Source organism: Deinococcus metallilatus, from assembly GCF_004758605.1.
Classification (GTDB): domain Bacteria; phylum Deinococcota; class Deinococci; order Deinococcales; family Deinococcaceae; genus Deinococcus; species Deinococcus metallilatus.
Genome location: NZ_CP038512.1, coordinates 837,501 through 892,065 on the forward strand (window position 1 = coordinate 837,501; position 54,565 = coordinate 892,065).

Annotated in this window: 57 protein-coding genes (2 of these 57 only partly in view); 32 read left to right on the forward strand and 25 right to left on the reverse strand. The window is 70.2% G+C overall.

Translation table 11 applies throughout. From position 1 onward, the window contains the following. The 3 genes from murC to E5F05_RS09980 form a co-directional block, all read right to left on the reverse strand. On the reverse strand, positions 1-37 hold the 5' end (the start) of the coding sequence (gene murC / locus E5F05_RS09970; protein ID WP_129118469.1) for a UDP-N-acetylmuramate--L-alanine ligase. The gene continues 1,379 nt to the left of window position 1, outside the view; only the first 37 of its 1,416 coding nucleotides appear in the window; its start codon is at positions 35-37; its stop codon lies off the left edge, out of view. A 31-nt stretch (positions 38-68) separates the two neighbouring features. Continuing rightward, complete coding sequence (murG, locus tag E5F05_RS09975; protein ID WP_129118470.1) at positions 69-1,154, reverse strand: undecaprenyldiphospho-muramoylpentapeptide beta-N-acetylglucosaminyltransferase; 1,086 nt, start codon at positions 1,152-1,154, stop codon at positions 69-71. A gap of 81 nt (positions 1,155-1,235) precedes the next feature. Then, positions 1,236-1,991 (reverse strand): AIM24 family protein, encoded by a 756-nt coding sequence (locus tag E5F05_RS09980; protein ID WP_129118471.1) that lies wholly within the window; start codon positions 1,989-1,991, stop codon positions 1,236-1,238. A gap of 55 nt (positions 1,992-2,046) precedes the next feature. Here E5F05_RS09980 and E5F05_RS09985 point away from each other — a divergent pair, with 55 nt between their 5' ends. From E5F05_RS09985 to E5F05_RS10015, 6 genes are all read left to right on the forward strand, one after another. Beyond that, a complete protein-coding gene (locus tag E5F05_RS09985) occupies positions 2,047-2,685 on the forward strand; it encodes a nitroreductase family protein (RefSeq protein WP_129118472.1) in 639 nt (212 codons plus the stop codon). A 705-nt stretch (positions 2,686-3,390) separates the two neighbouring features. Beyond that, positions 3,391-4,986: an RNA polymerase sigma factor RpoD gene (gene rpoD, locus E5F05_RS09990; protein WP_164973430.1), complete on the forward strand. Its 1,596-nt coding sequence runs from the start codon at positions 3,391-3,393 to the stop codon at positions 4,984-4,986. Positions 4,987-5,103: 117 nt separating this feature from the next. Beyond that, the gene (locus E5F05_RS21345) at positions 5,104-6,561 is read left to right on the forward strand and encodes a DUF4129 domain-containing protein (protein ID WP_184117663.1); all 1,458 of its coding nucleotides are present in this window, start codon (positions 5,104-5,106) and stop codon (positions 6,559-6,561) included. After that, positions 6,558-7,541, forward strand: a complete 984-nt coding sequence (locus tag E5F05_RS10005; RefSeq protein ID WP_129118473.1) for an AAA family ATPase — start codon at positions 6,558-6,560, stop codon at positions 7,539-7,541. The genes E5F05_RS21345 and E5F05_RS10005 overlap by 4 nt, the downstream gene beginning before the upstream one ends. A gap of 32 nt (positions 7,542-7,573) precedes the next feature. Continuing rightward, complete coding sequence (locus E5F05_RS10010; protein WP_241687117.1) at positions 7,574-8,668, forward strand: DUF58 domain-containing protein; 1,095 nt, start codon at positions 7,574-7,576, stop codon at positions 8,666-8,668. Positions 8,669-8,746: 78 nt separating this feature from the next. Continuing rightward, positions 8,747-9,016: an M-like protein gene (locus E5F05_RS10015; protein ID WP_129118475.1), complete on the forward strand. Its 270-nt coding sequence runs from the start codon at positions 8,747-8,749 to the stop codon at positions 9,014-9,016. A gap of 59 nt (positions 9,017-9,075) precedes the next feature. On the opposite strand, the gene mnmE is transcribed toward E5F05_RS10015, so the two are convergent. Next, on the reverse strand, positions 9,076-10,395 hold the full coding sequence (gene mnmE, locus E5F05_RS10020; protein ID WP_129118476.1) for a tRNA uridine-5-carboxymethylaminomethyl(34) synthesis GTPase MnmE: 1,320 nt from the start codon (positions 10,393-10,395) through the stop codon (positions 9,076-9,078). A 497-nt stretch (positions 10,396-10,892) separates the two neighbouring features. Here mnmE and E5F05_RS10025 point away from each other — a divergent pair, with 497 nt between their 5' ends. Then, positions 10,893-11,663, forward strand: coding sequence for an ABC transporter substrate-binding protein (locus E5F05_RS10025; protein WP_129118477.1), 771 nt, complete (start codon positions 10,893-10,895; stop codon positions 11,661-11,663). Between the two features lie 342 nt (positions 11,664-12,005). Here E5F05_RS10025 and E5F05_RS10030 read toward each other — a convergent pair whose 3' ends face one another. Beyond that, on the reverse strand, positions 12,006-12,641 hold the full coding sequence (locus E5F05_RS10030; protein WP_129118478.1) for a DUF4258 domain-containing protein: 636 nt from the start codon (positions 12,639-12,641) through the stop codon (positions 12,006-12,008). 278 nt (positions 12,642-12,919) lie between these two features. Here E5F05_RS10030 and E5F05_RS10035 point away from each other — a divergent pair, with 278 nt between their 5' ends. After that, positions 12,920-13,783, forward strand: a complete 864-nt coding sequence (locus tag E5F05_RS10035) for a GNAT family N-acetyltransferase (RefSeq protein ID WP_129118479.1) — start codon at positions 12,920-12,922, stop codon at positions 13,781-13,783. Positions 13,784-13,868: 85 nt separating this feature from the next. Beyond that, positions 13,869-14,177 carry a hypothetical protein gene (locus E5F05_RS10040; RefSeq protein WP_129118480.1) on the forward strand — a complete coding sequence of 103 codons (309 nt, stop codon included), beginning with the start codon at positions 13,869-13,871 and terminating at the stop codon, positions 14,175-14,177. Between the two features lie 105 nt (positions 14,178-14,282). Here E5F05_RS10040 and E5F05_RS10045 read toward each other — a convergent pair whose 3' ends face one another. Then, positions 14,283-14,939 carry a DUF305 domain-containing protein gene (locus E5F05_RS10045; RefSeq protein WP_129118481.1) on the reverse strand — a complete coding sequence of 219 codons (657 nt, stop codon included), beginning with the start codon at positions 14,937-14,939 and terminating at the stop codon, positions 14,283-14,285. 43 nt (positions 14,940-14,982) lie between these two features. On the opposite strand from E5F05_RS10045, the gene E5F05_RS10050 reads away from it, so the two are divergent. The 5 genes from E5F05_RS10050 (at position 14,983) to E5F05_RS10070 (ending at position 20,876) form a co-directional block, all read left to right on the forward strand. Next, positions 14,983-16,113, forward strand: a complete 1,131-nt coding sequence (locus E5F05_RS10050; RefSeq protein WP_129118482.1) for a mechanosensitive ion channel family protein — start codon at positions 14,983-14,985, stop codon at positions 16,111-16,113. Beyond that, positions 16,100-16,909 (forward strand): YdcF family protein, encoded by an 810-nt coding sequence (locus E5F05_RS10055; RefSeq protein WP_129118483.1) that lies wholly within the window; start codon positions 16,100-16,102, stop codon positions 16,907-16,909. Before E5F05_RS10050 ends, E5F05_RS10055 begins: the two co-directional genes overlap by 14 nt. An 88-nt stretch (positions 16,910-16,997) precedes the next feature. Beyond that, positions 16,998-18,377: a methylenetetrahydrofolate--tRNA-(uracil(54)-C(5))-methyltransferase (FADH(2)-oxidizing) TrmFO gene (gene trmFO, locus E5F05_RS10060; protein ID WP_129118484.1), complete on the forward strand. Its 1,380-nt coding sequence runs from the start codon at positions 16,998-17,000 to the stop codon at positions 18,375-18,377. 88 nt (positions 18,378-18,465) lie between these two features. After that, complete coding sequence (murD, locus tag E5F05_RS10065) at positions 18,466-19,767, forward strand: UDP-N-acetylmuramoyl-L-alanine--D-glutamate ligase (RefSeq protein ID WP_129118485.1); 1,302 nt, start codon at positions 18,466-18,468, stop codon at positions 19,765-19,767. Further along, positions 19,764-20,876, forward strand: a complete 1,113-nt coding sequence (locus tag E5F05_RS10070; RefSeq protein WP_129118486.1) for an FtsW/RodA/SpoVE family cell cycle protein — start codon at positions 19,764-19,766, stop codon at positions 20,874-20,876. Before murD ends, E5F05_RS10070 begins: the two co-directional genes overlap by 4 nt. 114 nt (positions 20,877-20,990) lie before the next feature. Here E5F05_RS10070 and ychF read toward each other — a convergent pair whose 3' ends face one another. Further along, the gene (gene ychF / locus E5F05_RS10075; RefSeq protein WP_129118487.1) at positions 20,991-22,088 is read right to left on the reverse strand and encodes a redox-regulated ATPase YchF; all 1,098 of its coding nucleotides are present in this window, start codon (positions 22,086-22,088) and stop codon (positions 20,991-20,993) included. Positions 22,089-22,259: 171 nt separating this feature from the next. Here ychF and E5F05_RS10080 point away from each other — a divergent pair, with 171 nt between their 5' ends. The 7 genes from E5F05_RS10080 (at position 22,260) to E5F05_RS10110 (ending at position 27,009) form a co-directional block, all read left to right on the forward strand. After that, positions 22,260-22,688 (forward strand): hypothetical protein, encoded by a 429-nt coding sequence (locus E5F05_RS10080; protein ID WP_129118488.1) that lies wholly within the window; start codon positions 22,260-22,262, stop codon positions 22,686-22,688. 59 nt (positions 22,689-22,747) lie between these two features. After that, positions 22,748-23,188: a DUF1775 domain-containing protein gene (locus E5F05_RS10085; protein ID WP_129118489.1), complete on the forward strand. Its 441-nt coding sequence runs from the start codon at positions 22,748-22,750 to the stop codon at positions 23,186-23,188. 10 nt (positions 23,189-23,198) lie between these two features. Further along, the gene (locus tag E5F05_RS10090) at positions 23,199-23,855 is read left to right on the forward strand and encodes a ferric reductase-like transmembrane domain-containing protein (protein ID WP_129118490.1); all 657 of its coding nucleotides are present in this window, start codon (positions 23,199-23,201) and stop codon (positions 23,853-23,855) included. Continuing rightward, complete coding sequence (locus E5F05_RS10095; RefSeq protein WP_129118491.1) at positions 23,852-24,295, forward strand: hypothetical protein; 444 nt, start codon at positions 23,852-23,854, stop codon at positions 24,293-24,295. The genes E5F05_RS10090 and E5F05_RS10095 overlap by 4 nt, the downstream gene beginning before the upstream one ends. Positions 24,296-24,749: 454 nt before the next feature. Continuing rightward, entirely contained in the window at positions 24,750-25,415 is a 666-nt protein-coding gene (locus tag E5F05_RS10100) for a YczE/YyaS/YitT family protein (RefSeq protein WP_129118492.1), read from the forward strand. 9 nt (positions 25,416-25,424) lie between these two features. After that, the gene (locus tag E5F05_RS10105; protein ID WP_129118493.1) at positions 25,425-25,871 is read left to right on the forward strand and encodes a globin domain-containing protein; all 447 of its coding nucleotides are present in this window, start codon (positions 25,425-25,427) and stop codon (positions 25,869-25,871) included. A gap of 43 nt (positions 25,872-25,914) precedes the next feature. Further along, the gene (locus E5F05_RS10110) at positions 25,915-27,009 is read left to right on the forward strand and encodes a bifunctional 3-deoxy-7-phosphoheptulonate synthase/chorismate mutase (RefSeq protein ID WP_129118494.1); all 1,095 of its coding nucleotides are present in this window, start codon (positions 25,915-25,917) and stop codon (positions 27,007-27,009) included. Positions 27,010-27,076: 67 nt separating this feature from the next. Here E5F05_RS10110 and E5F05_RS10115 read toward each other — a convergent pair whose 3' ends face one another. The 5 genes from E5F05_RS10115 to E5F05_RS10135 form a co-directional block, all read right to left on the reverse strand. Continuing rightward, positions 27,077-27,685: a 2'-5' RNA ligase family protein gene (locus E5F05_RS10115; RefSeq protein WP_129118495.1), complete on the reverse strand. Its 609-nt coding sequence runs from the start codon at positions 27,683-27,685 to the stop codon at positions 27,077-27,079. Beyond that, on the reverse strand, positions 27,685-28,356 hold the full coding sequence (locus tag E5F05_RS10120; RefSeq protein ID WP_129118496.1) for a helix-turn-helix transcriptional regulator: 672 nt from the start codon (positions 28,354-28,356) through the stop codon (positions 27,685-27,687). The genes E5F05_RS10115 and E5F05_RS10120 overlap by 1 nt, the downstream gene beginning before the upstream one ends. Further along, positions 28,357-29,406, reverse strand: a complete 1,050-nt coding sequence (locus tag E5F05_RS10125; RefSeq protein WP_129118497.1) for an Mrp/NBP35 family ATP-binding protein — start codon at positions 29,404-29,406, stop codon at positions 28,357-28,359. Positions 29,407-29,470: 64 nt separating this feature from the next. Further along, positions 29,471-31,033 (reverse strand): FAD-dependent monooxygenase, encoded by a 1,563-nt coding sequence (locus tag E5F05_RS10130; RefSeq protein ID WP_129118498.1) that lies wholly within the window; start codon positions 31,031-31,033, stop codon positions 29,471-29,473. Continuing rightward, positions 31,030-31,662: a TetR/AcrR family transcriptional regulator gene (locus tag E5F05_RS10135; RefSeq protein WP_129118499.1), complete on the reverse strand. Its 633-nt coding sequence runs from the start codon at positions 31,660-31,662 to the stop codon at positions 31,030-31,032. Before E5F05_RS10135 ends, E5F05_RS10130 begins: the two co-directional genes overlap by 4 nt. A gap of 582 nt (positions 31,663-32,244) precedes the next feature. Between E5F05_RS10135 and rpmH the strand changes: the two genes are divergently transcribed. From rpmH to E5F05_RS10155, 4 genes are all read left to right on the forward strand, one after another. Further along, positions 32,245-32,388 (forward strand): 50S ribosomal protein L34, encoded by a 144-nt coding sequence (gene rpmH / locus E5F05_RS10140; protein ID WP_019585335.1) that lies wholly within the window; start codon positions 32,245-32,247, stop codon positions 32,386-32,388. Between the two features lie 85 nt (positions 32,389-32,473). After that, positions 32,474-32,917: a ribonuclease P protein component gene (gene rnpA, locus E5F05_RS10145; RefSeq protein WP_129118565.1), complete on the forward strand. Its 444-nt coding sequence runs from the start codon at positions 32,474-32,476 to the stop codon at positions 32,915-32,917. Continuing rightward, positions 32,914-33,222 carry a membrane protein insertion efficiency factor YidD gene (gene yidD / locus E5F05_RS10150; RefSeq protein ID WP_129118500.1) on the forward strand — a complete coding sequence of 103 codons (309 nt, stop codon included), beginning with the start codon at positions 32,914-32,916 and terminating at the stop codon, positions 33,220-33,222. Before rnpA ends, yidD begins: the two co-directional genes overlap by 4 nt. Continuing rightward, positions 33,222-34,802, forward strand: coding sequence for a YidC/Oxa1 family membrane protein insertase (locus tag E5F05_RS10155; protein ID WP_129118501.1), 1,581 nt, complete (start codon positions 33,222-33,224; stop codon positions 34,800-34,802). Before yidD ends, E5F05_RS10155 begins: the two co-directional genes overlap by 1 nt. 117 nt (positions 34,803-34,919) lie before the next feature. Here the strand turns inward: E5F05_RS10155 and E5F05_RS10160 are convergent, their stop codons facing one another. The 4 genes from E5F05_RS10160 to pdhA all read right to left on the reverse strand — a co-directional run bounded on the left by E5F05_RS10160 (position 34,920) and on the right by pdhA (position 39,538). Then, positions 34,920-35,864: a hypothetical protein gene (locus tag E5F05_RS10160; RefSeq protein ID WP_129118502.1), complete on the reverse strand. Its 945-nt coding sequence runs from the start codon at positions 35,862-35,864 to the stop codon at positions 34,920-34,922. Between the two features lie 81 nt (positions 35,865-35,945). Beyond that, positions 35,946-37,193 carry a C39 family peptidase gene (locus tag E5F05_RS10165; RefSeq protein ID WP_129118503.1) on the reverse strand — a complete coding sequence of 416 codons (1,248 nt, stop codon included), beginning with the start codon at positions 37,191-37,193 and terminating at the stop codon, positions 35,946-35,948. 139 nt (positions 37,194-37,332) lie between these two features. After that, positions 37,333-38,337, reverse strand: a complete 1,005-nt coding sequence (locus E5F05_RS10170; protein WP_129118504.1) for an alpha-ketoacid dehydrogenase subunit beta — start codon at positions 38,335-38,337, stop codon at positions 37,333-37,335. Positions 38,338-38,419: 82 nt separating this feature from the next. Continuing rightward, positions 38,420-39,538: a pyruvate dehydrogenase (acetyl-transferring) E1 component subunit alpha gene (pdhA, locus tag E5F05_RS10175; RefSeq protein ID WP_129118505.1), complete on the reverse strand. Its 1,119-nt coding sequence runs from the start codon at positions 39,536-39,538 to the stop codon at positions 38,420-38,422. 308 nt (positions 39,539-39,846) lie between these two features. On the opposite strand from pdhA, the gene E5F05_RS10180 reads away from it, so the two are divergent. Then, the gene (locus E5F05_RS10180) at positions 39,847-40,344 is read left to right on the forward strand and encodes a hypothetical protein (protein WP_129118506.1); all 498 of its coding nucleotides are present in this window, start codon (positions 39,847-39,849) and stop codon (positions 40,342-40,344) included. Positions 40,345-40,449: 105 nt separating this feature from the next. Here the strand turns inward: E5F05_RS10180 and E5F05_RS10185 are convergent, their stop codons facing one another. Continuing rightward, complete coding sequence (locus tag E5F05_RS10185) at positions 40,450-41,346, reverse strand: DUF4384 domain-containing protein (RefSeq protein ID WP_129118507.1); 897 nt, start codon at positions 41,344-41,346, stop codon at positions 40,450-40,452. A gap of 459 nt (positions 41,347-41,805) precedes the next feature. On the opposite strand from E5F05_RS10185, the gene E5F05_RS10190 reads away from it, so the two are divergent. Then, positions 41,806-42,357, forward strand: coding sequence for a molybdopterin-dependent oxidoreductase (locus tag E5F05_RS10190; RefSeq protein WP_222593563.1), 552 nt, complete (start codon positions 41,806-41,808; stop codon positions 42,355-42,357). Continuing rightward, on the forward strand, positions 42,354-43,595 hold the full coding sequence (locus E5F05_RS10195) for a sensor histidine kinase (RefSeq protein WP_241687118.1): 1,242 nt from the start codon (positions 42,354-42,356) through the stop codon (positions 43,593-43,595). Before E5F05_RS10190 ends, E5F05_RS10195 begins: the two co-directional genes overlap by 4 nt. Before the next feature lie 3 nt (positions 43,596-43,598). Here the strand turns inward: E5F05_RS10195 and E5F05_RS10200 are convergent, their stop codons facing one another. Together E5F05_RS10200 and E5F05_RS10205 are read right to left on the reverse strand one after the other, a co-directional pair. Next, positions 43,599-44,600 carry a CAP domain-containing protein gene (locus tag E5F05_RS10200; protein WP_241687119.1) on the reverse strand — a complete coding sequence of 334 codons (1,002 nt, stop codon included), beginning with the start codon at positions 44,598-44,600 and terminating at the stop codon, positions 43,599-43,601. An 81-nt stretch (positions 44,601-44,681) separates the two neighbouring features. Then, on the reverse strand, positions 44,682-45,272 hold the full coding sequence (locus E5F05_RS10205; RefSeq protein WP_129118508.1) for an RNA polymerase sigma factor: 591 nt from the start codon (positions 45,270-45,272) through the stop codon (positions 44,682-44,684). An 84-nt stretch (positions 45,273-45,356) separates the two neighbouring features. Between E5F05_RS10205 and E5F05_RS10210 the strand changes: the two genes are divergently transcribed. Beyond that, complete coding sequence (locus tag E5F05_RS10210; RefSeq protein ID WP_375791562.1) at positions 45,357-45,710, forward strand: FUN14 domain-containing protein; 354 nt, start codon at positions 45,357-45,359, stop codon at positions 45,708-45,710. Positions 45,711-46,037: 327 nt separating this feature from the next. On the opposite strand, the gene E5F05_RS10215 is transcribed toward E5F05_RS10210, so the two are convergent. Continuing rightward, positions 46,038-47,375 (reverse strand): HAMP domain-containing sensor histidine kinase, encoded by a 1,338-nt coding sequence (locus tag E5F05_RS10215; RefSeq protein ID WP_241687120.1) that lies wholly within the window; start codon positions 47,373-47,375, stop codon positions 46,038-46,040. Continuing rightward, complete coding sequence (locus E5F05_RS10220) at positions 47,372-48,055, reverse strand: response regulator (protein WP_129118510.1); 684 nt, start codon at positions 48,053-48,055, stop codon at positions 47,372-47,374. Before E5F05_RS10220 ends, E5F05_RS10215 begins: the two co-directional genes overlap by 4 nt. A 176-nt stretch (positions 48,056-48,231) precedes the next feature. Between E5F05_RS10220 and E5F05_RS10225 the strand changes: the two genes are divergently transcribed. Next, positions 48,232-49,647 carry a TolC family protein gene (locus tag E5F05_RS10225; RefSeq protein WP_129118511.1) on the forward strand — a complete coding sequence of 472 codons (1,416 nt, stop codon included), beginning with the start codon at positions 48,232-48,234 and terminating at the stop codon, positions 49,645-49,647. Beyond that, positions 49,647-50,699, forward strand: a complete 1,053-nt coding sequence (locus E5F05_RS10230) for a TolC family protein (protein ID WP_129118512.1) — start codon at positions 49,647-49,649, stop codon at positions 50,697-50,699. The genes E5F05_RS10225 and E5F05_RS10230 overlap by 1 nt, the downstream gene beginning before the upstream one ends. An 84-nt stretch (positions 50,700-50,783) precedes the next feature. On the opposite strand, the gene tsaB is transcribed toward E5F05_RS10230, so the two are convergent. Further along, positions 50,784-51,359, reverse strand: coding sequence for a tRNA (adenosine(37)-N6)-threonylcarbamoyltransferase complex dimerization subunit type 1 TsaB (tsaB, locus tag E5F05_RS10235; protein ID WP_129118513.1), 576 nt, complete (start codon positions 51,357-51,359; stop codon positions 50,784-50,786). A gap of 104 nt (positions 51,360-51,463) precedes the next feature. Between tsaB and E5F05_RS10240 the strand changes: the two genes are divergently transcribed. After that, positions 51,464-52,597: a citrate/2-methylcitrate synthase gene (locus E5F05_RS10240; protein WP_129118514.1), complete on the forward strand. Its 1,134-nt coding sequence runs from the start codon at positions 51,464-51,466 to the stop codon at positions 52,595-52,597. 62 nt (positions 52,598-52,659) lie between these two features. Here the strand turns inward: E5F05_RS10240 and E5F05_RS10245 are convergent, their stop codons facing one another. The 3 genes from E5F05_RS10245 to E5F05_RS10255 form a co-directional block, all read right to left on the reverse strand. Then, positions 52,660-53,085 (reverse strand): hypothetical protein, encoded by a 426-nt coding sequence (locus tag E5F05_RS10245; RefSeq protein ID WP_129118515.1) that lies wholly within the window; start codon positions 53,083-53,085, stop codon positions 52,660-52,662. 812 nt (positions 53,086-53,897) lie between these two features. After that, a complete protein-coding gene (locus E5F05_RS10250) occupies positions 53,898-54,356 on the reverse strand; it encodes a hypothetical protein (protein WP_129118516.1) in 459 nt (152 codons plus the stop codon). A gap of 70 nt (positions 54,357-54,426) precedes the next feature. Further along, positions 54,427-54,565 carry the final stretch of an MBL fold metallo-hydrolase gene (locus tag E5F05_RS10255; RefSeq protein ID WP_129118517.1) on the reverse strand. The gene runs 845 nt beyond the window's last position, so 139 of the gene's 984 nt are visible here — the last part of the coding sequence; its start codon lies off the right edge, out of view; the stop codon is at positions 54,427-54,429.

A 54,565-nucleotide genomic window follows, 5' to 3' on the forward strand; every position in this document is an offset into this window, starting at 1 on the left:
AGGCCGGTTCGGGTGAGCGGGGGGAAGAGTCAGTCATGGTGAGAAGTCCGGGGCACGGGCAGGGGCACTCAGCGCAGGTACCGCTCCACGAGGTCGGCAAAACGGCCCGCTGCACCCGCAGGCGAGCGCCCCAGGGCCGCCTCCCGCATCGCCGCGCGCGTGCCCGACGCCGCACACTCTAGCACCGCCCCGCCGAGTGCCCCGCTTACATTCGCCTGCTCCACCACCCGTCCGGCTCCCGCCTCCTGCACGCTGAGCGCGTTGTGGAACTGGTGGTTCTCGGCCGATTCGGGCAGCGGCACCATCACCAGCGGGACGCCGTGAAAGGCCGCCTCGGCCAGCGTGCCCGTGCCCGCGCGGGTGATCGCCAGGTCGGCGGCCGCCCACGCCGCCACCGCGTCCACGTACCCGGCCGCGTGGTACCAGGGCAGATCGGCCACCCGGGGCGCCACCTCCTCCAGCCAGCGCGGCCCGGTGGAGTGCAGCACCTGGACGGGGCCTTCCGGCGAGCGGCCCGCCGTTCCGAAGACCCCCCGCAGAATCTCGGGCACCGCGTTGTTCAGCGCCAGCGACCCCTGCGAGCCGCCCATGACCAGCAGGGTCAGCGGACCGTCCTGCAACCCCAGGCGCGTCAGGGCTTCCGCGCGCGGCAGGCGCTCCTCCCGCACGGGCATCCCGACCAGCGTGGCCTTGCCCGCGGGCAGGCCGATCACGTGGGGATAGGCCGTCCCCACCGCCCGCGCCCGCCCCACCGCCAGGCGCTGCGTCAGCCCCAGGCGGGCGTTCTGCTCGTGCAGCACGGTCGGCAGGCCCAGGCTCTGCGCGGCGAGCACCCCCGGCAGGCTGGCAAAGCCCCCGAAGCCCACCACCGCGCCGGGTTGGGCATCCTTGAGAAAGGCCCGTGCCTCCGCCACGCCCCGCACGGCCCGCAGCAGTTCGCGGGGGTCGGGGCGGCCCTGCCCGCTGCGGGCGAGCTTCCCGGCGTCCACCCCCTCGAAGGCGAGGTTCTGCTCGGCGGCCACCCGTTCCTCCATCCCGCCCCGCTGCCCCAGCAGCACGGCCTGATGCCCGCGCGCCATCAGCTCGCGTGCGGTAGCGACCGCCGGATAGATATGTCCCCCCGTGCCTCCCGTTGCCATCACGACCAGACTCATCGGGGGAGTGTAGAGCGCCAGTGCGTGGGAAGTGGTCAGTGGAAGGGGAACAGCCGCACCCCACTGACCACTCACCTGAGTTCAGTCGAACAGGTCCCCGATGCTGCGCCCCACGCCGCCCCCGTGGTTCTCCCCGCCGCCCAGGCCCTGCTCGAACTCCTCGTAGGGCTGGACGACCACGAAGCCGTCCCCCTGGAAGACCATCTGATACGTCTCGCCGCCGCCGCGACCGAAGATGCTCCGCAGGCTGGCGTCCATGCGGAGCTGGGGCTGGAGGTTCCCGCTCCAGGCGACCGTGGCGTTGGGGTCGGTGAAAATCGGCTCGTGCGGCGTGACCCGCAGCGTCAGCGGCTTGCCGTGGCTGAGGATCGCCACCAGCCCGCTCCCCTGGAGCCGCACACTGAAGAGGCCGCCCGCCGCCATGCCCGCCACGCGGCGGTGCATCGTGATGTCGTAGTTCACGCTGTCCTCGAAGGCCAGCAGGTCGTTGCCGTTCACGTTCAGGCTGTCACCCGCGAGGCGCAGAATCTGGATTTCCTTGCCCTGGTCAGCCAGGTAGGCCACGCCCCGGCCCTCGATCTTGGCGAGTGGACTCATCTCCTGGCTCACCGCCCGCTTGAGGGCCTTCATCAGCCCGCCTTCCAGCGTGCCCTCGCGCTTGAAGGAAAGGTTGCCCTTGTAGGCCACCATCGCGCCCAGCTTGCTCCAGATGCGGCCACTGACCTTCACTTCCAGCATCTTGCTGCTCTCCAGCTCGAACACCTCGCCGGGGTTGTCCCGCTCGGCGGTCTGGGCCAGGAAATCGCGGAGACTGTAACTGCCGTCGGTATTGGTCATGCTGCCGGGTACGGCGCCGGGCTCAGGAAGGTTCCCGGGCCGTACGCTGAGAGCCATGTCTTCTGCACCGTCTTCTCTGCCCGCCCCGCTCGACCTGCTGACAGCGGTTCGTGAACGCCGCACCGTGGACCTGGCCCGGCTGAAGCCCGATCCCATCCCCCACGCCGTCCTGCTGACGCTGCTGGAGGCCGCCAACTGGGCCCCCACCCATGGGAGGACCGAACCCTGGCGCTTCGTGGTCTTTACCGGGGAGGGCCGCCTGCGGCTGGCCGAGGTGCTGGCCGGGTCGCTGGCCCGCCTGAAGGGGGAAGAGCAACCCGACCCCGAAGTCCTGCGGACCCAGCAGGCGCGGCAGAGGCTGGCCCCGGTGTGGATTGCCGTGGCCGCAGAACCCGCCGAGCAGCCCCGGATGCCGCTGCACGAGGAGCAGTGGGCGGTGGCCTGCGCCGTGCAGACGCTGATGCTGGCGGCCCGGTCGCTGGGCATCGCCAGCAAGTGGATCACCAACGCGCCCAGCCTGCATCCGCACACCCGTGAGGCGCTGGGGTTCGGGGAGCGGGCCAGCATGATGGGGCTGGTGTATCTGGGCTATCCGCAGGGTGAGTGGCCTGCCGGGGAACGCCGTCCCATCGAGGACAAGGTGCGCTGGGTGGAGGGCGCGGCGCGGGGAGGGACCGACGGAAGGGCGGGTTAAAGCTGGGGGGTTTCCTGGTGGGGCGTTGGAAGGTGTTCCCCCCACCCCGCCGGGGGCAGGGGGAGCTTTCCGCTGCGCTCGGCAAAGGGAGACTCGTTGCGCGGCGGAGATGTTTGGGGCGTGGACGGTTCCTGCCTGGAACGTATTGATTTCCGCCGGGCGGCTGCGGGCCTGCGGCCCGAAAGCTCCTCTGCTCTGCCTGCCCACTCGAAAGGTGGAACCTGGCCGTCGCCTCCAGAATTTTGCAAAGACAGGGGCTTCAGCTTTGGCCGGTATCAAGGCGGCTTGGGTTTGCTGCTCCTCCCCCCCGGTGGGCTGGGTGATGCACAGAAGTCTGCTATTAGGAGAGAAATACGTTGGGGACGGCAAGAAAAGCTCCTCCCCCTTGAGGGGGGAGGCCGGGTGGGGGTGAACGGGCCTGGCGGAGAGAGGCCAATGGATAACCCAATGACCGCCCCTCACAGCACCCCTGAGCCGGAAGAGGCGCAAAGCGCGCGGCACAGCGGGACGCCCCAGGCCGGATCCCGGGAACTTTCGGTCTTCTGCTCACGTATCTAAACTTCTCCCGGTGTCGCACGTGGTCCGAACGTGACGTGTGCCTGAACACGGGAGGGGCGTTTGCTAGACTGACGCGCTACGGCCCCGGCTCCCCGCCGCTTTTTGTTTCAAGCCGCCCACAGCCGCTTTCGCGCCCCAGGAGTACGCATGGCAGAACCCACCAGAGCACGCGCCCGCAGCAAGGCCACCGCGCCCACGCCTCAGGTGTCGGGTGCCCCCGTGACCGAGGACGCCCCCCAGGAGAGCAAGATCAAGACCCCCACCAAGCCCCGCCCCCGCACGTCGCCCCGCGCCGCCAAGGCCGAGGCCGCTGCTCCGGTCACCCCCGATGAGGCCGCCGTGACCGACGCGCCCGCCAAGGAAGCCGCGCCCAAGAAGGCCGCCCCGAAGAAGGCCGCACCCAAGAAAACGGCCGAGGCCAGCGGCGCAGAAGAGGCCGCCCCGGCCGCGCCCGCCAAAAAAGCCGCGGCCAAGGCGGCTCCGGCCAAACCCGCCAAGGCCGCCGGTCCCGCCGACAAGCCGTACTACGCGCACCCCAGCATTCAGGAGATGCTGAAGGCGGGCCGCGCGGCGGGCGTGCTGTCGAGCGAGGAGATCGCGGCGGCGCTGTCGGTCGCGCTGGAGGCGAACGGGCTGGACCCCGAGAGCGCCGAGGCCTTCGAGGACATGCAGCTCTACCTCGCCGGACAGGGGATCGAGGTGCAGGACCTCGACGAGGAGGACGAGGAAGAGGACATCGAGGAGGAGGGGGAAGGCGCCGCCCCCGGCGCGGCCGCTGCGGACGACGAGGAGGAGAAGTACTTCGACGACATGCCGCGCGCCGTGTCCAACGACCCGGTCCGGCAGTACCTCCACGAGATCGGCCGGGTGCCGCTGCTCACCCTCGAAGAGGAGATCGCCCTCGCCCGCCGCATCGAGGAAGGCGAGGAGGCCCGCCGGGCGCTGGAGGAGACGGGCGACGACCTGGACGACCGCGCCCGCCGCCGCCTGATGCGCCAGATGGAAGACGGGGCCGCCGCCCGCCAGGGGTTGATCGAGGCCAACCTGCGCCTGGTCGTCTCCATCGCCAAGAAGTACACCGGGCGCGGCCTGGGCTTCCTCGACCTGATTCAGGAAGGCAACCAGGGCCTGATCCGCGCGGTCGAGAAGTTCGAGTACCGCCGCCGCTACAAGTTCAGCACCTACGCGACGTGGTGGATTCGTCAGGCCATCAACCGCGCGATTGCCGACCAGGCCCGCACCATCCGCATCCCGGTCCACATGGTCGAGACGATCAACAAGCTGACCCGCACCGCCCGCCAGCTCCAGCAGGAACTCAGCCGCGAGGCCACCTACGAGGAGATCGCCGAGGCGATGGGCCCCGGCTGGGACGCCAACAAGGTCGAGGAGGTGCAGAAGGTCAGCCAGGAACCGGTGTCGCTCGAAACCCCCATCGGTGACGAGAAGGACTCCTTCTACGGCGACTTCATCCCCGACGAGAACCTCGATTCCCCAGTGGACAACGCCGCCAAGACCCTGCTCTCCGAGGAACTGGAAAAGGCCCTCTCCAAGCTCACCGAGCGCGAGGCCCTGGTCCTGAAGTTCCGCAAGGGCCTGGTGGACGGCCGCGAACACACCCTGGAGGAAGTCGGCCAGCGTTTCAACGTGACCCGCGAGCGCATCCGCCAGATCGAGAACAAGGCGCTGCGCAAGCTCAAGTACCACGAGAGCCGCACCCGCAAGCTGCGCGACTTCCTCGACTGAAGCCTTTGGCCATCTGCCTGCCCCCGTCCCCGTGGCGGGGGTTTTCTCTTGCTGGGGAAGTGCCTGAACTGTGCTCCTTTCCGTCCCTGCCTGCGCTAGCCTGAAGCCATAGACACCGTGCCCTCTCCCGCTGCCTCCCCCACGCGGCCCCGGCCCCGGTGGGCGGACCGCTCCTGGCTGCTGGTGCTCGTCCCGCTGGCGGGCCTGGCCTGGCTGCCCTGGTGGTCGGTGCTGGGGCTGATGCTGGCGCTGGCGATCACGCACGGGGAAGGGGAGGCGCGCTCGGTGCGGGTGCCGCTGCTCCTGCTGGGCGGTGGCCTGGGCCTGGCGTTGCTGCTGCCCGGAATGCGGGGGCCGGAGGGGGCGCTGGCCTTCACGCAGATGTTCGGAAGGGTGATGGGCGGGACGGCGCTGGTGTACCTGGCGTCGTCGGCGCTGGACGGGGGGCGCGTGGGGTGGGGAACCGTCTGGCTCGGCGTCCTGCTGCTGCTGGGGAGTGTGCTGCCGGGCGAGGGGCCGCCTCTGGTGCTGGCCGTGGGCCTGCTCGCGCTGGTGCTGGCGCTGCTGGGGGCGGTGGGCGCCGAGAACCGCCCGTTCTTGCGGTTGGGCGGGAGTGGGCGGGCGCTGCTGGGCGTGGCGGGGCTGGCACTGGTGGGCGCGGTTCTGGTGGGCCTTCTGGCCTTTGCCTGGCAGGGCCGCCCCGCGCCTCCGTCTCTGGCGGTGCCCCCGCCGGTCACTACGCGGGGGCCCGGGGCAGGCACGGCGGTGCGGCCTGCCTCTCCGCCCGCTTCTGTGGCACGTCCGCGTGCCAGACCGGCACCGACTCCGCAGGCGGCCCCGTCGCTGGGCACCGACCTGCCCCTGCTGGGCGGCCTGTTTCTGATGCTGGCGCTACTGCTCCTGTTCCTGCGTGGGCGGGCCGAGCGGTGGCGCGCGGGGGTGCGCCCGCGGTGGTGGGAGCTGCTGGCGGCAGCGGGTCTGCTGGTCGCGGCCCTGCTGGGCATCGCCTTTGTCTTCGCGGCACCTGGGAGCGGCATGGGTGGTGGGCTAGGGGGGGCGGCAGGCCCCGGCGGAGCCACCGGGCCGCTCAGCGAGCTGGCACAGGACCCCCTTTCCCGCCTGGGTGCGCGGGTGCTGTGGTGGCTGAGCCTGATCTCCTTCGTCGTCCTGACCGTGCTGGCGGGGGCGGTGGTCTGGCTGGCCCTGAAACTGCACCCCGATCCAGCGGGGGAGGCGGGGGAAGCCGACCCCGCGCCAGTTCCCGCGCCCACCCCGCCCGAGGCCCTGCACCGCGTCCGCCTGGCCTACCGCGCCGCCCTGACCTCGCTCGCGGAGGCAGGGTTGGGGCGCGGCGGGTCGGAAACACCCGCCGAACACGCGGGCCGCGCCGTGCGCGAGCTGCCCTCCCTGGCTGCGCCCTTGGGCACCCTGGTCGCCGCCTACGCCCCCGTGCGCTACGGCGGGCGCGTCACCGACGAGGACGCCGACGCCGCCGAGCGGGCCGCGCGGGACGTGGCGCAGCTCACGGCGGGCGTGCGGCTGAAGCGTGATGAACCGGAAAGCGAGACACCATGACGAACCGAAGTGTAGAGGTGGCAAGCGTGCAGACCTACGCCGCGCGCGTGCTGGAGAATGTCGCCCACGTGCTGGTCGGCAAGGAGGCCGTGACCCGGCTCGCGCTCGCGGGCATCCTGGCGGGCGGGCACCTGCTGCTGGAGGACGCGCCCGGCACCGGCAAGACCATGCTGGCCCGCGCGCTGGCCGCCAGCCTGGGCCTGGGCTTTCGCCGCGTGCAGTTCACGCCGGACCTGCTCCCCAGCGACGTGACCGGCGTGAGCGTGTACCGCCCGGCCAGCGGCGAGTTCGAGTTCGTGCCGGGGCCGATCTTCACGGGCCTGTTGCTGGCCGACGAGATCAACCGCGCCACGCCCAAGACGCAGTCGGCCTTGCTGGAGGCGATGGGGGAGGGGCAGGTCACCGAGTCGGGCGTCACCCACGTCCTGCCGCCGCCCTTCGTGGTGATCGCCACCCAGAACCCCATCGAGCACGAGGGCACCTACCGCCTGCCTGAAGCGCAGCTCGACCGCTTCCTGCTGAAGCTCTCGGTGGGGTATCCCACGCTGGAGGAGGAAGTGCGGATGCTGGACCGCCTCCAGGGGGCGCACCCGATTGACACGCTCGGTCCGGTCGCCACCCCCGCCGACCTGCTGGCGGCCCGCGCGGCGGTGCGGGCCGTACGAGTCTCGGACGACCTGCGGCGTTACATGGCCGCCCTGAGCGCCCGGACCCGTTCACATCCGCAGGTGGCGCTGGGCGGCGGTCCGCGCGCCAGCCTCGCGCTTCAGGGGGTCGCGCAGGCGCTCGCGGCGCTCTCCGGGCGCGCGTTCGTGCTGCCCGACGACGTGAAGGCCGCCGCCCCGGGCGTCCTCGCGCACCGCCTGACCCTGCGCATCGAGGCCCGGCTGGCGGGCACCCGCCCCGAGGAGGTCGTCGCGGATGTGCTGCGGCAGGAACCGGTGCCCGCCGAACCCCTCCCTGCCGGGGCGACCCTCTGAACCTTCCCGCGCTGCTGCTGACCCTCGCGGCGTTGCTGACGGTGCTGCTGGCCGCGTTCCTGACCGCCCGCCGTCCGCCGCGCGTGACCCTCACCCGCGACTTTCCGCCGCAGGGCTTCGAGGGGACGCGCCTCCCGTACCGCGTGCGGGTCGAGGTCGAGTCGCGCTGGCCGCTGCGGGTGCTGATCGAGGACCCCACGCCCCTGAGCGTGGTGCCCGGCGAGCAGTTCGTGCTGGGCGGCCTGACGGTCGGCCGCAGCGTGACCGAGCGGGTCACGAACTTGACGCTGAACCGCCGGGGCGAGTACACCTGGCCGGGCGGCACGCTGCGCTGGGCCGATCCCCTGGGGCTGTTCTGGCACGCGGCCCCGCTGCCCCAGCCCAATCAACACGGCCCCGCGCGGCTGGAGGTCTACCCCGGCACCCACGGCCTGCTGCTCCCCGACCTGCTGCGCCCGCTCCTCAGCGAGGGCACCCTCTCGCGCACGCTGGGCCTCGAAGACCCCATCAGCCTGCGCGGCGCGCGGCCCTACCTGCCGGGCGATCCGCCGGGGCGGGTTCACTGGCGGCTCTCGGCCCGCGGCGGGGCGCTGACCGTGCGCGAACTCGACCGGACGGCCGCGAGCAGCGTGACGGTCTTCCTCGACCTGAACGGCAGCGAGGTCTTCGTGGAGAGCGCCGTGCGCCTCGCCAGCAGCCTGATTCAGGAGGCGCTGGCGCTGGACCTGCCCGTCAGCGTGGCGACCCGCCAAGGCGTGACCCCGACCGGCCGCACGCCCGAAGCCCTGCGCGCGGCCCTGCGCCGTCTCGCCCAGGTGCAGCCCGACCTCGCCCCGCCGCTGATCCCACCCTCCCGCGCGGGCGGCAACCTGATCGTGCTGACGCAGCGTGCCGGGCCAGCCCTGGTCGAGCAGGCGATGCGGGCCCGTGCCAGTGCCAGCCGGGTGGTGATCGTCGCCATTCCCGAAGGCTTCTACCTGGAACCCGGCGAGAAGCCGCGCCGCCAGTGGGTCGGGGCGCCCGAGACGGTGCGCGATCTGGAGCGCCGCGCCGGGATTCTGGCCGAGGCGGGTGTGGTGGTCTATGTCTTGCGCGGCAACCAGAGCGTGCTGCGGCTGGGGGCGTGACCGAGCCAACCTTAAAGGGACGCTCACGCCGCGCCCGAAAGGCCCCTGCTAGCGTAGGGGGCACAGGAGGCTTTCACCATGACCCAGCGTGACGACAACCAGCCCAACCCCTCCGATACGGTGAAGACCGAGGACGAGATCAGCAACGTGGACCTGCAATTCATGGGGGCCCAGCGGGACCAGATGGACGCCCGGATCGACATGCAGGACGTGGCCCCCGGCGAATACCGGGACATGGGCCTGAACAAGCAGGACGTGGCTTCTATCGGCAGCATGATCACCAGCGACCCGGCCAGCACCACGCCCGGCGAGGAAACGTCGCTGAACACCAAAGACAGCGAAGTCTGAAGAGGTCAGAAGCAGGGGCCAGTGGGAAAACCTCACTGGCCCCTGCCACCGTGCGCGGCCTACTTGCCCACGCAGAAATTGCGGAAAACGGCGTCCACCACGTCTTCCTGCACGTCGCGCCCGGTCAGGTCGGCCAACGCCCGCAGGGCTTCTTCCAGTTCGTACCCGGCGAGGTCGTCAGGGAGGAGGCGGGCCGCCTGGATGTGCGTCAGCGCCCGCCGCGCCGCGTCCGCCTGCCGCTCGGTGGTCAGCCAGGCCTCGCCCCGGGCCGCGTCCCCGATCAAAGCGGCGTGAATGGTGTCCCGCAGTTCGGGGAGGCCCCGCCCGGTCACGGCACTCACGGCCAGCGTGTCCGGGTCGGTCCAGGCCGGGGGCAGGTCGGCCTTGGTCCGCACGCGGAGCACGCGCGCCTCCTCCGGCAGCCCGGCGGGCAGGACCTCGCGCGGCTGGCTGCCGTCTTCCAGCGCCAGCACCAGGTCGGCCGCCCCGGCCAGGCTCACGGCCTGCCGCACTCCGGCCGCCTCCACCTCGTCGCCCGTCTCGCGGATGCCCGCCGTGTCCACCAGCGTGACGGGGACACCCGCCAGTGAGAGCTGCGCTTCCAGATAGTCGCGGGTGGTGCCGGGGACCGGCGTGACGATGCTGCGCTCGTAGCCCAGCAGGGCGTTCAGCAGGCTGCTCTTGCCCGCGTTGGGGCGCCCGATCAGCGCCAGCCGCGCGCCTCGTGTGGCGACCTGCCCGGCGCGGGCCGTGCCGACCAGCGCCGTCAGTTCCGCCTCTGCCGCGGCCAGGGGGACCGCGCGGTCCTCATCGGGTACCCCTTCTTCGGGGTAGTCGAGCATGGCCTGGAGGGCGGCCAGCGTGCGCGTGACCTGGGCCGCCACCCGCTCCACCCGCTCGCCCAGCGCCCCCGAGAGGCCCAGGGCGGCCTGCCGCCGCGCCGTATCCGTGCCCGCGTTCACCAGTCCTAGCACCGCCTCCGCCTGCGCCAGATCGAGCCGCCCGCCCAGGTAGGCGCGCAGCGTGAATTCGCCGGGCCGGGCGGGCCGCGCGCCCAGTTCCAGCGCCCGGGAGAGCACCCGGGAGAGCACCGCCGGGCTGCCGTGCGTCTGGAGTTCGGCCACGTCCTCGCCGGTGTAGCTGTGCGGTCCCCGGAACACCAGGCAGAGGCCCTCGTCCAGCACCTCCCCGTCTCCCGCGACCAGTTGGCCGAACAGGAAGCGGCCTCCCCGAGCCGCACTGGGCTTGCGCCGCCCCCGGAACACGCCGTCGGCCACCTTCAGCGCGTCCGGCCCGCTCACCCGCACGATGCCCACGCCCGCGCTCCCGGGTGCGGTGGCGATGGCGGCGATGGTGTCGGATAAGCCGGTGCGCGTCACGGGGGGTAGGGTAGCAGGGGCGGGGAGGGCAGAAGGGGCCGCCGCCTCCCCTTTCCTCTGCAAGAACCCATTTGGCAAGAGGTCACCGTGACGCTGCCCCACCCCACCAGCGTCCAGAGCTGAAGCGCCCCTTGTCTTTTGTCTTTTCAAAATTCTGGAGGCGACGGTCAGGTTCCACCTTGCAACTGGGCAGGCTTAGCAGAGGAGCTTTCGGGCCGCAGGCCCGCAGCCGCCCGGTGGAAATCAACACGTTCCAGGCAGGAACCGCCACCGCCCCAAACATCTCCGCCGCTTAACGGGACTCCCTTTGCCGAGTGCGGCGGAAAGCTCCCCCTGCCCCCGGCGGGGGGGAGGGGGGACCACCTTCCAACGCCATCGCTCCACCAGGACACCCCCAGCTTCAACCAGCCTCAGAGGCCCTTTTCACCTGTGATGGACGTGTGATGCTCCTGTGACAGCGCGGCGCGCAGACTCGAAGCTCAACCGGAGGTTTAACGATGCGTTCACTTCCCGCCCGACTGACCGTCGCCGCTTTGTGCCTCGCCGCCCTGCCTGCTGCCCAGGCCCGCACCCTGGCCGAAGCGAAGGCCAGCGGCACCCTCAAGATCGCCACCAGCGCAGACTTCGAGCCGTTCAACTACCTCCGGGGCGGTTCGCCTGCGGGGTTCGAGGTGGACCTGGGGGAAGCCGTCGCCCACCGCCTGGGCCTCCAGGTGCAGTGGGTGGTGCGGCCCTTCGACGGGCTGCTGCGTGACCTGGCCGAGCGTCCGCAGGAGATCGACCTGGTGATCGCCTCGCACGCCATCACCAGCACCCGGCAGCAGAGCGCGGACTTCAGCGCGCCGCACTACTGCACGGGCGGCGTGATCCTGACCCGGGCGGGCGGTCCCCTGACCAGCAAGACCCTCGCCGGGAAGAACCTCGGCGCGGAGGCGGGCAGCACCTACTTCGGGTTTCTCCGCAAGCTCCCCTTCCAGAAAACGGTGCAGGTCTATCCCAGCAGCCAGGCCGCCATCCAGGCTGTCGCGACCGGCCAGGTGGACGCCATCGCGACTGACCGCTTCGCCGCACTGGACGCCCTCAAAACGTTTCCGAAGGCGAAGCTGGTGGTCGGGGACACCCTCTGGAAGGAACAGATCGGTATGGCCTTCGCCAAAGGCAACGACGACCTGCGCCAGGCCGTGAATACCGCGCTGAAACAGATCGTGCAGGACGGCACCTACGCCAAACTGAGCCGCCAGTATTTCGGGCAGGACATCGGCTGCTAGACCGCTTCCCGCCTGAGCTTGAGTGATGAGAAAAGCACGCTGAGGACGAATTCCCCCTTTCCCCTTATGAGGGACTCGCAGAGGGTTGGGGAGGGGGGTGGCCGCCGGGTTGCCCTCTGGCCGCGCCTGAAAAGTGGAGGTTGAACTTCCCCGTCTGCCTCGGGCGCCCGGCCCGCTCACCCCCACCCGGCCTCCCCCCTCAAGGGGGAGGAGCTTTTTGCTGTCCCAGACGTTCCTTTCTCTTCGTGGGAGTCTTGCGCCTCATCCGGCCCGCCCGAACGCAGACGCGCACGGCCTCCAGCAGAAGACGTGCGCGCTGCGTTGCGCTCCTGCTCGCCTGACCTACGCCCCCTTCTTCCACTTCCCCTTGCTGCGGTGGCCGGGCTTGTTGCCCACGTGGGCGGTGCGGGTCCGAATCTGCTCGTCGTCGTAGCGGAGCATCACGGCCAGGCGGGCGCGGCTGATGATGTGGTGCGGGTGCTTGGGCACGAAGGCGGTGACCACATCGAGGCTCCCGTCCCGCTGATGTTCCACGACCACGTGCAGCGGGAGCGCCACCCCGCACGACTCGAAAAAGCCGCAGACCAGCCAGCGGTGGTCCTCGGGATAGACGGCCCGGACGCGCCCGGCGACCAGCACCTGGATGATGTCGTGTTCCAGAAAGCCCTCGGCGCGGGCGTGGCCGATGGCGTGCGGGCAGAGGTGGTAGCGGCCCTCGTACACGGCGTCACGCAGGCGGGCGTGCGCGCGGGCCAGCGTGTGGTCGGTGGTGTCGATGCCCGCCAGCTCGGCCTCGCGCTGGGGCTTGACCGGCTTGAGTTGCAGGTTGGCGGGCCGCGCCGGGGCCGGGGTGGGGGCGCGGCGGGCCTCCCGTTCGGCGCGGGCCAGCTGGGCGCGCAGGGCGAGCAGGTCCGGGCCGGTCTGCTGCGGGCGGCGTTCACGGCGGTCGGTGGTGCTGGACGCAGGTGCTTTCGTCACGGCGGGCCTCCCATCGGCCGCCTTCCCCACGCTCTTTCTTTCCCGGGCGGGAAGGGCGGGAACCGTCACCTTCCTCTCCAAAAAGAAAAGGCCCCTCAAACACGGCTTCGTGCTCAAAGGGAGGAAGGCAGCGTACCCTGTTCAGGGCATAGGCGAACTATAGCACGCGCGCAGGGGGCTGCGGGGTGACGCGCCGGACAGACGCCGGGGCCTCTCCCTTTCTAGGCTGAGACAGTTCTCATCGCCGAGTCCCGCCCGCTGTTCAGGAGGTGCCCTTCATGATCCGCCCGATGCAAGCGACCGATGCGCCCGATATCCTCGCCCTGCTGCACTGGATGGACGACGCGCCCGAACGCGAAGTGTTCGCCCCCGACGCCCGCGACGTGACTGAACTGCGGGGCGAGTGCGAGGACCGCGTCTGCCTGGTCGCCACTGGCGAGGACGGCGAGATTCGCGGCTACTGCGCCCTCGCGCCCTTCCGCGACGGTCTGGCGCTGGAGGGACCGCTGGGCATGGGCGACCTGCACCTGCTGCTGGCCCGCGCCGTCGAGCGCGCGGAGGGCCTGCCCATCTATGCCTTCAGCGCGCGGGACAATCTCGCGGCGCGGGAGGCGCTGGAGGCGGCCGGGTTCACGCCTATGCACACCACCGACTTCTACGCCGCCCGGGTGGCCCATCTCGCCCGCGCGGCCCGGGTTCCCGACGGGTACACGACCGCCGACACCCTCGCGCCGGGGGCCTACCGCACGCTGTACCGCACCAGCGAGGACGGCTGGGCGGGCCGCCTGGAATGGACCGACGCGGAGATTCAGGCCCATTTCGCGCGGGACGACGTGCGGCTGGTGCTGCTGCTGCGGGGTGGACAGCCCGTCGGCTTCGCGGAACTGGAACTGAACGCCGAAGCGGCGCGCGCCGACCTGACCTATCTGGCCGTGCACCCCGCCGAGCGCGGGCAACGCCTGGGCCGCGCCCTGCTGGCCCTGGCCGCCGCCGAGGCCGCCGCCCACCCCGAGATTCGCGACCTGCGCGCCCGCGCCCACGACCACGCCCGCGCTGCCCGCGCCCTGTACACGCACGCGGGCCTGACCCACTGCCGCTCCGTGGTGACCTACCTGCGCGACGACACGGAGGGGGAGGCGTAAGGAAGCGGTCAGCTCTCAGCCGTCGGCAGGCGGGGCTGACGGCTCCCCCACAATCCGGCGCCCCCGCCCGCGTTAGCCTCCCCGCATGGGCAAACGTGACCGCTCCGGGCCTCAACCTGCTTACGTGACGCTGCGGGACTTGCCCGGCACGCGCGTCATGTTCTGGATGGTGGAGGACTGTCCGTACTGCGGCGGGCCGCACGTCCACCCGGCCGGGAACCTCCGCACGGCCGACCCCGGCGAGCGGCTGGGCGAGCAGGCTGCCCCCTGTGATCCCGCCCGGACCTACGAGCTGCTGCTCCCGCCCCGCCCCAAAAAGAAGAACAACAAGCAGGAACGCCGCAAGGAACGCCGGTCGGGCAGGCTGCGGGACTGGGACGACGAGAACGGGTGAAGCTGGGAGACGCCCTGCCACGTGAGGCGGGAGGGTCTTTTTTGGAGGACACCACGGAGAACGGGGATCGTGGGAGAACTGCCTGCTACGATCCCCGTTCCCTTTTCAGTGCTGGTGTTCGCTCCCGCTACCCATGTCCATCCCCTCCATCCCCTCCATTCCCGCATGGTCACTGGCCGCAGCAGGCGCAGGCAGCGGCTTGGCGCCCCGTTCGGCGAGCATCTGCCCCATCAGTCGGATTTCGCCCGTCTGGGTGGCCTGAATCTGGCGGGCGAGGGTCCGCACTTCAGGGCGGATGCCCGGCGCGAGGGCGGGTTTCACCATGCTCAGCGCGCCCTGGTGGTGGCGGATCATCAGTTGCAGGAAGAGGCGTTCGGCGTCCTTCACGGGCAGGGTGTCCAGGCGGCTCAGGTCGGCGGGGGCAGCCATGCCCATCATCCGGGCGTGTTCGGCGGTCATGCCCGCCCCGCCCCAGGGCAGGCCCCAGAGGGTGAGCCAGCCGCGCATCTGCCCGATCTGCTCCTGCTGCGAGAGCAGGATATCCAGCGCCACCGAGCGCAGCGTGCGGTCCTGGCTGCGGTCGCGGATACGGGTCGCCATATCCACCGCCTGGGCGTGGTGTTGCGTCATCTCGCGCACGAAGCGCACCTCGGGGCTGTTCTCGCGCGGCGGGCCGGTGCGTGGACCGAGGGCCAGGGCCACGGCGATCAGCGCGGCCACCAGGAGCGCGAGGGCGGCGAGCAGGGGAAAGCGGCGGGACATGGACGGAGTATAGGAAGCGGGATGCGGCCGCTAGACTGGCGCCGTGACCGGCCAAGTAGATTCCTCGCGCCTGCTGGGGCTGGACGCCCTGCGCGCCGCTCTGGCTGAAACCTGGCAGGGGGTCCGCGACGTGGTGGCCGAATACGGCCCGAATGCCCTGCTGGCCGCCCTGCTGGTGCTGCTGTACGCGCTGCTGTTCTGGGGGGTGTCCAGGGTGGCGTTCGCGCTGCTGGGCCGCTTCTTTCACGTGGATACGCATCCCATCGCGCGGCGGGTGCTGCGGACGGTGCTGCGCCTGACTTTTCTGATGCTGGTGCTGCTGTCCATCACGGCGCTGTTTCCGGCGCTGGCTCACTGGAGCGGCGCCGTGTTCCGGGTGTACCTGCTGCTGCTGTTGCTGTACGTGGGGTGGGGCGTCATCCAGCGGTTTCTGCACGTTCAGACCGAACACTGGGAACTGGACACGAGCCTGCGGGTGCTGGTCAGCAACGTCACGCGGGCGGTGTGGGTGCTGCTGGGCGTGTACCTCGTCGCGGCGCAGTTCGGCGTGAACCTGCTGCCGATCCTGGGGGGGCTGGGCGTGGTGGGCCTGGCGGTCGGCTTTGCGGCGCAGGACATCCTCGCCAACCTGATCAGTGGGATCACGCTGCTGCTGGACCGGCCCTTCCGTCTGGGCGACTGGATTCGCACCGAGGCACACGAGGGCCAGGTGACGCGCCTCACCCTGCGGACCACCCGTATCCGCACCCGCGATAACGAGCACGTCAGCATCCCCAACAAGGAGGTCGCCGGGGCGGTCGTGGAGAACCTCAGCAAGGGGGGAACGCTGCGCCTGAACGTGAACGTCCCCCTGGCCTACCGCGAACACGTGGACCATGCGCGGCAACTGCTGCTGAAGGTCCTGCGCGGTGTTTCCGAGGTGCTGCCCGACCCCGCCCCGCAGGTGCTGGTGCAGGAACTCGAAGAGAGCCGGGTGCGGCTGCTGCTGCGCTTCTGGATCGGCGCCGAACACGTCGTCACCTACCCGGTGATCCGCATGCAGGTGCTGGAAGCCGCCAAGGAAGCCTTGCAGGCGGCGGGCGTGGAGGTGCCCTTCCCGCGGATGCAGGTGCAGCTGGACGGCGTCCCTTCCGCCGTTTCCCCCGAACCCCGCGAGGACCGTGCGGACGCCTGAGTCCTGGCCTGCGGTCTGGCGCAGCGTGGGCGCAGGTGTGGCGACCGGGGCGGCCCTCGCCATCCTGGCCGCGTACCTGGGCGAGGTCCGTACCACCGTGCCCCTCCTCCTGGCCCTGCTGCTGGGTGGGGGCGTAGCGGGTGCCTTCCCCCTGACACGCCGGGTGTGGCAGGTCGGCTCGGGCGTGCTGGCGGTGCTGCTGGCCCTGTGCCTGCTGACGCCCGTGCTGCGCGCACCCCTCGCGGCGCTCACGCTGGCGCAGCCCCCGGTCCAGGCCGACGCCATCGTGGTGCTGGGCGGCGGCGTGCAGTGTGGCGCCCGCACCCTGGAAGCGAGCAGTCTCGCGCGCCTGTTGCGCGGGCTGGAGCTGTGGCGGGCCGGGTACGCGCCTCTCCTGACCGTCTCCGAGCAGTCTGGCCTCCTCGGCCCGGCGAACTGCGTGAAGCTGAGCGAACTGGAACGCGCGCAGATCGCGGCCCTGTATCCCACGGGCGGCCCGCAGGTCCTCACGCTCCGCCACGTCACCACCACCCGGGACGAGGCCGCCCGCGTCCGCGACCTGGCCCGCGCACGGGGCTGGCGGCGGGTGCTGCTCGTCACCTCGCCCAGCCATTCGCGCCGCGCCGCCCGCCTCTTCACTGCTCAGGGCGTGAACGTGGTCAGCGTGCCCGCCGGGGAGACGCGCTTTGACGCGGCGCTCCCCCTCCCCTTCGACCGCCTCGCCGCCCTGCGTGTCCTGCTGTACGAGGGGCTGAGCCGGGTGAAGGCGGGCGTGGGGGGGACGCCGGAACGGTAAGTGGAAGTGGTTAATGGAACAGGCCAGGTCTTTTCCCACTCACCACTGACCACAAACCCCTGACCCTCCTTCCCCTACACTGCCCCCGATGAGCAGTGTAGACGCGGCAATCACAGTCATCGGCGCGGGCCTGGCGGGGTCGGAGGCGGCGCTGGCGGCGGCCAGACTCGGCGTGCGGGTGCGCCTCTTTGAAATGCGGCCCCGCCGGATGACGCCCGCGCACCGGACCGGGAACTTTGCCGAGCTGGTGTGTTCGACCTCTCTGGGCGGCGAGGGCGAGATGCAGGCGAAGGGCCTGCTGCAAGCCGAGCTCCGCAGCGTGGGCGGCGCGATTGTGGGCGCGGCGGACAGCAGCCGCGTCCCGGCGGGCAACGCGCTGGCGGTGGACCGCGACGAGTTCAGCGCCCGCGTCACGCGGGCCGTGCGCGAACACCCGCTGATCGAGGTGGTGGAGGGCGAGGTCGAGGCCGTGCCGGACGGCATCAGCGTGATCGCCACCGGCCCCCTGACCTCGGACGCGCTGGCCTCTGACGTGGCCCGGCTCACTGGCAGCGAGCGCCTGAGCTTCTACGACGCCGCCGCACCCGTGATCGCCGCCGAGAGCATCAATATGGACGTGGCGTGGCGGGCCGGGCGCTACGACCAGAGCGCGGATTACATCAACTGCCCCTTCACGAAAGAGGAGTACCTGCACTTCGTAGGGGCGCTGGAACAGGCCCGCTCGCATACGCCCCACGACTGGGAAAAGCTGGAATTCTTCGAGGGCTGTATGCCCATCGAGGAGATCGCCCGCCGGGGGGTGGACACGCCCCGCTTCGGCCCGATGTCCCCGAAGGGCCTGGACGACCCCCGCACCGGACGCTGGCCCTACGCCGTCGCCCAGCTCCGCCAGGAAGACAAGGAGGGGCGGATGTGGTCCCTGGTGGGCTTCCAGACCGGCCTGAAGTGGGGCGACCAGAAGGCGGCCGTGAACCTCATTCCGGGCCTGGAAAACGCCGAGATCGTCCGTTACGGCGTGATGCACCGCAATACCTACCTCAACGCGCCGGAGGTGCTGGACTCGACGCTGGGGCTGCGCGCCGACCCGCAGAAGTTCGTGGCGGGCGTGCTGGCGGGCACCGAGGGCTATCTGGAATCGGCGGCGACCGGCTGGCTGGCCGGGACGAACGCCGCGCGCCTGGCGCTGGGCCTCCCGCCCCTCACCCCACCCGCCGAGTCCATGCTGGGCGGTCTGGTGCGCTACCTCGCCTCGGCCAACCCGAAGGGCTTCCAGCCGATGAATGTGAACTGGGCCCTGGTTCCGGAGGTGCCCGTCCCCGAGGGCCGCCGCAAGCTGGGCAAGCGCGAGAAACGCCCGGTGATGTTCAAGCGGGGCCTGAACGCCTTCATGACCTGGGCGGGGGAGGAGGCGGGGTTGACGGTGACGCCGCCCGCCGTGCCGGAGGCGGAGGCACTGGCGACGGATTGAGGGTCCGGGGGGCGCCGGAAGTGTCCGGCATGCCGTCGGGAGCGCCCGGTCCAACCCGCTGTCACATTCTTTCCCGTATCGTTGAAGCGTGAATGCGGGGGAGAAGGTACTGATCTACGGGCTGGGCCGGAGCGGGCGGGGCGCGGCCCGCTTTCTGGCCCGCGAGGGGGTGCGCGCCGAGTGGCACGACGCGCGCCCGTCGGCGGAAGACGAGGCGCTGATGCATGAGCTGGGGCTGGCGCGCGGGGACGTGGGGGGGACCTACCGGACGGTGGTGGCCGCGCCCGGCGTGCCCATCGACCACCCCGACCTCCTCGCGCTTGCAGCACGCGGGGCGGAGATCATCGGGGAGGTGACGCTGGCCGCGCGCCTGCGCCCACACCTGCCGCTGGTCGGCGTGACCGGCACGGCGGGCAAGGGCGGCACGACCGTGCTGATCGCGCACCTGCTGCGGGAAAGCGGCCTGAACGCCCGCGAGGGCGGCAACATCGACCCGCCCCTGCTGGACGTGGTCGACGAGGCCGAGGTGGCAGTGGTCGAACTCTCCAGCTTCCAGCTCGAACGGGTGCCGGGGTTACGGCTGCCGGTGGCGGTCATCACGAATCTGGGCGTCGATCATCTCGACCGCCACCGCACCGTGGAGGCGTACCACGCGGCCAAGCTGAACATCACGGCGGGGCAGGAGGCGGAGGACGTGTTGGTCGTCCCGGCGGGCCTGAAGGTGGCGACGCGCGCCCAGGTGCGCCCCTTCCAGCCTGACCGTATCACCCTGGCGGATGGCCGCGAGGTGCTGCCCGACGCCGACCTCCCCGAAGGGCTGCATCCCGCCAACGCCGCCGCCGCCGTCCTGGCCGCCGAGGCGCTGCTGAGGCGGCTGGGCCGCCCGGTCGACGTGGAAAGGCTGGCGGCAGGGCTGCGCTCGGCCCGCCCCGTTGCCGGACGGTTCGAGACGGTCGCCCGCCTCGGCAACGTCCGCTTCATCGAGGACAGCATCGCCACCCGGACGCTGGCGGTGGAGGCAGCCCTGACCCGTGCTCCGGCCCCGATTGCCTGGCTGGTCGGCGGGCGGGACAAGGGTGCGGACCTCGCCCCGCTGCGGGAGGCGGCGCGGGGCCGGGTGAAGCGCGTGATCGCCTTCGGGGAGGACGGCGAGAAGCTGGCGCGTGACCTCGGCCTCCCCTTCGAGACGGTCACGGGCGCAGATGGGGACGGCGTGATGCAGGCTGCCGCCCGCGCCGGACTGGAGGCGCTGGGTGGCCCTGAGGGGACGGGCACGGTCCTGCTCGCGCCCATCGGCACCAGCTTTGACCTGTTCCAAGATTACAAGGCGCGGGGCGCGAGTTTTACCCGGGCTGCCCGTGCCCTGGCGACTGAGGAGGTGGGCGCATGAGTCTGCAACTGGTGATCGCGCAGGTGCTGCTGCTCACGCTGGGGCTGCTGGGCGTGGCGACCGCCCGCCCCGACCTGATTCTCGACCACGGGAGCAAGGCGCTGCTGGCGCTGGTGGTCACCTTTGCCGCCGCCCGGCTACGCCCCAGGGCTTTTTTGAAGATCGCGCCGTATTTCTGGGGCGTCACGTTGCTGCTGCTGCTGCTGACCCTCTTTATCGGGCATGGCACCGAGACGAGCGAGGGCACCAAACGCTGGCTGGAACTCGGTCCCATGCGTTTCCAGCCGTCCGAACTCGCCAAGCTGGGGCTGGTGCTGCAACTGGCGTCCTTTTTCTCGCGCCGGGGGGTGCAGCACAAGCTGATCAGCGCCACGCTGATGATCGTCGTCACGACCGGGCTGGTCATTCTGGAGCCGGACCTGGGGTCCAGCGTCCTGATCTTCGGGCTGGGCATCATCCTGATGTACGCCGCCGGGGTCCGCATCACCAACATCACCGGGTTCGTGTTTGCCCTGGCGCTGATCGGGATTCCCTTTCTGGGCCGTTACCTGGAAAGGAACAGTTACATCCTCGAACGCTTCTTCGGGCACGTGAACCGGGGCCAGACGATGGAGGTTGGCCTCGACCAGATCGGCATGGCGCACCGTGACCTGAGCTTCGGCGGGCTGTGGGGCCTCGGCCCGGACGGTCCCCGCTGGACCTACTTCGCCGCGCATACCGACATGGTGGTCGCGTCGGTGGGCTTCACGTCGGGGCTGCTGGGCGTCGCCATGCTGCTCTTCGCGTACTGGCTGATCGTGTCCACCGCGCTGCAAGTCTCGCAGCTCGCCACCCGCGTCCGCCCGATGACGCCCGAGATTCACGGCGCGACCATCATGGCGACCGGCGCGATGTTCATGGTGGTCGGCCAGGCCTTCGTGAACCTGGCCGTCGCGGCGGGCATCTTCCCGGTCACGGGCGTGCCGCTGCCCCTGGTCAGTTACGGCTTTTCCAGCATGCTCACCATGAGCCTCGCCCTGGGCGTGATCCACAGCGCCATGCGCGAGGTGCGCCGCCATCTGCCGCAGAGCGAGGTGTCGCCGGACATCGTGCCGGTCCCAGCAGACTGAGGCGCGGCGCGCAAGTCTAACCGTCTAAAAGTCCAACGGTCTAAGGAAATGGGATGGCCGATCTCCTTAGACCGTTTGGCGGTTTGACGGTTAGACGCAGGCAGCGCGGATGCGCTAACTGCTGTGCAGCACGTTCATGATGTCCCCGTCCTGCATCACGTACTCCTTGCCCTCGGTGCGGACCCAGCCCTTGCTCTTGGCCCCGGCCCAGCCGCCCGCCTCCACCATCTTGTCCCACTCGATCACCTCGGCGCGGATAAAGCCGCGCTCCAGGTCGGAGTGGATTTCTCCGGCGGCCTCGGGGGCCTTTTCGCCGCGGTGGATGGTCCAGGCGCGCACTTCCTTCTCGCCCGAGGTGATGAAGGTGATCAGGCCCAGCGTGTCGTAGCCGACCTTCACGAGCTGGTCGAGGCCGCTTTCCTGCACGCCCAGTTCACTCAAAAACTCGCGGGCCTCCTCCTCCGGCATCTCGGCCAGTTCGCCCTCGATCTGGGCGCTGATCTTCACGACGGAAGCACCTTCACGCGCGGCGTACTCGCGCACCTGCTGCACGTACTCGTTGTCCTCCGTCAGGTCGTTCTCGCCCACGTTCGCCACGTAGATGACGGGCTTGGTGGTGATCAGGCCGAAGTCCTTGGGGATGGGCGTTTCGTAGCTTCCGGCGCGGGCGGGTTTGCCCTCGCCCAGCACCGAGAGAATCTGCTCGGCCAGCGCCGCCTGTTCACGGGCGTCCTTGTCGCCGCCCTTGGCCTTTTTCTGGAGGTTCGCCAGTCTCTTTTCCAGCCCGGCCATGTCTGCCAGGATCAGCTCGGTGTTGATCGTCTCGATGTCGTCCACCGGGTCCACGCGGCCTGCGACATGCACCACGTTGCTGTCCTCGAAGCAGCGGACGACGTGGGCGATGGCGTCCACCTCGCGGATGTTCGCCAGAAACTGGTTCCCCAGGCCCTCGCCCTGGGAGGCGCCCTTGACCAGCCCCGCGATGTCCACGAACTCGACATAGGTGGGGATGATCGGCGGCACGCGGTCCCCCTTGGTAAAGACCTTGCTCAGCGCACTGAGGCGCTCGTCGGGCACGGTCACCCGGCCCACGTTCGGCTCGATGGTGGCGAAGGGGTAGTTGGCGGCCAGCGCCCCGGCGCGGGTGATGGCGTTGAACAGCGTGCTTTTTCCGACGTTGGGCAGCCCAACGATTCCAATTGAAAGTCCCATTTTTGTTTCCTCCAGTGGTCCTGCGGGTGTGAACGCTTTTCGCCGCGTCCACGAGGCAACCGGACAAGTATACCGGAGTGTTCAGGGGAGGTCGGGAGGGCAGAACCGGGCGGTTGGTCCCCTGCGTTCGCTGAAAAGGCCCGGCAGATTTTCGCGTTGTGGCGAGGATGCTTGTCCCACCACAATGTCGCCCGGATGCGTGAGGATGCGGGCGTGCCGGTCCTGCGCCTCCTGCTGCCCCTGCTGGCAGCCCTCCTCTTGCTGGTGGAGGCGCCCCTGCATGCCCTGCACACTCTGGACATGAGCCTGGCGCAGATGCCGCCTTCCATGAGCGTGCACAGGGACAGTGCGGCAGGCATGGCCATGACGGCCGGTGACCATCACCATCACCATCCCGCCCCCGCACCTCCCCGGACGCTGCCGCACGTGCAGGACCACTCCTGCTGTATGCCGCCCGCTGTCACCCTCGCACCCACGCTGGAACTGCCCCCGGTCACGGTCTGGCGACCTCACCCTCTGACCCCCACTGCGGTGCACGCGCAGAGGCTGGCCGTCCTCCAACGGGCACGGGGACCACCCTTCTCCTGGCTGGCCGCCTGAGTTCCCCCGGCGCCTTTCCTGCCGGGGAAGTCTCCTCATATCCAACCAGGAGTTCCACCATGCGTAAGTTGCTGTCCCTGACCGCCGCCGTCCTCGCCTCCTTCGCCTTCGCTCACGCCACCGTCAGGACGGAGACGGGCGCCGCCGAGAGTCTCGCCGGGAAGTCGGAAACCTACCGCCTCCAGGTTCCCGTCGAGAAGAGCTTCGCCACCACTGAAATCCGCCTGCTGGTCCCGGCGGGCGTCAAGGTCAGCCGCTTCCTGCCGGTCCCCGGCTTCCTCCGCACGGTGCAGAAGGACGCCCAGGGCAACGTCACCACCGTCATCTGGCGGGGCCGCCTCAACCCTGAGGAGTTCCAGCGCTTCCTGTTCCAGGCCACCAACCCCGCCGACGCGGGCACCCTGGTGTGGAAGGTGCAGCAGACGTACGCGGACGGCAGCGTGGTCAACTGGGACGACAGTTCCCCGGAGACGCCCGCCAGCAAGACCACCGTGAAGTAAGGGGAAGGGCATGGCTCCCCGCCCCCGCCGCAACAAGGCGGCCACGCGCAGGACTACCGGGCGCAGGGCCACCAGGGAGGCTGCGCCGCAGCGCGCGGTGCCTGGGTTCCAGCCATTCATCATTGGCGTGCTCGTCGTGGTCATCACCGAGGAACTCCTCCGGGTTCTGTACGTGGAGGGGAGCCACCTGCTGGGCCAGCGGCGCACCGAGGTGTACGGCTGGCTGTCCCTGGCGGCCCTGCTGCTGGTGCTCGCGTCCCGCTGGTTGCGCCTCGTCCCCCACCGGCGTGCCCTGGGTCTGGCAGGCTTTGCCTTCGCCTTGATGCACACCTGGCTGGCCTACGCGCACGTTCTGGACGGCGACGTGGAGAACGTGCTGTTCCTCAGCGTGGAGGAACAGGCCGCCCTGTGGCTGGGCGTGGCCGCGCTGCTGGGCCTGCTGCCCCTGGCGCTGACCAGCACGAATACCGCGATGAGGCGCCTGGGGAAACGCTGGAAGGCCCTGCACCGTCTGGGTCCCTGGATGACCCTGCTGGCTGCCCTGCACACCGCCTGGATCGGCGTACATTTCGGCCTGAACCCCCTCGCCTGGACCTCCGTGGCGCTGCTGCTGGTCAGCGCCGCGCTGTTCCTCTTCCGCTTCCCCAGAAAGAAGGTTCACCCATGAGGAAGACCCTGAAGACCGGCGGCCTGCTGGCCGCGCTGCTGCTCACCTCCACGCCCGCCCTCGCCCATGAAATCGTCCGGGACGGCAATGTGGGCGCCCTGCTGCACATCGAGCCGGACGACGCGCCGCTGGTGGGCCTGCCCAACAAGACCTGGTTTGAAACCAACCAGCGGGGCGGGAAGGCCATCACCCTGATCAACTGCGCCTGCGTCCTGAGTGTCTACCAGGGGGCCGTCAAACCAGGGGTGAACCCCATCAGCACGCCCGGATTGAAGACGGAGAAAAACAAGCTGGCGGCGGACCTGATGTTCCCCCAGGAAGGCGCCTACACACTGGTTCTGACTGGAAAGCCCAGGCCGGGGGCAACGTTTAACGCTTTCCGCCTGGAGTGGGTGGTCCGGGCGGAGAAGCCCGGCGGGTACGGCGCCCACCAGCATTAAGCAGAGAGGGGAGAAGAGGCGCTCTCTGCCTGCTCCTCTTCCCGCCTCCGCCATCCGGCCTGGCCCTTGAGGGTGACCTTCGGGTCGCCTTCTTCGCTTTCAATGTCGCGTCTCTCTGTTCTTGAAGTGGCTGGACTGGGCGCAGGCAACCGTGAAGGCAAGGGAAGCGGACCTGAATGGTCCAGACGGCAAAGGGTGAAGAACCCCGCGTGTGGCGTCGGCCAAAAGCAGAGATCGGCTGATGGGTCAACGCCCTGGGTCCCTTTCCGGGGAGGAAGCGCGGCATGAGCGGGTCACTGGAGGCCGCTTGAAAGTCCCGTGCTTGCCCTCCTGGAGAGGCGCTGTCGGTTGAAAGGAAACGTTCGACCCCCCGGGGCCGTCCGGCGAGGGCGCCACCCCGTCCGTCTAGCGTGAGCGCGCGGGACAGCAGCGGGAGAGTGTTACCCTCACCCCCGTGACCCGTCCCGCTCCCCTCGCCGCCCTCACCCGCCTGCCGCTGCCGGGGCGGTACGTGCTGCTGGTGTTCGGCCTCTTCCTGTACGGCCTGAGCCTGCGCCTGATGCTCGACGCACGGGTGGGCCTGGCCCCCTGGGAGGCCTTTCACCTCGGCGTGACGCGGCATCTGCCCCTCAGTATCGGCGTGGTCAGCATCCTGACGGGCGTGCTGATCGTGGCCTTCACTGCGCTCCGGCTGTGCGAGCGGATCGGGCCGGGCACCGTCATCAACGTGGTGCTGATCGGCCTCTTTCTCGACCTGCTGGGGCCGCTGGTGCCTGACCCGGCGGGGTTGCCCGCGCGCTGGGTGCAGTTTGTGCTGGGCGTGGCGCTGCTGGGCTTCGCCACCGGCACCTATGTCGCGGCGGGCCTGGGGGCGGGGCCGCGCGACGGGCTGATTCTGGGCCTGAGCCGGGTGACGGGCTGGGAGGTGGCGCGCGTGCGGACCGGCATCGAACTGGTGGTGCTGCTGCTCGGGTGGCGGCTGGGCGGCCTGGTCGGCTGGGGCACGCTGGTCTTCGCGCTGGGGAGCGGTCCGGCGATGGGAGCGGGCCTGTCGCTGTACGGGCTGCACCACGGTCCCAAAGGGCGCGCGGCCCCTGTGCGGGCGGCGCGGGCACGCTAGCCTGCCCCCATGACGGCCCCCATCCCGCTCACCGAGGGCGGCAGCCTGTATGACCGCATCGGGCCGGAGGCACTCGCGGCGCTGGTCCGGCGTTTCTATACCCGCGTCGCCGCCGACCCCGACCTCGCGCCGATCTTTCCCGCCGACCTGACGCTCACCGCCGAGAAGCAACTCGCGTTCCTGACGGGCTTTCTGGGTGGGCCGCCGCTCTACCACCAGCGCTTCGGGCACCCGCGCCTGCGTGCCCGGCACCTGCCTTTCCCCATCACGCCGACCCGCGCCCGCGCCTGGCTCGCGTGCATGAACGCCGCACTGCGCGAGACGCCCGAGATCGCAGAGGCCGACGCGCATGAGCTGTATGCGGCGCTTTCCAGGGTGGCCGTGCATATGGTGAACACGCCGGAGGAGGCCCCGGCCCCCCGGGCTGAACCTGGACAGCTTTTTTCAATTGACTAGCAGTGTCAGGGCGGCGTATGAACCTCTTTTCTACACTGTCGCAATGACCCAACCCCAACGCAGCATTGACGACCTCCGCTCGGAAGTCGATGCGATCAACCGCGACCTCCTCACCCTGCTCTCCCGGCGCGGCGAGGTGGTCGCGCAGATCGGCCGCGCCAAGAGTCAGGAAGGCCGCCCCCAGCACTACGACCCCGCCCGTGAGGAACAGCAGTTCCGCGAGCTGGAGCGCCTGAACCCCGGCCCCTTCACCCACGCCGCCGTCAAGGCCATCTTCAAGGAAATCTTCAAGGCCAGCCTCGACCTCGAAGAGAGCAACGACAAGAAGCAACTGCTGGTGTCGCGCAAGGTCCAGCCGACCGACACTGTGCTGGACATCGATGGCGTCCGCATCGGCGGTGACGCGCCCCCCGTGGTCATCGCCGGGCCGTGCTCCATCGAGTCCGAAGAACAGATGGACGAGACGGCGCGCTTCCTGGCTACCCGGGGCGTGAAGATCCTGCGCGGCGGCGCCTACAAGCCCCGCACCAGCCCCTACGGCTTTCAGGGGATGGGTGTGGACGGCCTGATCATCGGCGGCCGCGCGGCCCGCGACAACGGGATGCTCTTCGTGACCGAGGTGATGGACACCCGCGACGTGGAGGTGGTGGCCGAGCACGCCGACATCCTCCAGGTGGGCGCACGCAACATGCACAACTTCTCCCTCCTGCGCGAGGTGGGCCGCTCGCGCCGCCCGGTGCTGCTCAAGCGCGGCCTCAGCGCCACCATCGAGGAATGGCTCTACGCCGCCGAGTACATCCTCTCGGAGGGCAACCCGGAAGTGATCCTCTGCGAGCGCGGCATCCGCACCTTCGAGAAGTGGACGCGCAACACGCTCGACCTCTCGGCGGTGGCCCTCGCCAAGCAGGAGACGCACCTCCCCGTCATCGTGGACGTGACGCACGCCGCCGGACGCCGCGACCTGCTGATCCCACTCGCCAAGGCCGCGCTCGCGGTCGGCGCGGACGGTATCCATGTGGAAGTCCATCCCAGCCCCGCCACGGCGCTGAGCGACAACGAGCAGCAGCTCGACTTTGCGGGCTACGACCGCTTCATGGACGCGCTGGCGCCGCTGCTGAAGGTCCCCGCGACCGTCTGACCCGCCTAAACAGAAGCCGCCCGTCTGGCCGGAGTTGTCGGCCCAGGTGGGCGGCTCCGTTGTGCTCTTACGAGCCGGGCGAGAGGTCCGGTTCGGCCTCCTGGCTGGGCCGCTCCCCGAGGACGGATGTGACCCCGCCGTCCAGCGGAAAGGTATGCACCTCCTGCACCTCGCCGCGTTCCTCGCGGGTGAGGCTCAGGACACTCACGGTGAAGCGGTCCACCGGGGGCCGGATGGCCTGCACCTGCGGCCAGAGCAGGTCTTCGGCCCAGGGCAGGACGCCCAGCGCCAGCGTGAGGTGCGGCGTGTAGCCCGCGCCGTCGTGCGCGGCGCGGCTCGACGGGCCGACGCTCAGGGCGCGGGCGTGCAGGTCCGCGAGGTGCGGGCTGAGTTCGCACTCCAGAAAGAACATGTGGGGAAGACGCTTCCAGCCCTTCACGCGCACCTCGAAGGGTTCCTCACCGCGCAGCACGTCCCGGAAGGCGGCGACCAGTTCGGAGGCGCTCAGGTCCGTCTGGAAGGGGGCGCGCAGGTTCAGGTGCGGCGCCCCGAAACCGCGCACGTTCAGGCGCTCCTGCGTGCGCCGCAGCCAGGTGTCCAGGGCCTCGGGGGGCCAGGCGACCAGGCTGTAGAGCGGTCCCGGCGCGCGGGCGCCAGTGGGAGCGGCGGCAGGCATCAGGGGCCGATCCGGTAGCGGCAACTGCCCTGCCCGCAGGCGATGCGTGTCTCGCGCGTCACCGGCACGCCCAGCACCTCCACGAACATGTGCAGTTCACTCAGGCACAGTTCCGGGTACTGCCGCGCGACGGTGAGGTTGGGGCAGTTGCGTTTCACGATGTAGTGCGCGCCGCCTTCGCCCGGTTCCACCACCGCGTCGAAGCCTGCCCCCATCAGCCACGTGCCGAGACGCTGCACCCGCTCCTCCAGCGGAAGGGTGGCGGGGAGGTCGGCCTGGAGCCTTCCGGCCAGTTCCGCGCTGCGGGCGTCCAGCACCTGAAGGACTGCCCCCTCGCCGTACAGCTCCTGCACATGCCGCAGCACGTCCACGCACAGCGTCGAGTACGTCTTGGGAAAGGCCGCCTCGCCCCGGTCGGTGAGCAGAAAGACATGCTGGGGCCGCCCACGTCCGCCGGGCCGTTCGGTGCGCGCCTCGACCAGCCCCTGCTCCTGAAGGTCGCCCAGGTGCCGCCGCGCGCCCGGCACGCTCATGCCCAGGTGCCCGGCCAGGTCCTGCACGGTCTGCGGGCCGTGCCGCTTGAGCAGCTCCAGCAGCCGGTGCTTGGTGCGCTCGGGCGCGGGCAGCGGCGGCGCGGCGAGCGGCTTGGGCAGGGGAGGCGCGGCGGTCATTCAGACCACCGGCAACTGCTCGGGAAGGTGCGCGAGCGCCTGCACGCTCACGCGCCCGGCGAGGTTGCGCGCGATCTGCGTCAGCGCCGCTGCGGCGGGCGACTGCGGATGCGCCAGCACGGCGGGCAGCCCCCGGTCGGCGTCCTGCCGCGCCTCCACGTCCAGCGGCACCTCGCCCAGCAGCGGGAGGTTCCCCAGCTTGCGCGAGCCACCCCGCCCGAAGATGTCGTAGGTAAGGCCGGTGTCGGGGGCCACGAAGTAGCTCATGTTCTCCACCACGCCCAGCACCGGCACGCTGGCCTTGCGGAACATGTCCAGCGCCCGCGCCGCGTCGATCAGGGCCACGTCCTGCGGCGTGGTGACCAGCACCGCGCCCGTCACGTGAACCGTCTGCGTGAGGCTGAGCTGCACGTCCCCGGTGCCGGGCGGCAGGTCCACGATCAGGTAATCGAGGTCGCCCCAGGCGGCATCTTTCAGGAACTGCTGAATGGCCGAGTGCAGCATCGGCCCGCGCCACACCAGCGCCTGCCCAGCCGGGGAGAGGTTCGCCATGCTGAGGAAGCGGACGCCGTGGGCCTCGATGGGCTGCATCTTGCGCTCGGCGTTGGCGGTCACGCGCGCTCCGCTCTGGCCCATCATGTGTGCCACGCTGGGGCCGTACACGTCGGCGTCCAGCAGCCCGACCCGCGCCCCGTCCCGCGCCAGGCTCACGGCCAGATTCACCGCCACGCTGCTCTTGCCCACGCCGCCCTTGCCGCTGCCCACCAGCAGCACGTATTTGACGCCGGGCAGCGCGGGTTGCGCGGGTGGGCGCACCATCGCCCCGAAGGTCACGACCACGTCCTGAATCCCCGGCACCGCCAGCACCGCCGCGCGCACGTCCCCCTCGATCTGGCTCTTCAGCGGGCAGGCGGGCGTGGTGAGGTTCACCTTCACGTGCGCCACGTTCCCCTCGACCTCCGCATGCTCGATCATGCCCAGCGACACCAGATCGCGGTGCAACTCCGGGTCGTTTACGGTCTTGAGGGCAGTCCACACGGCGTCATGCATTTCCCGCCATTAGTAGCGCGGCGAGGGGGGGAGGGGCAAGCGACAGGGTCACAGTGGGCGGCGGTCAAAGCTGCCAGTGCCAGCGCGTCCGCAGAACCTTGTCCAGCGCCTGTCCGTCGAAGACGGGTTGCGCCACGCTGACGTAGCCGTCCGGGCGGATCAGGTAGGCGGCGTCCTCGCACAGTCCGGCCCGGCTCGCCGCCTCGCTGAAGGGAAAGACCTCGAGGGCCACCTCGTCCCGCCGCGCCGTCCAGGCCACCGCTTCCGGCGAGGGGACGCCGTAGATGTGGAGCTGGATTCCCGGCTCCCTCAGGGCGTCAAAGTTGCCGCTGCCTTCGACGTAGGGCAGACGCTCGCCGCCGCTGACCGCTCCGGCCCGGCCCACGCTGAGGGGACTGTCCGGATAGCTCAGGCGGGTCTGCGACAGCAGGCCGAACATGAAGCGGCCCACCCGGTTGGGGCGTTCGGGAGGTCGGCGGTGAGCCTGTGAGCCACGCAGCAGGCGGCCCAGTACGGCGGGGAACAACTCGCCCCGCACCAGCCCGGCCAGGGGGCCGTCCCCCGAGATCAGGCCGAAAATCCGGTCGGTGGATTTGACCAGCGCCTCGGCAAAGGGCCGCCGTTCCAGTTCATAGCTGGTCAGCAACTCCGGCCCCGCCTGGCCCCGCGCCACCGCCGCCAGCTTCCAGCCGAGATTGTGGGCGTCTCCCAGGCCGGTGTTCATGCCCTGCCCGCCGACCGGACTGTGGACGTGGGCGGCGTCCCCCAGCAAAAAGACCCGCCCCGCCTGGAAATGCTGCGCCACCCGGTGGCTGACCCGGTAGTGGGAAAACCAGCGCACCTCGCTCACGTTCACGTCGAAAACGTTCTGCACCAGGGGCCGCACGTCCTCGAAGCTGGGCGCTTTCCCTTCCAGTTCCTGCCCCGGCGGCATCCCGATCAGCCGGAAATGATGGGGGCCAGCCATCGGAAAGGCCAGCAGCAGGGACTCGGCACTCAGTTTGGCGTTCACGTCCGCCCCGTCCAGCTCGCCGGTCGCGGTCACGTCGGCCACGAAGAGCGTCCGGGGGCTGTTCGCGCCCTGAAAGGCGGTGCCCAGGGTGTGCCGGACCGGACTATGCGCGCCGTCCGCACCGCAGAGATACTGCGCGTCCACCTCGCGGCGTTGCCCGGTAGGGCCGCTCAGCGTCACCGTGATGCCCCGGTCGTGTTGGGTGAACTCCTCCAGCCCCCACCCCCACTGCACCTCGCCGCCCAGCGTCCGCAGATGCTGATAGAGCAGGGCCTCGTTTTTGCTCTGCTCGAAGGACAGGATGAAGGGATAGGGGGTGCGGTCTGTGCCGAGTGGGCCGAACTTGAATCCCCCCAGCCGCCGGTGCCCGCTCCAGACGGTGATGCCCTCAGCGGGCTGACCCTCCCGCACCGCCTCCTGCCCGATCCCAAGTTGGTCGTAGATTTCCAGGCTGCGCGCCTGCACGAAGATCGCCCGCGACTCGCGGGTGGGGCCGCTCTTGGGGTCCACGATCAGGACGGGGACGCCCAGACGCTGGAGTTCGCAGGCCAGCAGCAGGCCGGTCGGTCCAGCCCCGGCGATCAGAACGTCGGTGTGCGTGCTGTCTGCCCTCATGATCTGTCCTCCCCGAAATGCAGCAGACCGTGCAGACACAGGTCCACCATGACCCCGAGCTGCCCGGTGCTTGGAGGTTGTGGTTGGCGCGCCAGCAGGCCGTTCAGCACCACGAAACTCATCAGCGGCCCGACAAAGGAACGGGCGGCCAGGTGGGGATCGGGCAGACGCAGCAGCCCGGCCGTCTCTGCCCGCTGGAGCAGCGCCGCCGTCTGGGCTAGCAGGGGTTGAGGGACCGCCTGCACGAACAGTTCCCCCAGCTCCGGTTGCGTGTTCATCTCCGCGATCAGCATCCGCACCAGCCGCAGCACGTCCGGCTGCATCAGGTGCCGGGTGTTCTGGGAGGCCAGAGTCAGCAGGGCGGAACGCAACTCGGCCAGGGAGCGCATCTCCGGGAGCTGCACCTGCGGGGCTTCCCATTCCTCCAGAAGGTCGGTGAGCACGTCGCCCAGGATTTCCTCCTTCTGGCGGTAGCGGGCATAGATGGTCGCCTTCGAGACGCCAGCCTGCGCCGCCACCTGATCGAGAGTCGTGGCGGCAAAGCCCTGTGCCAGAAACAGGGTGCGCGCCGCCTGACGGATCACGCGGCTTTTGGTGTCGGCCCGGTGGGGCGCGGGACGGGGCATCATCACCTCCTTGCAAAACTGTACGACTCAGTTTTGTTAAGTTCAAGGGCGCGTTCAGGCAGGGATACCGCAAAATCCGGTTTTTGGAAGTGCTCGCCCCGGTCAACCCCTCAAGGGGAGCCAGGGACTCTATTTGCCCGCCAGGAAGTTAAATCTGTTGCCTTCCCTTGAGCGTGTGATGTGCAATAGAAACTTGCTGTCTGGGATGGGCTTTTTTCTCCCTCTCCCCTTGCGGGTGACTCGCAGAGCCGCGAAGCGGAGGGTTGGGGAGAGGGGTGGCGGGCGAAGCTCGCCCTCGTACCAGACGAGAAAAACACTCCTGCTTGTCCTACCCGCCAGCCCTGTAATGCATATCAAGCGTCTTGAGGGGAGGTGGCCCGCAGGGCTGGAGGGGTCAAACAAGGCCGTGCGAACTCGTCGACTTTCCGGTCGCCCTGATGTTCAGCCGGTCCTCTTCCCGCCCTGCCCGCCCGCGTGATACACTCCCGGAGTTTGCCTCCCCAGGGGGCGAGTTTCGCGCAAGAAGGCACGGCAGGCCGCATGAGAGGGACAGGGCCGGGCCGCCGCGAGAAGGAGCAGAAGAACATGAAGCGTACCTACCAGCCGAACGTCCGCAAGCGGGCCAAGACCCACGGCTTCCGCGCCCGCATGAAGACCAAAGCGGGCCGCAACATCCTCGCGCGCCGCCGCGCGAAGGGCCGCCACCAGCTCACCGTCAGCGACGAGTAAAGCCACGCAGGAGCGGGTTATTTCGACCCCCGATTCCAGCAGCGCCACGCAGGAGCGGCCCCGCCGTCCGGTGGCGCTGGCCTCGTTGAAGGGGGAGCGCGAATTCCGGCGGGTGCGGCAGCACGGCGCGATGCTGCGTGACCCCCTCTTCACGCTGCGCGTCACCGATTATCGCCCCCGGCACGGTGAAGTGTGGCGGCCACGGGCCATCATTGGGATCGTGGTACCGAAAAAGACCCTGCGCCGCGCGGTGGACCGCAACCGTGCCCGCCGCCGCGTGCGCGAGGCGCTCAGGACCCTGCCCGGCGGTCTGCCCCCCTGCCGCGCCATCCTGATGCCGACTCCCGGCGTGCTGACCGTGCCTTTTCCCGAGTTGCAGGCGGCGCTCTCGCGCGTGCTGGCCCAGGTGCCGGGCCGCGTGAGGCGGGGCAAGGGGGGCGGCAAGGGCGGGAACTCGCGGGGCGCTCCTCCCGTACCTGCTGCCGTGTCTCCCGCCGACCGCGCCACCGACAGAGGAGAAACCCCATGAGCCTCGCCGCTCGCGGGCTGGTGCGGATCGTGAAGGGCTACCAGCAGCACCTCTCGGCGCGCAAGCCCGCGCCCACCTGCCGCTTCACGCCCACCTGCTCTCAGTATGCTGTGGAGGCCATCGAGCGGCACGGGGCGCTCAAAGGGGGATGGCTGGCCGCCTGGCGCGTGATGCGCTGTAATCCGCTGGTGCCCGGCGGGTTCGATCCCGTGCCGGAACACTTTCCTCGCCAGCACAGCCCCCAGCCGCACAGTCCCGGCCAGTCGCGCCCCGGCCAGAAGCCCCCCTCCAGAAAGACACCTTGATGAAGACCAGAACCCTGCTTCCCCTCACGGCCCTCGGGGCGCTGTTCCTCACGGGGTGCAGCACCACCGGCCCCCTCCCCACCTTCGGCAAGGCGATCACGCCGGAGTGGATCAGCGCCGACTTCGACGGCCAGCCCGGCGACGAGTACATCGCCACCAGCAACCTTCAGGACGTGGTGTTCAACGCGCGCGGCGAGGTGATCGGCTGGTACGTGAAAAGCTACGCGGGGACGCCGTTCATCAAGAAACGCGCTGACGGCACCTACGACTTCAGTGCGCTGAAGAACTCCAAGACCATCGTGAATATGGTCGGGGACCGCAAGGCGCTCGCGGTGACGGCAGATGGTGTCCTCGACCCTGCCCAGCCCGCCCAGACGACCGCGCCGCAGCTCACGCAGAACTTGTCCCAGAACCGTCAGGAAGCGGTGTTCCGCTACACCCAGAACGGCGCGACCGTCACCAAGACCGTCACCCTGCACCCCCGCAACTTCAAGATGGACGTGCAGACCCGTATCGCGGGCGGCCCGACGAACTACACCATGCTGTTCCCCGGTCTGGGCAAGGCCGACAACCCCAGCGTGAAGGCCGTGCCGGTGGGCGGGCAACTGGCCGCCGTGCAGGGCAGCGGCACCCTCAGCGTGCCGAACATCCAGTACGCCGCCCTTCAGGAAAAGCCCAGCCAGGTCGCCCACGCGCTGATCGTGCGGCCCCAGGACGGCACCACCGCGAATGCCACGCTGACCGGTGGACCGCAGGGGCTGATCGCGGTGCAACTCAGCGGCCCCAGCAATCTGGAAGTGTACGGCGGCAAGAACGAACTCGTTCACCTGTACCAGAGCGGCTATACGTCGCTGCCCGGCCTGTTCGACCCGAACCCCTTCGGCAAGATCAGCCTCCTGATCGTGAAGCTGATGGAGACGCTGTACAAGTTCGTGGGCAACTGGGGCCTGGTGATCGTGCTGCTGACCATCCTGCTGCGGCTGATCATGTGGCCGCTGATGCAGGCGCAGGGCCGCACCACGGCGCGTATGCAGGTGATGCAGCCCAGGATCAAGGAGATTCAGGACAAGTACAAGGAACGCAAGGACGTGGAATCCCAGCGGGCCATGCAGCAGGAGATGCAGCAGCTCTACCGGGACCACAACTTCAACCCGGCGGGGTGCTTCTCCACCTTCCTGCCGTTCCCGGTATTGATCGCGCTGTGGTCCACCATCCGCAACTTCGAGTTCGACAGCGGTTTCCTGTGGCTCCCCGACCTGGCCGTGCCCGACCCCTTCTACATCCTGGCGCTGATCTACCTGATCGTGAACATCGGCCAGCTCTACGTGATGACGCGCAAGAACCCGGACATGTTCCGCCAGCAGGCCTTTATCTACATCATCTTCCTGTACTTCGCCCTGACCTTCCCGGCGGGCGTGACCATCTACATCATCCTCTCCACCCTGATCGGCATCGGCCAGCAGATTCTGATCAACAAGCAGGTGGAAAAGGAAACGGCCAGCATCGGCCAGACCGTTCAGAAGGCCCCCGCCCGCCCGGCGGGCAAGCCTCGCAAGACCATCGACGCGCCGCGCGAGTAAAGGCGCCAGCGAAAAGCCGCCCTGCCGAGTGAGGTGGGGCGGTTTTTTGGCGTGTGGCCTGTGGCTTGTAGCCTGTAGAGGAGGCCCTTTCTTTTTCCACAAGCCACAAGCGACGAGCTACAAGCGCCCCCACGCCCGCAGCGTCAGCAGCGCCTCCAGCGTCAGCACGCTGCGCCACTCGGCTTCCGCCTGGGGCCAGGCTTCCGGGAACTGGCCGAACCACGACCAGTTCGGTCCCCAGGAGCCGTCCTCCGCCTGGGAGGTGAGGAGGTGGGCCAGAGACGCCGCGAGCGGTTCCTCCAGCGTGGGGGCGAGGGGGGAGGCGGGGGTGGGGGCGACTGTCAGGGCGTTCAGGCCGTATCCGGCGAAGTCTTCGGGCGTGCGGGCGACCCGGCCCGGCAGCACGTCATGCAGGTATTCCAGCACCGGTTCGCGGTATTCCTCCGGCACGTCCTCCTGCTGCGCGAACACGGCCGCGACGTGGTGCCCGTTCACGTCCCCGGCCTCCAGCCCCGCCAGCACAGCGTCCCGCACTTCCACGGTCAGGAGGGCGAGCAGGCCTTCCGGCAGCAGCTCCGGCCAGCGGTGCAGCCGGGCCACGATCTCGGCGCGGGGATTCACCTGAAAGCCGCCGAACGTCTGCGCGAGTTGTCCCGGTTCCTGCTGATTCCACCAGGGCGCGTGTGGCTGCGCCTCGGCCTCGGGAGGCAGGAAAGGCCAGACGGTCCCGCTCTCTTCCGCGCGCAGTTGTGAACGCAGCCATTCCACCGCGCCCCCCAGCAGCGGTTCGGCGGCGGGCACGTTCAGGTCGTGCAGCACCCGCAGCGCGAGTGCGGTCGCCAGGACGCTGCTTTCCGGCGCGCGCACGTCCGGTTCCAGCGTCCGCCCGAAGCCGCCGTCCCCGTTCCGGTAGGCGCGCAGGGCCGTCAGCACCGCCTCCGCCTCCCCGCCCTCGAAGGCGTGGCGGAAGCGGGCGGCCTCCAGCGGCCTGCCCCGCTCCAGCAGAAAAGCGCGGGCACGGGCGAACGCTTCCGGGGACAGGCGGGCGGCAGGGGCAGTCATGGGAGGAGCGTAACACCGGGAAAGGGGAGAGCTATACAGCCTGGAGGGGTGAACCCTGGACCGGCACCGACAAGGCCAGCGTCAGAGCCGGTCCAGGGCCACCCGAGCCGCCGTGTAGCCAGGCCGCAGCCGCAGCGCCTCGCGGTAGGCGGCGTGCGCTTCGGCGGTGCGCCCCAGGCCCGCCAGCGCGCGGCCCCGCCAGTAGTGCGTCTCCTCGTGGGCGGGGGCATCGCGCAGGACAGCATCCGCGAGGCGCAGCACGTCGGCGTACCGCCCCACGCGGCTGTAGGCCTCCAGCGGCGCGAAGGAATACCACAGGGTCCGCCAGGGCAGCCCGCCCTTCACGTAGGCCGGACGGATCGGGTCGAGGCGGGGATCGGCTTTCGCGGCGAACGCCTGATCGAAGGCCCGCGCCGCGCCCCGGGCGTCTCCGACCCCGAGTTTCGCTTCGCCCACGTTCAGCCAGCCCACCGCGTCATTTCGCCGTCTGGCCTCGGCCAGCGCCACCCGCAGCGCCTCCTGCCGCGCCGCGCTGGCGTCGGCCCGGAATCCCAGCAGGCGGCGCACTTCCTCTTGCCGGTCAGGCGGTGAGACGACCAGATAGGTGCGTCCGAAAGACCGCCACAGTTCGTCGAAGCGGGCGTAGGGCAGGTTCAGGCGGCCCAGGTAGGAGTCCAGCGCCCTGAACGTCTGCCCCGCGTCGTCGTAGCCGGTCAGCAGGCGGTAGTGGCCCATGCCGCCGTGTTCGGTCACGAACCAAGTCTCCACGATCACCGGATACCCCGCCGCGAGCAGGCGCCTCAGCAGGTCGCGGCTCCCGTTCTGCGCCAGATGAACGTCCAGCCCCTGTGACCGCGCGAACGCGGCCAGCTCCCCCGGCGACACGTTCACGTCCCCCCGGTTGGGTTTCAACTGCGGGGCGATGTCGTACTGGTCGAGCTTCCCGCCCCAGCGGCTGAGGGCCATCCCGACCGTCACCGGCCCGCAGTTGTTCAGCCGCTGGTACTCGTGCCGGATGCCGGAAATGCTGGCGGAGGCGGGCAGCGGGGCCGGGGCCTCTTCCGGCTGGGCGGGCGTGACGGGTACGGGAAGCTGGAGGGGTTTCGTCCGGGCACCTTCCGGCGCTTCTTGTGGTGCAGTCGGCGCGGCCTCCGGTGGGGTGGGTTGAGGGGGCTGCGGCGGAACTTCAGCCGGTGGGGGAGGGGTCGCGGGCACGGCCACCGAAGCGGCCACCGGCACGCGGACGGTGTGCTCCTGCATCCGGGTCAGCGCAAACGTCGCCGCGCCCGCGAGCAGGCCAGCGGACAGAAGCAGGACGGGGACGCGCATCGCTCTCCATCCTCCCCACGCTTCATGATCTGCTACTGAGGCGGAAACGTGCGCTGGGGCGCGATTGGGAGGCGGTATCTGGTGCGCGGGAAGGAACAGGAGCTTTTCACCGCGTCCCGCGCCCTGCCTCCCGCCTCCCTCAGTACGCCATCACCTGCCGGATCGCCTTGGCCACCCGCACCGGGTTGGGGCGGTACACGTCCTCGATGGAGGTGAACGGCGGGTAGGGGGCGTCGAAACCCGTCACGCGCACGATGGGGGCTTGCAGGTGTTCGATGGCCTCCTCCGCGATGGTGGCGCTGATCTCGCTGTGGAAGCCGCCCGTGCGCGGCGCCTCGGTCACGACGACCACGCGGCCCGTCTTGGCGACACTTTCCAGAATCGTCCCGGTGTCGAGCGGGACCAGCGTCCGCAGGTCCAGGACCTCCACGCCGATGCCGTGGGCGCGGGCAGCTTCGGCGGCTCGCGCCGCGACCTCCACCATGCCGCCGTAGGCAATCACGGTCACGTCGTCGCCCCCCGTCACCACGCGGGCCTTCCCCAGCGGCGTCGTGTAATACTCCTCCGGCACCTCCTCCTTCACGCTGCGGTAGAGCTTGATCGCCTCGAAGAAAAACACCGGGTCGGGGTCCTCGATGGCGGCGAGGAGCAGCCCTTTGGCGTCGCGCGGCGTGCTGGGGATCACCACCTTCACGCCGGGGGTGTGCGCGAGGATCGCTTCCGGGCTGTCGGCGTGTTGCTCGGGGGTGTGGACGCCGCCGCCATAGGGAGCGCGGACCACCATCGGGACGTGGTAGCGGCTGCGGGTGCGGTGGCGGTAGCGGCCCAGGTGGGACAGCACCTGATCGAGTGCCGGATACAGGAAGCCCGCGAACTGGATTTCCGCCACCGGCTTCAGGCCCGCCAGCCCCATGCCGATGCCCATGCCGATGATCCCGGCCTCCGCCAGCGGCGTATCGAACACGCGCTCGGCCCCAAAGCGGGCTTGCAGGCCGTCCGTCGCGCGGAACACGCCGCCCATCACGCCCACGTCCTCCCCGAAGATGTGGACGGCGGGGTCACGCTCCAGCGCGAGGGCAAGTGCGTCGTTGATGGCGGCGACCATCGTCATGGTCTTGGTTCGAGTGGGAGCGGTGGCGGTCATGCGGGAACCTCGTGGGAGCTTGTGGCGTGTGGCAAGTGGCTTGTAGAAGCTGACGGCTGACGGCTGAACGCTGAACGCTCCCTCACGCCCCCTCCTCCGCCATGATCTGTGCCCGCTGGCGCACGAGTTGCGGCGTGGGCTCCGCGAAGACGTGATCCACGATCTCGGCGGGGGTCGGCTCGGGGAAGGCGTCGGCCACCTGGAGCGCGGCCTCGAACTCGGCCTCGATCTCGCGGGTGACGGTGGCGTCCTGTTCTTCGGTGAGGTGGCCTTCCGCGAGCAGGTGCGTCCGCAGGCGCTGCACGGGGTCTTTGGCGTCCCAGCCCGCCGTGTCGGCGTCGGTGCGGTAGCGGCTGGGGTCATCCGCGACGGTGTGCGGCTTGACGCGGTAGGTGACGGTTTCGATCAGGGTGGGGCCTTCGCCGTTCCGGGCACGGTTCACCGCCTCCAGGGCGACGTGGTAGGTCGCCAGCACGTCGTTGCCGTCCACCCTGACGCCGGGAATGCCATAGCCTTCCGCCCGCAGCGAGAGGTTGGTCGCCCGCGTCTGCGTGCGGGTGGGCACGCTGATGGCCCAGCCGTTGTTCTGGAGGACGAACACACACGGCGCGCCCAGCGCCCCCGCGAAGTTCAGCGCCTCGTGAAAGTCCCCCTCGCTGCTGCCGCCATCACCGATGTAGGCCATCGCCACGTTGCGGGTGCCCTTGCGTTTCTCGGCCAGCGCCGCGCCGACCGCCTGGGGGTACTGGGTGGCAATCGGGATGTAGAAGGGCAGCACCTTGAGGTCCTGGGGCATCGCCCAGCCGTGCGGGCTGGTGCGCCAGTACGCGATGGTCTGCGGGATCGGCAGGCCGTAGGTCAGCGCGGCGCCCGTGTCGCGGTAGGTGGGAAAGAGCCAGTCGTCGTGAGTGAGCGCGGCGGCAGTGCCGACCTGGCTGGCCTCCATGCCGCCGTAGGGCGGAAAGACGCCCATGCGGCCGGTGCGGTACAGCACCCAGGCCCGCTCGTCGAAGTGGCGGGCGCGGCGCATCAGGCGGTAGAGCTTCAGGCGGGTCGGAACGTCGGGCAGCAGCTCCGGCTGGGGGGCGGTGCCCTCCGGCGTGACGAGCTGGAACATCTCACCCTGTGCGCCCTCGTAGGCGGCGGCCCCGGCGGCCTGGGGAGTCGGTTTGGGCTGGGTCTTGGTCTTGGGCTTGGACATGCGCGGAGCCTCCGGGTGGGGGAGAGGACGGAAGGCGGGCCGGAAAGGGGGAGGCGCCCGGTCCGGGCCGCTTCCCACCGTGGAAAGGTGACCGCTAGGGCGCGCGGCGCTGGTTGAGGAGCCGCGCCGGACGGTTCCCGCAGCGGGAAGCCGGGACGAGGGACGGGCGCGGGGGCATCGGCATAAGGGGGCGCAGGAAGGGGCAGCCCGACAACTGGAAGGGCCACCCGGAAGAGGAGTGGGTCCAGGGTAGCAGATGGCCGCCTAACGGGCGTTTGCCCGGGTCTGCCCCGCGTGTACACTGGGTCATGAGACGCGCGCTGCTCACGCTGACGGCCCTGCTGACCCTCTCCGGTCCGGCCCAGGCCAACCACCAGCAGGGGAATCTCCGCGCCCTGACCGCCGCCGACCTGTGCCCGCCCCTCGCCTACGTGTACGTGGACGACCAGGAACAGGAAGACCTGGCCGTGGCGGCCGATGAGCAGCTCGCCCGCTCCGCCACCCTGTACGACATCCCCTTCGGGGACCCCAAGACCTGCACCGTCGCGCAGATCTATACCCTGGACGCCTTCCAGACCCGGGACGGCCGCTTCCTGTACTCGCTGGAACTCAGCCTCGAACTGGTGAAGGATGCCCAGGTGAGGCTGGGCAGCCGCACCCTGACCGCCAGCCACCTGCAACTCTGGTCCACCTCCGGCTACGGCAGCGTGCCCGACGCCGAAGCCCTCGCCGCCCTGGCGGCCGAGCGCGTCCGCCCCTACTACGAGGAATTCGCGCTCGCCTGGAAGGCCACGCACCCGAAGTGAGCCGCCGCCGGATTGAACCGGGCCACGGGGAAGGAAGCTGGAGCGGCTCCACGAAGAAACGCGCCGACCGGGGCTGTCCGGGTCGGCGCGTGTGGCTGGGGGAGATCAGCGGCGGGTGAGTTCCACCTCGAAGCGGTTGCCCTTCTGCTTCACTTCGAGCGTGGCGCGGCGGTCACCCCGGCGGAACTCGCCCTGGATGTGGTGGCCGTGCTGGCGCACCGAAACCTGGACGTACCCCTCGGCGCGCAGACGGCCCGCGTACTCGGCGTATACGCTCTCCAGGCTGCTGCGGCGCTCGAAGCTGGTCTGCCAGTCACGGTCATGCCAGTCGCGGTCGCCGAAGCCCGGGACAGGCTGCACCGGCTGGATGGGCGCGGGGCGCACGGGCTGAACGGGGACGGGCTGAACAGGGGCGGGCTGCACGGCGCCCGGGCGGGCCACCACGTTGTAGTACGCCGTGTCGCTGACCCAGCTCGCCTGGTCCACCGGGTTCACCACGATGCTGAGCGCCTGCGCCAGCCGCTCCTGGCCCTGCACGTTCACGGTCGCAAAGCTGTTCTGCTGCGTCTTGAAGGTGGCGATCTGGTCGAGGTTCAGAGGCGTGCGGCTGGCCAGCGCCAGCACCTTGTTCAGGCCGTAGGGCGCGGCGATGTCGAACGTGAAGGGATCGCCGGGCGCGGGGAAGGCCTTGGTGGTGTTGGCCTTCAGGAAGTTCGCGCCGCTCTGGTAGCGGTTGGGCAGGATCAGGTCGACGCGGCCCTGGGGGTCCACGTTGAACAGGTACACGTAGGCGGCCTGGTTCACGCTCGCATACAGGCGGATGCGCTCGCCGGGCGCGTAGTTGGGCACCTGCTGACCGCTGCCCCGGTCGGTCCAGACCTTCACGTTCAGGCTGGTCTGGACCGGATTCACGATGATGCTCTGCGCGCTGATCACGGGAGCGGCGCTGCCCATGCCGAGCAACAGGGCGCTCAGGGCCGTCAGGGAAAGGCTGGGTTTCATGCCTTCACTCTGCCCGCCCCGGTTGACCCCAGCCTGACCGCTCCCTCAGCCGGAACCAGCGACCTCTCATCTGGACTTCAGGTGAAAGGCGAGGGGCCGCCCCTGAGCCTCCGATCACTGGAGAACATCCGCTGTCTTGCCCGGCTGTTCTGGAATCAGAGCAAGTCGATATCAGCAATGGTGCGGACAATTTTGCATTCTCTTGCGAGCGATGTACCCGGGAATGACGTGTAGACCGCCAAAAGCCCCTCTCCCCTTGCGGGGGACTTGCAAAGCTGCGCAGCAGAGGGGGGTGGATGGCAACGCCGTCCAGTACGGGGAAAACCCGGGAGGTTATCAACCTGTCCGCACCATTGATCAGCGCAAGTCGGGATCACGGCCTCTTCATGGCTGGACGCCGTCTCTCCTGTCCAGCCGGTCAGCTTGAGGCGGCGGGCTTCTCTGCACTACAGTTGCGGCGTGCGTCCGACTGTCCGTGCCCTGCTGCCCGCCCTGGCTCTCCTGTCCGGTCTGGCCCTGGGGGCGCAGCCCGGCGAGGGGAGTTCCGCGAAGTGGACCCCCTTTCCCTACCTGCATCTGGCCCGGCCCATCCCGGACGTGAAGCCCGGGGAGACGGTGCTGCTGACCCTGGAAGGCCAGGGCCGCCCACAGGTCTTCACGCGCTCGCAACTGCTGGCGCTGCCCACCGTGCGGTACGCGACCGAACACGCCCAGCTCCACCGGACCTTCACCTACGAGGGCGTGCCGCTGCGGGACCTGGCGGTGCTGGGCGGTTTCGCCGGGCGGGACATGCGCCTCTACGCCAGCAACGGTTTCGTGACCACCATCCGCGCGCGGGACTACATGACGGCGCCCATCATGCTCGCGCACACCGCCAATGGCCGCCCGATTCCCGTACTGGAAAAGGGGCCGCTGGCGGTGGTGCTGCCCCCTGACCCGCAGCGCTTCCCGGCGCGGCTGTACGGGGCGGCCTGGGTGTGGTTCGTCGAGCGCATCACCCCCGTTCCGTGACGCCCGCCGCCGCGCGCCCCGCCCACCGTCTGCCCCTGGGCATCGGGGTGCGCGAGGTGGCGCTGGCCGCGCTGCCCGCCCTGCTGACCATCGCGCTGCTGCTGCTCGCCACGCAGCCCGCCTACAAGACGCTGATCAAGAACGGGAACGGCTGGACGCCCTACGCCTACCAGGGGCTGACGCAGGACGTGCAGTCCTATCAGGTGGCCCGCCTGGACCCGGCCCTGGGCGCCCAGGAACGGCAGATGCGCTACGAGGTGGCCCTCTCCAGCGCCGCCAACCCCGCCCAGTTCACGATGCTGGACGTGGTGGAGGCCCACGGGGACGCGCGCCTGAAGCGGGTGGAGACGCTGCTGCGCCAGAACACCCCCGCCAGCGTCGCGCAAGCCGCCCGCGAGGCCATCCGCCTGAACGCCCAGGCGGGCGACTTCGCCAACGAGACGAAGGTGCAGTACGTGCAGGCCCTGGAGGCCATGCGCCGCGCCCTGATCGCCACCGCGCTGATGACGGGCATTCTCAGCATGTTGCTGACGGGGCGCGCGCTGCTGCTGTGGCGCGCGGAACGTGAGCGCCGCGCCCGCCGCGAGGCCCGCCAGCGCGAGGCCCTGAGCCTGGCGAGCCACGAGCTGCGCCGCCCCCTCCAGTCGCTCCTGCTCGCCAGCGACCTGCTGCGGCAGGCCGACACGCCCGATCAGCGCCAGCACCTGCTCGCCCTGATCGAGGACAGCGCCGCGCAACTCGCCAGCCGCGCCGACCTGACGCGCCTCCAGAACCTGTACCTCGACGTGACCCTGCGCCTGACCCGCCCCGACCTGCGCGTGCTGGTGCAGCGGGTCGCCGGGGGCCGCGTCAGCGCGCACCTGCCCGCCCAGCCGGTCATGTGGCCGGTGGACGCCGACCGGCTGCGCCAGATCCTCGAAAATCTGGTGGAGAACGCGCTGAAATACACCTCCGGCCCGGTCGAGGTGCGGCTGGAGGTGTCCGGCGGGCGGCCCGAGATCACCGTGCGCGACCACGGCCCCGGGATTCCCGCCGACCTGCGCGAGCGGGTGTTTCTCCCTTACGAACGCGGCCCGCGCGGCCTGACGAAAGGCCAGGGCCTCGGCCTGTCGCTGGTGCGCCGCTATGCCCGCGCCCACGGCGGCGATGTGACCCTGGAGGACGCGCCGGGCGGCGGCACGCGGGTCCGCCTGACCCTGGGCGAGCCGGTGGTCACGGAAGAGGGCCGCCGGACCTGAGGCCTACTCGGCGGGCGTGGCGAACACCTGGGTCCAGTAGCGCCCGTAAGGGCTGTCCGGGCGATTCACGTAGGAAATGCCGATCCGCTGAAAGTCCCCCATGATGTTGTGGCAGTGGCCGGGGCTGTGCAGCCAGCCCTGCACGACCTCCTCGGGTGTCGCCTGCCCGGCCGCGATGTTCTCGCCGCTGGCGCGGACCCGCGCGCCCGTCGCCTCGACGCGCTGGGCCGGGGTGCTGCCGTCCACGGCACTCTTGTGGTCGAAGTAGCCGCCGAGCGCCATGCCCGCCGACTGGGCCAGCGCCGCGATCTCCAGTTGCGGGTCGCGCGTCAGGGGCGGCAGGGCCGGGCCGCCCTCGCGCTGCGTGGTGCAGTTCCAGCCGCGTGCCCGGGCCTGGTTGGTCAGGCGCAGCACCTCCGTCTCGAACGGCACGCTGCCCGCCAGCGGCGCGATGCGGAAATTCACGCTGTCCTCCAGCGCGCCGCTCTCGCCGGGCAGGTGGACGGACGCGCGGTACTCGCCCGCCGTGATCTGCACGGGTCCTGTGCCGACCGGGCGACCGTTCAGGGTGAAACTCGGGGTGCTGGGCCGGTAAACCACACTGCCCGCCGCCGAGAGCCGGACCTCGCCGCGCCCCAGCAGCACCACCACCTCGGCGTGCTCGGGGCCGCCGCTCAGCACGGTCACCGCGCCGCTCGCGCTGGAGCGGAGCTGCCCGCGCCCGTCGAACAACTGCGCCCGCAGAGTGTACGTCCCGGCGTGGTAGTACGTGTGCGTGACGCTGGCGCCGGAGCCCCCGCTGCCGTCCCCGAAGTCCCACGTCACGCGGTACTCGGCGGGCGCCTGCGCGGTAAAGGCCACGGTCAGTGGCGCGCGGCGGTCCTGATTCATCGAGTACCCCACCCGGAACTGCACCGGCTGGGCCGCACACGCCCCCATCAGCACCAGCCACGGCACCCCCGCCAGCAACGCCCACACTCCACTCCGTCTCCAGGCCCGAGTCACCCGCTCAGCCTAGCGAGTGCGGCGAACGGCGTGCCGTGAGGGAACCCACCTGAAGTGCCTCTGCGGGCGCAGGCGCTCCCCTCAATGCACGTCGGCCACGTCGGCCAGCAGTTCCGCCAGTTGCTCCTTGGCCCGGAACACCCGGCTTTTGGCGGTGCCGACCGCGACGCCCTGAATCTGCGCGATCTCGTCATAGGGTAGGTCCTCGACAAAGCGCAGCACGACCGCCTCGCGGTATTCCTCGGGGAGCCGCATCAGCGCGCGTTGCACGCGGTCCTGCGCGTCGGCGCTCTCGGCGGCCTGCACGGGTGAGCGGGCCGCGCTGGTCACCTCGAAGCCCACGTCCTCGCGCGCCTCTTCCAGGCTGAACCGCTGAAGCTGTTTGCGGCGGTGCGACTCGATCTGGGTGTTGCGCGCGACCTGATACAGCCAGGGCAGCACCCGCTCGCCCTCGCGGAAGGTCCGGATACTGCGCCAGGCCCGGTAAAAGACCTCCTGCGTGAGGTCCAGGGCGTCCTCCGCGTTGCCTTCCAGCCGGTACAGGTAGGCGTACATGCGGCCCTCGTAGGCGCTCACGAAGTCGTACCAGGCCGCCTCCTCCCCGGCGGTCAGGCGGGCGAGCAGCTCGGGGGTGAGGATGTCCGGCTCGGGCGTCACGTCAGCTCCCACCATACTCCCTGCCCCGGCCCGCGCGCGTCAGCCTTTTGGCGGTGCGGCCCTGCAAGACGCGCGCAAGACCCCGGGCGCTAGCATGCCCTGCCCTTGCCTCCCGACACGTTCTCCACCGCGCCCATCACCGACGCCCTGCGGCCCCTGCTCCCCGACCTCAGCGTGGGGGCGCTGCTGGGCTTCGCCACCGGCCTCGCGCTGAAAAAGGTCGGGCGCGTCGCCCTGATCGCGCTGGGGCTGCTGTTCATCGCCGTGCAACTCCTCGCCTCGTTCGACCTGCTGACCGTGAACTGGCCGCGCGTGCAGGCCCTCACGGACCCCTGGCTGCGGCAGGGCGGCGAACTGGGCGGCGCGTGGCTGGCCCGCGTCCTGACCGCGAATCTGCCGTTCGCCGGAGCCTTCACGGCGGGCCTGCTGGTCGGCCTCCGGGCGCGGAGATAGGTGCGGGCTGTCCCGGGATGACCCCGGGGATTTGGAGTTGAGGAACTATCTGGGGCTGGATGGAAGTCTCTCATGAAGAAAAAAAGCGTTCAGGACGACAGAAAATCCCCTCCCCCTTGACTCGCAGAGCTGCTTGCAGAGGGGGGAGGTCGGGTAGGGGTGAGCGGGCCTGGCCTCAGAGGCAAATGGGAAGGGTCAGTATCTCCTCTTCAAGCCACGTAAGAGGGCAAGCTGACGCTTGCCACCCCCCTCCCAGCCTCCCCCGCAAGGGGGGAGGAGCAAAAAGTGCCTTTCTGGCCTGAATCCGCTCTGGGCCTCACCCCATTCCTAGAGCGCGTGGTGGCTCTTGTCGGTGTGGGCTTTGGGTCCGGCGTGGCTCCGGGGGAGCACGACCGTCAGACGGGCTCCCCCCAGTGGGGAGGTGTCGGCCCGGGCGTGGCCGCCGTGGGCACCGGCCAGGGCGCGGACGATGGCGAGGCCCAGACCGCTGCCGCCGGTGTCGCGGGTGCGGCTCTCGTCCAGGCGGGTGAAACGGGTGAAGACGACATCGCGGAGGGCCTCGGGGATGCCGGGGCCGTCGTCGTCCACGTGCAGGCGTGCCCAGTCGGGGCCAGCCTCGACGCGCACGGCCACCTGACGGCGGGCGTGGCGCAGGGCGTTCTCGACCAGGTTGGCGGTGACCTGCCGCACCCGGTCGCGGTCGGCGGTGAGGGGGGCCGGGTCGGCGGTCAGGGTGAGGTGAACGCCGCGCTCCCCGGCCCGGTCGGTCAGGTCCCGCACCACCTGCCGCGCCACCTCCGCGAGGTCCACCCGCTCGGCGTGCAGGCCCAGCCGCCCCGCGTCGGCCAGCGTGAGCGTCCGCAGGTCACCGACCAGGCGCGTGAGCAGTTGGGTCTGGGCGCTCAGCAGCGCGATCTGTCCGGCGTCCAGGGGATACACGCCGTCCTCCAGCGCGTCCAGCCGGGCCTGCATGATGGCGATGGGGGTGCGGAGTTCGTGGGCGATGTCCGCGACGGCCTGCTGGCGCTCGCGTTCCAGGGCTTCCAGGCTGCCCGCCATCTCGTTGAAGGTGCGGGCGAGGTCCGCGATCTCCCGGTCCCCCTTCAGGACCGGCGCGCGTGAGGTCAGGTCGCCGCCCGCCAGCCGGGCCGCCGCCTGCGACACCGCCGTGATGGGCCGCGCCACCCGCCGCGCCAGCAGCAGGCTCAGGGACGCCGCCGCCGCCGCCGCCATCAACCCGCCCTGCACCAGACTGGTCTGCACGTTCCGCACGAACCCCTGTGCCCGGGGACTCAGCGCCACCGGGAGGCTGCTTCTGGGGGGCCGCAGGGCTGGGCTGGACCCACTGGAGCCTGAGGTGTCCGCCGGGGTTGTTTCAGCCGTGCCGGAGGCGGCCGAGGCATGTTCGGTGTTGCCTGAAGGCCGACTGGAGTGGGTGGGCGGCGGTGGGGGCGGCTCGCCGCGCCGTTCCGCCTCCTGACGGGCGCGCAGGTAGGCCTGCACCTCGGGGGGTAGCCGCGCGACCTCGCGCCGGACGGCGAGATTCGAGAACAGGAACATGCCGCCCACCGCCAGGCCCACGACCAGCAGCATGGTGAGCAGCAGGGTCACCGCCAGGCTGGGCGTGCGCCACCCGCCAGAGGAAGGCGGCCGGGACGGGGTCAAGGGGCCGCCTCCAGCCGGTAGCCCACCCCGCGCACCGTGTGCAGCAGTTGTCCCGCCCGCGCGGCGTCGAGTTTGCGCCGCACGCTGGCGAGGTGGGCGTCCACCACCCGCTCCAGCGCGTCGCTTTCGGGCAGGGCGGCGGCCAGCAGTTCCTCGCGGGTGCAGGCCCGCCCCGGCACCTGCGCGAGATGGGCCAGCAGCCGGAACTCGGCCGGGGTCAGGTTCAGCGGCTGGCCGTTCACGCGGACGCGGGCGGCGCGGCGGTCCACCTCCAGCGGCCCCACCCGCAGCGGGCGCTCCAGGTCGTCCTGGGGGGCGTGGACCCGCCGCAGCACCGCCTTGACCCGCGCCATCACCTCGCGCGGGCGGAAGGGCTTGACCACGTAGTCGTCGGCCCCGAGTTCCAGCCCCACGATCTGGTCGGTTTCCTCGGCGCGGGCCGTGACCAGGATCACGGGGGTGGGGCCGTCGCTGCGGACGGTCTTCAGCACGTCCAGGCCCCCCCGGCCCGGCAGCATCACGTCCAGCAGGATCAGGTCGGGGTGGGCGGCGCGGTAGACGGTCAGCGCCGTGAGGCCGTCCCCCGCGCGCTCGGTGCGGTAGCCCTCCTGCCGCGCGTAGGCTTCCAGCACCTCCGCCAGTTGCGGTTCGTCCTCGACGATCAGGATCAGGGCGCTCATGCCCGTATGGTAGGCGTGCCCGGCGAAGGTTCTGCGAACGCGGCCACACCGTCACGGACGGGCATTCTATCGCCAGGGTCCGTCTGAGTGCGGTTCTCCCGCCGCCCCGCCCGTCTTCGACAAATCTTCAAAAAAGGTTCGCCGGGCGTTCGCGGGCGGGCGGCAGTGTAGACGCCATGACCAGTCCCCCCCTCGCCTTCCCCGCCCCCTGGGCGCTGACGCTCGCGCTGCTGCTGGGTGCGGGCGGCGCCCAGGCCCAGGCGACAGCGGCCCAGACGACGGCAGCGCAGACGACACCGACGGCCACCCTGACCCTGCAGGCCGCCCTCGCGCAACTGGCGCAGGCGCCCAGTGTCACGCAGGCGCAACTGAGTGTGCAGGTCGCGCAGCAGAACCTGAACGCGGCCCAGAGTGCGCTGGGCCTCAGCGTCAGCGTGACGGGGAATGCCAGCTATACGGGCGGTTCCACCACCACCGCGGTGGACGGCACGACCAGTGCCAGCGCGAGCAGCCTGGGGGGCAGCGCGGGCGTGCAGGCCAGCCTGGGTCTGCTGCCCTGGTCGAGCGGGCAGGCCAGCCTGCGGACGGCACAGCGCAGCCTGGCGCTGGCGCAGGCCCGGCTGGCCCAGGCGCAGGCCAGCGCGCGGCTGAACGTGTATCAGCAGTACCTCGCGGCGGTGGTCGCGCAGCGGGACGTGACCCTCGCCACGCAAACGCTCGCGTTGCGCCAGCGGCAACTGGAGATCGCGCGGACGCAGCGCGCGCAGAACAACGCCACCCAGGAGAGCGTGCTGAGCGCCCAGGCGAACGTGCAGCTCGCCCAGGCGGCGCTGCTGGAGGCGCAGAGCAGCCTGGAAGTCGCCCGCCTGAGCCTGGCGGCGGTGCTGAACCGCAACCTCACCGGCGTCACCTTCACCACCGCGCCCGCCAGCACGTACACCCTGCCGGACCTGAACGCCCTGGTCACCCGCGCCCGCACGAACACGGCGGATGTGGTCGAGGCCCAGAACAACCTCGCCGCCGCCCAGGAAACCCTGGAGCAGCAGCAGCGCGACGCCCGGCTGCCCGACCTGACCGCCAGCCTGCGCTACGGCCCCGCCAGCAGCGGCGGCCTGAGCGCCAGCCTGGACCTCAAGGGCGGCAACGCGGCGGTGGGGTACGCGCTGCCCCTGGGCACCTCGGGCGGCAGTGCGGGCGCGAGCAGCAGCCGCGTGGTCGCCAGCGTCAGCGGCAGCTACGTGGTGTACTCGCCCGCCCTGCGCGCCCAGATTTCCGCCGCGCAGGCGAACGTCACCCAGACGCAGCTCACGCTGAACGTCACGCAGCAGAACGCCGAACTGAACGTCCGCACGCTGTACAGTAGCGCCCAGACTGCCCTGGTCACCCTCCAGTCCCGTCAGACCCAGGTGGAGGTGGCGCAGGCGGCCCTCAGCGCGGCGCAGGCCCGGCTGAAGGCCGGAACGGGCACCGCCGACGACGTGACCAGCGCCCAGATCGATCTGGCCCAGGCCGAGCGGAATCTGGTGCAGGCCCGCGCCAGCGCCCAGACCGCCCTCATTCAGCTTCAGAACGCCGCCGGAGGCTCCCCGTAATGTTCACCGTGAACCGCACGCCCACCCTGACCCTCGCCCTGGGCCTGGCCCTGCTCGTCCCCACGGCCGCCGCGCAGACCGCCGTCACCGTCAGCCAGGCGGTGCAGGCGGCCCTCACGAACGGCACCGACGTGCGGACCGCCCAGGCGAATCTGGACAAGGCGACCGCGGCCAACCGCGCCGCGCAGGCGGACCCCAGCATGCTCGCCGCCGCGAAGCTCGCCGCGCAGAACGGGCAGACGCTCGCCACCGTGGGCCTGCGCGCCGCGCGCCTCGCCACGCTGCAAAGCGCCGTGAACGCCTACACGGCGCTGCTGGAGGCCCAGGAGAACGTGGAACTCCAGACCCTCCAGACGCAGGTGGACCAGAAGGCCGTGCAGGTCGCGCAGGTCAAGCTCAGCGTGAGCAACGCCACGCCCCTCGACGTGCAGAAGGCGCAGAACACCCTGGCCGGGAGCACCCAGGCCCTCGCGGACGCCCGCGCGCAGGTGAACCTCGCCTCGGCCAAGCTGGCGAGCCTGACCGGCCTCCCGGCAGGCGTGCGCGCGGCGGGCCTCACCACGCTGCCCACCCTCAAGAGCACGCTGACGCAGCTCCGCTCGGGGCTGGACGACAACCTCAGCAGCGTGGTGGGCGCGCAGAACGACCTGGCCGCCGCGCAACTGAACGTGAAGCTCGCGGACAACGACTTCACGCCCGCCCGCACCCTGGGTGACGCCCGGACCGCTCTCGCCAACGCGCAGCGCACGCTCGACGCCGCGCAGAAGAACGCGGGCAACGCCCTCTCGTCGGCCTACCAGACGGCCCAGAACGCCGCAGAGCAGCTCAAGGTCGCCGCCAGCCGCGAGGCCGCCGCCCTGAAGACCTACAACCAGGACGCCGCCCGCCTCCGCAGCGGCACGATCAGCGCCGTGGACCTGCAACAGTCGCAACTGGCGCTGAAGCAGGCACAGTACAGCCGCCTCCAAGCGCAGGACAACGTGCTGGAAACGCTGGCGGCGTTGTCGGTGGCGGCGGGGCAGAACCTGACCGGGATCGGCGGAACCCTGTAACTCCCTGACGGCGGGCCGCCCGCCCCGTCTCTCCCTCCCCATCCCCCGCAGAACGCCGTCCCGGCCTGTCCCCCGGGCGGCGTTCTACAGGTACGCCAGCGCCCATGTCCCCGTCCCGTGCGCCAGTCCGGCCCGCAGCAACGCGAGGCCGTCCGGGGGCACGTCGCGGTGGTGGGGGAGGCCCGCCGCCAGCGCCTCGAACTCCTCCAGGGGCCGCTTTTCCGGGGCGTGAACCACTCGCTTGACCACGCCCCCCCGGACCTCGTACACGGCGCCGTAGACGTTGCCGCGCCGGGCATCCAGCGACACCGCCACCTCACCTTCCGGCACGGTGCCTTCGGGGCCGCGCACCAGCGCCTCCAGGGTGGGCACGCCGAGCACCTCCGCGCCCCAGGCCCGCCCCAGCCCCAGGGCGTAGCTCGCGCCGACCCGCACACCCGTATATGACCCCGGCCCGGTCCCGATCACGATCCGGTCCGCCCGGAAGGGCAGGCCCGCGCCGTCAAAGAGTGTCCGGGCCGCGTCCGCGAGGCGTTCGGCATGGGCGCGGCCCACCTCCTCTGAGGACTGCACCCCGCCGCCTGGCCAGGCCAGCGCCAGGGTCAGGAAGGGGGTGGCGGTATCGAGGGCGAGCGTCACGGGGGCGGCGGAACCTGACATGGCGGGCATTGTAGGTTGCCCGCTGCGGGTGGCTGTCACCGTTACGGGAACGTGGCCGCAGGCAGATTTGGCGCGTGACAGCCCGGTGGTATGGTGAACGCATCATGACCGACATCGCCAAGGGCCTGGAAGGCGTCCTCTTCACCGAGACCAAACTGACGTTCATCAACGGGTCGGAAGGCATCCTGACGCACCTCGGCATCCCGATTCAGGAGTGGGCCGAGAACAGCTCCTTCGAGGAACTGTCCCTGGCGCTGCTCGACGGCGAGCTGCCCACCGCCGAGGAACTCGCCAAATTCGACGCCGATCTCAAGGCCAACCGCGCCGTGCCGCAGCAACTGCTGGACGTGATCACGGCCATGCCCCGGGGCATTCACCCGATGCAGGCGCTGCGCACCGCCGTCTCCTACCTGGGCCTGCTCGATCCCCAGGCGGAGGACATCAGCGAGGCGGGCCGCCGCGCCATCTCGATCCGCCTGATCGCGCAGTTCGCCACCGTCATTGCCGCGATTGCCCGCGCCCAGGAAGGCCAGGAGCCGGTCGCGCCGCGCATGGACCTCACGCACGCCGGGAACTTCCTGTACATGCTGACCGGCAAGGAACCCACGGCCGAGCAGGCCCGGCTCTTCGACATCGCGCTGGTGCTGCACGCCGACCACGGCATGAACGCCAGCACCTTCACCGCGATTGCCACCGCCAGCACCCTCAGCGACATGTACTCCTGCATGACCAGCGCCATCGGGGCGCTCAAGGGACCGCTGCACGGCGGCGCCAACGAGGCCGTGATGGACATGCTCGACGAGGTCGGCACCCCCGACCGCGCCGAGGCCTACATCACCAAGAAGCTCGACAACAAGGAAAAGATCATGGGCGTCGGGCACCGCGTCTACAAGTACTTCGACCCCCGCTCGCGCGTCCTGCGCGACTACGCCGAACACGTCGCCAACAAGGAAGGCAAGAGCACCTACTACCAGATCCTCGAAACCATCGAGAAGCTCGTGGTGGACCGCATGGGCGCCAAGGGCATCTACCCCAACGTGGACTTCTACAGCGGCACCGTCTACAGCGACCTGGGCATCAAGAAGGAATACTTCACGCCGATCTTCGCCCTGGCCCGCGTCAGCGGCTGGTGCGCTTCCGTCATCGAGTACACCCGCGACAACCGCCTGCTGCGGCCCGACGCGCTCTACACCGGCAAGGTGAACCAGCATTACGTGCCGCTGAAGGACCGGCGGTAAGAGCAGAGGGCAGAACGGGAAGGGCCGGGGTGTGGCTGCCCCGGCCCCTCTGCTTTGCTCTCTCAGGCGTTCAACGGCTCGACCACCCAGGGACCATAATGGTTCACGAAGTGGGCGTGGCTTTCCCGGAAGGCTTCCGCGACTGCCGCCGCGCCCCCGGGATAACCTGTCAGGTCCACGCTCAGCACGACCTCGCCCCGGCTGAGGGCATGGACGTACTGCTCGATGTGGGGCCGCTCGTCGGTCATGCCCTGCATCAGCCGCAGGAACCGGCCCCACAGGCCATGACCCTCCACGTCCAGGGCCTGCTGGCCCTCCTCCCCCACGATGATCTGCACGGCCTGTTCACCCAGCCCCTGCTCCAGCAACCGGGCCATACACTGTTGCACGTCACTCAACGAATCGAACACGCCGTACACCCGGCCCCGGCTGAACAGGGTGAAATGCGCGGCACTGGGACGGCGAACCTGACGGGAACGGGTCGGCATGGTCTCCTCCTGGCGATTTCCCGCAACTGCGGGGGGAAAGAATCCCGGCTCATGGGGCAGACGACTGGACGCAGCACCAACAGGAAGGATGTGGCCTGTAGCCTACCGCTGGCGTGCGGCCCGGCATTAGGAATCCGCACACGCTTCCCAGAAGAGGGGAGGTCCGCTTTGGTGCCGCCTCCCCGCCCTGGGTCTGCGCGGAGCTGAAGCTCCCCTGTCTTTCGTCCTCAGGACTTACGCGAAACTCTGGATCGGAATATTGGGGAGTTGAGAAAACGTGGGGCTGGGAGGCTCTGCCTGTTCACCCCCTCTGCAAGCAGCTCTGCGAGTCCCAGCCTCTCGCGGTGCGAGCTGTACCAGTCCCCCCTCAAGGGGGAGGGGTAAAAAGCACCGTCCTACACGCTCTCCTGCCCAATCGCGTAAGTTCCAAGCCGAAGCTCCCCTATCTTTTGTCTTTTCAAAATTCTGGAGGGGATGGACAGGTTCCACCTTGCAAGTGTGCAGGCAGAGCAGAAGAGCTTTCGGGCTGTAGGCCCGCAGCCGCCCGGTAGAAATCAACACGTTCCAGGCAGGAACCGTCACTGTCCAACACAAAGCCGCCGCTCAACGAGTCTCCCTTTGCCGAGCGCAGTGGAAAGCTCCCACTGCCCCCGGTGGGGGGAACACCTTCCAACTCCACCGCCCCATCAGAAGCCCAGCCCGCCCACAGTCACTTAAGGGTTGGCCCGCCGTCAGGGGCATGAATGCCACCGAGGAGCGAAGCTCCGGATTCAGGTGGGGCAGGTGACCACCTTGCCGAACGCGACCCGGCCCTACGCGCTCAGGCCCTTGCTCCCGTGCAGCGTCCGCTCGACCGCCTCGGTCACCTCGGCCTCGAAGCGGCGCAGGTGTTCGCGCAACCTCTCCAGTTCGGCCGCGCCGAGGTCGCGCAGCCACAGCACGGCGCGGCCCAGCACGGCAAAGGTCAGGGGCGCGTCCTCGCCCAGGTCCTCGTCGTCCACCGGGTCGAGGTTCAGGGCGCCGTAGTCGAGGCCCTGGTTCAGCAGGTTCATGCCCATCAGGATGTCGGGCAGGGCGTCCTCCTCGACGTACAGGTCGAGGTCGAGATGCAGGCGGACGATCACGCCGCCCTGGGGGTCAGCTTCGGCAAAGAGCGCGACGCGGTTCTCGCCGTTGCGGACAAGCGCGCCGTCCTCGACCGTCTCCACGGTCATGCCGCTCGCCTGGAGGGCACTCACGATGCGCTGAAGTTCCGTTTGCGAGGCCGTCATACCGGCGAGTATAGACCGCGGGCCGCGGGCGAACCGCCGGGGACGCACCTGGAGGCCGGGGAGCGCCTGGTCAGCCGTGGTACACCCAGGCCTCTCCCTGCCAGGTGCGCGCCAGTTGCCCCAGCAGGTGCAGGTGCTCGGCGTGCGCGAGCGTCTCGGCCAGGGCGAAGCGCCGCCCGGCGGTGTTCAGGTCGCGCGGGAACATGGCC

Excerpts from the sequence above, each read along its gene's own strand:
- murG (WP_129118470.1), bottom strand. The coding sequence starts at position 1,154 with ATGAGTCTGGTCGTGATGGCAACGGGAGGCACGGGGGGACATATCTAT.
- E5F05_RS09980 (WP_129118471.1), bottom strand. The coding sequence starts at position 1,991 with ATGACCAATACCGACGGCAGTTACAGTCTCCGCGATTTCCTGGCCCAG.
- E5F05_RS09985 (WP_129118472.1), top strand. The coding sequence starts at position 2,047 with ATGTCTTCTGCACCGTCTTCTCTGCCCGCCCCGCTCGACCTGCTGACA.
- rpoD (WP_164973430.1), top strand. The coding sequence starts at position 3,391 with ATGGCAGAACCCACCAGAGCACGCGCCCGCAGCAAGGCCACCGCGCCC.
- E5F05_RS10005 (WP_129118473.1), top strand. The coding sequence starts at position 6,558 with ATGACGAACCGAAGTGTAGAGGTGGCAAGCGTGCAGACCTACGCCGCG.
- E5F05_RS10015 (WP_129118475.1), top strand. The coding sequence starts at position 8,747 with ATGACCCAGCGTGACGACAACCAGCCCAACCCCTCCGATACGGTGAAG.
- E5F05_RS10025 (WP_129118477.1), top strand. The coding sequence starts at position 10,893 with ATGCGTTCACTTCCCGCCCGACTGACCGTCGCCGCTTTGTGCCTCGCC.
- E5F05_RS10035 (WP_129118479.1), top strand. The coding sequence starts at position 12,920 with ATGATCCGCCCGATGCAAGCGACCGATGCGCCCGATATCCTCGCCCTG.
- E5F05_RS10040 (WP_129118480.1), top strand. The coding sequence starts at position 13,869 with ATGGGCAAACGTGACCGCTCCGGGCCTCAACCTGCTTACGTGACGCTG.
- E5F05_RS10045 (WP_129118481.1), bottom strand. The coding sequence starts at position 14,939 with ATGTCCCGCCGCTTTCCCCTGCTCGCCGCCCTCGCGCTCCTGGTGGCC.
- trmFO (WP_129118484.1), top strand. The coding sequence starts at position 16,998 with ATGAGCAGTGTAGACGCGGCAATCACAGTCATCGGCGCGGGCCTGGCG.
- E5F05_RS10070 (WP_129118486.1), top strand. The coding sequence starts at position 19,764 with ATGAGTCTGCAACTGGTGATCGCGCAGGTGCTGCTGCTCACGCTGGGG.
- ychF (WP_129118487.1), bottom strand. The coding sequence starts at position 22,088 with ATGGGACTTTCAATTGGAATCGTTGGGCTGCCCAACGTCGGAAAAAGC.
- E5F05_RS10085 (WP_129118489.1), top strand. The coding sequence starts at position 22,748 with ATGCGTAAGTTGCTGTCCCTGACCGCCGCCGTCCTCGCCTCCTTCGCC.
- E5F05_RS10090 (WP_129118490.1), top strand. The coding sequence starts at position 23,199 with ATGGCTCCCCGCCCCCGCCGCAACAAGGCGGCCACGCGCAGGACTACC.
- E5F05_RS10095 (WP_129118491.1), top strand. The coding sequence starts at position 23,852 with ATGAGGAAGACCCTGAAGACCGGCGGCCTGCTGGCCGCGCTGCTGCTC.
- E5F05_RS10105 (WP_129118493.1), top strand. The coding sequence starts at position 25,425 with ATGACGGCCCCCATCCCGCTCACCGAGGGCGGCAGCCTGTATGACCGC.
- E5F05_RS10110 (WP_129118494.1), top strand. The coding sequence starts at position 25,915 with ATGACCCAACCCCAACGCAGCATTGACGACCTCCGCTCGGAAGTCGAT.
- E5F05_RS10115 (WP_129118495.1), bottom strand. The coding sequence starts at position 27,685 with ATGCCTGCCGCCGCTCCCACTGGCGCCCGCGCGCCGGGACCGCTCTAC.
- E5F05_RS10120 (WP_129118496.1), bottom strand. The coding sequence starts at position 28,356 with ATGACCGCCGCGCCTCCCCTGCCCAAGCCGCTCGCCGCGCCGCCGCTG.
- E5F05_RS10125 (WP_129118497.1), bottom strand. The coding sequence starts at position 29,406 with ATGCATGACGCCGTGTGGACTGCCCTCAAGACCGTAAACGACCCGGAG.
- E5F05_RS10130 (WP_129118498.1), bottom strand. The coding sequence starts at position 31,033 with ATGAGGGCAGACAGCACGCACACCGACGTTCTGATCGCCGGGGCTGGA.
- E5F05_RS10135 (WP_129118499.1), bottom strand. The coding sequence starts at position 31,662 with ATGATGCCCCGTCCCGCGCCCCACCGGGCCGACACCAAAAGCCGCGTG.
- rpmH (WP_019585335.1), top strand. The coding sequence starts at position 32,245 with ATGAAGCGTACCTACCAGCCGAACGTCCGCAAGCGGGCCAAGACCCAC.
- yidD (WP_129118500.1), top strand. The coding sequence starts at position 32,914 with ATGAGCCTCGCCGCTCGCGGGCTGGTGCGGATCGTGAAGGGCTACCAG.
- E5F05_RS10155 (WP_129118501.1), top strand. The coding sequence starts at position 33,222 with ATGAAGACCAGAACCCTGCTTCCCCTCACGGCCCTCGGGGCGCTGTTC.
- E5F05_RS10160 (WP_129118502.1), bottom strand. The coding sequence starts at position 35,864 with ATGACTGCCCCTGCCGCCCGCCTGTCCCCGGAAGCGTTCGCCCGTGCC.
- E5F05_RS10165 (WP_129118503.1), bottom strand. The coding sequence starts at position 37,193 with ATGCGCGTCCCCGTCCTGCTTCTGTCCGCTGGCCTGCTCGCGGGCGCG.
- E5F05_RS10170 (WP_129118504.1), bottom strand. The coding sequence starts at position 38,337 with ATGACCGCCACCGCTCCCACTCGAACCAAGACCATGACGATGGTCGCC.
- pdhA (WP_129118505.1), bottom strand. The coding sequence starts at position 39,538 with ATGTCCAAGCCCAAGACCAAGACCCAGCCCAAACCGACTCCCCAGGCC.
- E5F05_RS10180 (WP_129118506.1), top strand. The coding sequence starts at position 39,847 with ATGAGACGCGCGCTGCTCACGCTGACGGCCCTGCTGACCCTCTCCGGT.
- E5F05_RS10185 (WP_129118507.1), bottom strand. The coding sequence starts at position 41,346 with ATGAAACCCAGCCTTTCCCTGACGGCCCTGAGCGCCCTGTTGCTCGGC.
- E5F05_RS10205 (WP_129118508.1), bottom strand. The coding sequence starts at position 45,272 with ATGGTGGGAGCTGACGTGACGCCCGAGCCGGACATCCTCACCCCCGAG.
- E5F05_RS10220 (WP_129118510.1), bottom strand. The coding sequence starts at position 48,055 with ATGAGCGCCCTGATCCTGATCGTCGAGGACGAACCGCAACTGGCGGAG.
- E5F05_RS10225 (WP_129118511.1), top strand. The coding sequence starts at position 48,232 with ATGACCAGTCCCCCCCTCGCCTTCCCCGCCCCCTGGGCGCTGACGCTC.
- E5F05_RS10230 (WP_129118512.1), top strand. The coding sequence starts at position 49,647 with ATGTTCACCGTGAACCGCACGCCCACCCTGACCCTCGCCCTGGGCCTG.
- tsaB (WP_129118513.1), bottom strand. The coding sequence starts at position 51,359 with ATGTCAGGTTCCGCCGCCCCCGTGACGCTCGCCCTCGATACCGCCACC.
- E5F05_RS10240 (WP_129118514.1), top strand. The coding sequence starts at position 51,464 with ATGACCGACATCGCCAAGGGCCTGGAAGGCGTCCTCTTCACCGAGACC.
- E5F05_RS10245 (WP_129118515.1), bottom strand. The coding sequence starts at position 53,085 with ATGCCGACCCGTTCCCGTCAGGTTCGCCGTCCCAGTGCCGCGCATTTC.
- E5F05_RS10250 (WP_129118516.1), bottom strand. The coding sequence starts at position 54,356 with ATGACGGCCTCGCAAACGGAACTTCAGCGCATCGTGAGTGCCCTCCAG.